General features: G+C 70.6%; 51 protein-coding genes and 1 pseudogene (2 of these 52 cut by a window edge). 24 read left to right on the top strand and 28 right to left on the bottom strand.

Going from position 1 to position 56958, the window contains the following annotated elements; all coding sequences use genetic code 11:
• From tpiA to uvrC, 8 genes are all read right to left on the bottom strand, one after another.
• Window positions 1–580, bottom strand: the 5' portion of a protein-coding gene (tpiA, locus tag OG780_RS31015; protein WP_328453726.1) for a triose-phosphate isomerase. Its footprint begins 197 nt before the window's first position; 580 of the gene's 777 nt are visible here — the first part of the coding sequence; it begins with the start codon at window positions 578–580; its stop codon lies off the left edge, out of view.
• Between the two features lie 5 nt (window positions 581–585).
• The gene (locus tag OG780_RS31010; protein ID WP_328453724.1) at window positions 586–1797 is read right to left on the bottom strand and encodes a phosphoglycerate kinase; all 1212 of its coding nucleotides are present in this window, start codon (window positions 1795–1797) and stop codon (window positions 586–588) included.
• A gap of 142 nt (window positions 1798–1939) precedes the next feature.
• Window positions 1940–2950 (bottom strand): type I glyceraldehyde-3-phosphate dehydrogenase, encoded by a 1011-nt coding sequence (gene gap / locus OG780_RS31005; RefSeq protein ID WP_328453722.1) that lies wholly within the window; start codon window positions 2948–2950, stop codon window positions 1940–1942.
• Between the two features lie 190 nt (window positions 2951–3140).
• The gene (locus OG780_RS31000) at window positions 3141–6098 is read right to left on the bottom strand and encodes a M14 family metallopeptidase (RefSeq protein ID WP_328453720.1); all 2958 of its coding nucleotides are present in this window, start codon (window positions 6096–6098) and stop codon (window positions 3141–3143) included.
• A gap of 336 nt (window positions 6099–6434) precedes the next feature.
• The gene (gene whiA, locus OG780_RS30995; RefSeq protein WP_328453718.1) at window positions 6435–7424 is read right to left on the bottom strand and encodes a DNA-binding protein WhiA; all 990 of its coding nucleotides are present in this window, start codon (window positions 7422–7424) and stop codon (window positions 6435–6437) included.
• Complete coding sequence (locus tag OG780_RS30990) at window positions 7415–8485, bottom strand: gluconeogenesis factor YvcK family protein (protein ID WP_328453716.1); 1071 nt, start codon at window positions 8483–8485, stop codon at window positions 7415–7417. The genes whiA and OG780_RS30990 overlap by 10 nt, the downstream gene beginning before the upstream one ends.
• The gene (rapZ, locus tag OG780_RS30985) at window positions 8482–9501 is read right to left on the bottom strand and encodes an RNase adapter RapZ (RefSeq protein ID WP_328453714.1); all 1020 of its coding nucleotides are present in this window, start codon (window positions 9499–9501) and stop codon (window positions 8482–8484) included. Before rapZ ends, OG780_RS30990 begins: the two co-directional genes overlap by 4 nt.
• Window positions 9498–11597 carry an excinuclease ABC subunit UvrC gene (gene uvrC / locus OG780_RS30980; protein ID WP_328453712.1) on the bottom strand — a complete coding sequence of 700 codons (2100 nt, stop codon included), beginning with the start codon at window positions 11595–11597 and terminating at the stop codon, window positions 9498–9500. The genes rapZ and uvrC overlap by 4 nt, the downstream gene beginning before the upstream one ends.
• Before the next feature lie 439 nt (window positions 11598–12036).
• Between uvrC and OG780_RS30975 the strand changes: the two genes are divergently transcribed.
• Entirely contained in the window at window positions 12037–12984 is a 948-nt protein-coding gene (locus OG780_RS30975) for a hypothetical protein (protein ID WP_328453710.1), read from the top strand.
• Between the two features lie 48 nt (window positions 12985–13032).
• On the opposite strand, the gene OG780_RS30970 is transcribed toward OG780_RS30975, so the two are convergent.
• Complete coding sequence (locus OG780_RS30970) at window positions 13033–13461, bottom strand: Rieske (2Fe-2S) protein (RefSeq protein WP_328453708.1); 429 nt, start codon at window positions 13459–13461, stop codon at window positions 13033–13035.
• A 331-nt stretch (window positions 13462–13792) separates the two neighbouring features.
• Here OG780_RS30970 and OG780_RS30965 point away from each other — a divergent pair, with 331 nt between their 5' ends.
• Both OG780_RS30965 and OG780_RS30960 read left to right on the top strand, forming a co-directional pair.
• Complete coding sequence (locus tag OG780_RS30965; protein WP_328453706.1) at window positions 13793–14866, top strand: LacI family DNA-binding transcriptional regulator; 1074 nt, start codon at window positions 13793–13795, stop codon at window positions 14864–14866.
• Complete coding sequence (locus OG780_RS30960) at window positions 14863–15774, top strand: carbohydrate kinase family protein (RefSeq protein ID WP_328453704.1); 912 nt, start codon at window positions 14863–14865, stop codon at window positions 15772–15774. Before OG780_RS30965 ends, OG780_RS30960 begins: the two co-directional genes overlap by 4 nt.
• A gap of 137 nt (window positions 15775–15911) precedes the next feature.
• Here OG780_RS30960 and uvrA read toward each other — a convergent pair whose 3' ends face one another.
• The gene (gene uvrA, locus OG780_RS30955; RefSeq protein ID WP_328453702.1) at window positions 15912–18962 is read right to left on the bottom strand and encodes an excinuclease ABC subunit UvrA; all 3051 of its coding nucleotides are present in this window, start codon (window positions 18960–18962) and stop codon (window positions 15912–15914) included.
• A gap of 223 nt (window positions 18963–19185) precedes the next feature.
• Between uvrA and OG780_RS30950 the strand changes: the two genes are divergently transcribed.
• The 8 genes and pseudogenes from OG780_RS30950 to OG780_RS30915 all read left to right on the top strand — a co-directional run bounded on the left by OG780_RS30950 (window position 19186) and on the right by OG780_RS30915 (window position 25784).
• Entirely contained in the window at window positions 19186–19875 is a 690-nt protein-coding gene (locus tag OG780_RS30950) for a maleylpyruvate isomerase family mycothiol-dependent enzyme (RefSeq protein WP_328453700.1), read from the top strand.
• Window positions 19876–19884: 9 nt separating this feature from the next.
• Window positions 19885–20535: an MBL fold metallo-hydrolase gene (locus OG780_RS30945; RefSeq protein WP_328453698.1), complete on the top strand. Its 651-nt coding sequence runs from the start codon at window positions 19885–19887 to the stop codon at window positions 20533–20535.
• 627 nt (window positions 20536–21162) lie between these two features.
• Window positions 21163–22461, top strand: a complete 1299-nt coding sequence (locus OG780_RS30940) for a cation:proton antiporter (RefSeq protein ID WP_328453696.1) — start codon at window positions 21163–21165, stop codon at window positions 22459–22461.
• Window positions 22458–22616 (top strand): PAS domain-containing protein, encoded by a 159-nt coding sequence (locus tag OG780_RS30935; protein WP_328453694.1) that lies wholly within the window; start codon window positions 22458–22460, stop codon window positions 22614–22616. Before OG780_RS30940 ends, OG780_RS30935 begins: the two co-directional genes overlap by 4 nt.
• A gap of 144 nt (window positions 22617–22760) precedes the next feature.
• Window positions 22761–22946: pseudogene (locus tag OG780_RS30930) on the top strand (MBL fold metallo-hydrolase); the annotation flags it as partial.
• Window positions 22947–23212: 266 nt separating this feature from the next.
• Window positions 23213–24097 carry an ABC transporter substrate-binding protein gene (locus tag OG780_RS30925; protein ID WP_328453692.1) on the top strand — a complete coding sequence of 295 codons (885 nt, stop codon included), beginning with the start codon at window positions 23213–23215 and terminating at the stop codon, window positions 24095–24097.
• Window positions 24094–25020: an amino acid ABC transporter permease gene (locus OG780_RS30920; protein WP_328453690.1), complete on the top strand. Its 927-nt coding sequence runs from the start codon at window positions 24094–24096 to the stop codon at window positions 25018–25020. Before OG780_RS30925 ends, OG780_RS30920 begins: the two co-directional genes overlap by 4 nt.
• Window positions 25017–25784 carry an amino acid ABC transporter ATP-binding protein gene (locus OG780_RS30915; protein ID WP_328453688.1) on the top strand — a complete coding sequence of 256 codons (768 nt, stop codon included), beginning with the start codon at window positions 25017–25019 and terminating at the stop codon, window positions 25782–25784. Before OG780_RS30920 ends, OG780_RS30915 begins: the two co-directional genes overlap by 4 nt.
• 120 nt (window positions 25785–25904) lie before the next feature.
• Here the strand turns inward: OG780_RS30915 and aroQ are convergent, their stop codons facing one another.
• The gene (aroQ, locus tag OG780_RS30910; protein ID WP_328453686.1) at window positions 25905–26378 is read right to left on the bottom strand and encodes a type II 3-dehydroquinate dehydratase; all 474 of its coding nucleotides are present in this window, start codon (window positions 26376–26378) and stop codon (window positions 25905–25907) included.
• A gap of 101 nt (window positions 26379–26479) precedes the next feature.
• On the opposite strand from aroQ, the gene OG780_RS30905 reads away from it, so the two are divergent.
• Together OG780_RS30905 and OG780_RS30900 are read left to right on the top strand one after the other, a co-directional pair.
• On the top strand, window positions 26480–27526 hold the full coding sequence (locus OG780_RS30905; protein WP_328453684.1) for a S66 family peptidase: 1047 nt from the start codon (window positions 26480–26482) through the stop codon (window positions 27524–27526).
• A 60-nt stretch (window positions 27527–27586) separates the two neighbouring features.
• On the top strand, window positions 27587–28888 hold the full coding sequence (locus tag OG780_RS30900; protein WP_328453682.1) for an MFS transporter: 1302 nt from the start codon (window positions 27587–27589) through the stop codon (window positions 28886–28888).
• Between the two features lie 7 nt (window positions 28889–28895).
• On the opposite strand, the gene OG780_RS30895 is transcribed toward OG780_RS30900, so the two are convergent.
• The 6 genes from OG780_RS30895 to OG780_RS30870 all read right to left on the bottom strand — a co-directional run bounded on the left by OG780_RS30895 (window position 28896) and on the right by OG780_RS30870 (window position 37330).
• The gene (locus tag OG780_RS30895) at window positions 28896–29996 is read right to left on the bottom strand and encodes a calcium:proton antiporter (protein ID WP_328453680.1); all 1101 of its coding nucleotides are present in this window, start codon (window positions 29994–29996) and stop codon (window positions 28896–28898) included.
• Window positions 29997–30153: 157 nt separating this feature from the next.
• Window positions 30154–31143 carry a TerC/Alx family metal homeostasis membrane protein gene (locus tag OG780_RS30890; RefSeq protein ID WP_328453678.1) on the bottom strand — a complete coding sequence of 330 codons (990 nt, stop codon included), beginning with the start codon at window positions 31141–31143 and terminating at the stop codon, window positions 30154–30156.
• A gap of 332 nt (window positions 31144–31475) precedes the next feature.
• Window positions 31476–33503 (bottom strand): TerD family protein, encoded by a 2028-nt coding sequence (locus tag OG780_RS30885; RefSeq protein WP_328453676.1) that lies wholly within the window; start codon window positions 33501–33503, stop codon window positions 31476–31478.
• A 43-nt stretch (window positions 33504–33546) separates the two neighbouring features.
• Window positions 33547–34125, bottom strand: coding sequence for a TerD family protein (locus tag OG780_RS30880; protein ID WP_328453674.1), 579 nt, complete (start codon window positions 34123–34125; stop codon window positions 33547–33549).
• Between the two features lie 160 nt (window positions 34126–34285).
• Window positions 34286–36418 carry an excinuclease ABC subunit UvrB gene (gene uvrB / locus OG780_RS30875; RefSeq protein ID WP_328453672.1) on the bottom strand — a complete coding sequence of 711 codons (2133 nt, stop codon included), beginning with the start codon at window positions 36416–36418 and terminating at the stop codon, window positions 34286–34288.
• A 39-nt stretch (window positions 36419–36457) separates the two neighbouring features.
• Window positions 36458–37330: an MHYT domain-containing protein gene (locus OG780_RS30870; protein ID WP_328453670.1), complete on the bottom strand. Its 873-nt coding sequence runs from the start codon at window positions 37328–37330 to the stop codon at window positions 36458–36460.
• Window positions 37331–37608: 278 nt separating this feature from the next.
• Here OG780_RS30870 and OG780_RS30865 point away from each other — a divergent pair, with 278 nt between their 5' ends.
• On the top strand, window positions 37609–38475 hold the full coding sequence (locus OG780_RS30865; protein ID WP_328453668.1) for a glycerophosphodiester phosphodiesterase: 867 nt from the start codon (window positions 37609–37611) through the stop codon (window positions 38473–38475).
• Window positions 38476–38554: 79 nt separating this feature from the next.
• Window positions 38555–39109, top strand: a complete 555-nt coding sequence (locus OG780_RS30860) for a methylated-DNA--[protein]-cysteine S-methyltransferase (protein ID WP_328453666.1) — start codon at window positions 38555–38557, stop codon at window positions 39107–39109.
• 55 nt (window positions 39110–39164) lie between these two features.
• Here the strand turns inward: OG780_RS30860 and OG780_RS30855 are convergent, their stop codons facing one another.
• Window positions 39165–39527: a cupin domain-containing protein gene (locus OG780_RS30855; protein WP_328453664.1), complete on the bottom strand. Its 363-nt coding sequence runs from the start codon at window positions 39525–39527 to the stop codon at window positions 39165–39167.
• A gap of 332 nt (window positions 39528–39859) precedes the next feature.
• Here OG780_RS30855 and OG780_RS30850 point away from each other — a divergent pair, with 332 nt between their 5' ends.
• Window positions 39860–40765 (top strand): pseudouridine-5'-phosphate glycosidase, encoded by a 906-nt coding sequence (locus tag OG780_RS30850; protein WP_328453662.1) that lies wholly within the window; start codon window positions 39860–39862, stop codon window positions 40763–40765.
• Between the two features lie 71 nt (window positions 40766–40836).
• Complete coding sequence (locus tag OG780_RS30845) at window positions 40837–41763, top strand: carbohydrate kinase family protein (RefSeq protein WP_328458500.1); 927 nt, start codon at window positions 40837–40839, stop codon at window positions 41761–41763.
• A gap of 62 nt (window positions 41764–41825) precedes the next feature.
• On the opposite strand, the gene OG780_RS30840 is transcribed toward OG780_RS30845, so the two are convergent.
• On the bottom strand, window positions 41826–42620 hold the full coding sequence (locus OG780_RS30840; RefSeq protein ID WP_328453660.1) for a methyltransferase domain-containing protein: 795 nt from the start codon (window positions 42618–42620) through the stop codon (window positions 41826–41828).
• A 224-nt stretch (window positions 42621–42844) separates the two neighbouring features.
• Here OG780_RS30840 and OG780_RS30835 point away from each other — a divergent pair, with 224 nt between their 5' ends.
• Window positions 42845–43972: a magnesium and cobalt transport protein CorA gene (locus tag OG780_RS30835; protein WP_328453658.1), complete on the top strand. Its 1128-nt coding sequence runs from the start codon at window positions 42845–42847 to the stop codon at window positions 43970–43972.
• Window positions 43973–44039: 67 nt separating this feature from the next.
• Here OG780_RS30835 and OG780_RS30830 read toward each other — a convergent pair whose 3' ends face one another.
• Window positions 44040–44477 (bottom strand): CBS domain-containing protein, encoded by a 438-nt coding sequence (locus OG780_RS30830; protein WP_326788422.1) that lies wholly within the window; start codon window positions 44475–44477, stop codon window positions 44040–44042.
• Window positions 44478–44599: 122 nt separating this feature from the next.
• Window positions 44600–45241: a uridine kinase gene (locus OG780_RS30825; RefSeq protein ID WP_328453657.1), complete on the bottom strand. Its 642-nt coding sequence runs from the start codon at window positions 45239–45241 to the stop codon at window positions 44600–44602.
• A gap of 141 nt (window positions 45242–45382) precedes the next feature.
• On the opposite strand from OG780_RS30825, the gene OG780_RS30820 reads away from it, so the two are divergent.
• The 3 genes from OG780_RS30820 (at window position 45383) to OG780_RS30810 (ending at window position 48677) form a co-directional block, all read left to right on the top strand.
• Window positions 45383–46078, top strand: a complete 696-nt coding sequence (locus OG780_RS30820) for a DUF2293 domain-containing protein (protein ID WP_328453655.1) — start codon at window positions 45383–45385, stop codon at window positions 46076–46078.
• A 409-nt stretch (window positions 46079–46487) separates the two neighbouring features.
• Window positions 46488–46967, top strand: coding sequence for an anthrone oxygenase family protein (locus tag OG780_RS30815; protein ID WP_326788419.1), 480 nt, complete (start codon window positions 46488–46490; stop codon window positions 46965–46967).
• A gap of 216 nt (window positions 46968–47183) precedes the next feature.
• Window positions 47184–48677 carry a glutamate synthase subunit beta gene (locus OG780_RS30810; RefSeq protein WP_328453653.1) on the top strand — a complete coding sequence of 498 codons (1494 nt, stop codon included), beginning with the start codon at window positions 47184–47186 and terminating at the stop codon, window positions 48675–48677.
• Between the two features lie 61 nt (window positions 48678–48738).
• Here OG780_RS30810 and OG780_RS30805 read toward each other — a convergent pair whose 3' ends face one another.
• The 3 genes from OG780_RS30805 to OG780_RS30795 all read right to left on the bottom strand — a co-directional run bounded on the left by OG780_RS30805 (window position 48739) and on the right by OG780_RS30795 (window position 50767).
• On the bottom strand, window positions 48739–49542 hold the full coding sequence (locus tag OG780_RS30805; RefSeq protein ID WP_328453651.1) for an SAM-dependent methyltransferase: 804 nt from the start codon (window positions 49540–49542) through the stop codon (window positions 48739–48741).
• 85 nt (window positions 49543–49627) lie between these two features.
• Complete coding sequence (locus OG780_RS30800; RefSeq protein WP_326788416.1) at window positions 49628–49906, bottom strand: DUF397 domain-containing protein; 279 nt, start codon at window positions 49904–49906, stop codon at window positions 49628–49630.
• The gene (locus OG780_RS30795; RefSeq protein ID WP_328453649.1) at window positions 49907–50767 is read right to left on the bottom strand and encodes a helix-turn-helix domain-containing protein; all 861 of its coding nucleotides are present in this window, start codon (window positions 50765–50767) and stop codon (window positions 49907–49909) included.
• A 260-nt stretch (window positions 50768–51027) separates the two neighbouring features.
• Here OG780_RS30795 and OG780_RS30790 point away from each other — a divergent pair, with 260 nt between their 5' ends.
• Both OG780_RS30790 and OG780_RS30785 read left to right on the top strand, forming a co-directional pair.
• A complete protein-coding gene (locus OG780_RS30790; RefSeq protein ID WP_328453647.1) occupies window positions 51028–51765 on the top strand; it encodes an ATP-binding protein in 738 nt (245 codons plus the stop codon).
• A complete protein-coding gene (locus OG780_RS30785; protein ID WP_328453646.1) occupies window positions 51762–52208 on the top strand; it encodes a hypothetical protein in 447 nt (148 codons plus the stop codon). Before OG780_RS30790 ends, OG780_RS30785 begins: the two co-directional genes overlap by 4 nt.
• 66 nt (window positions 52209–52274) lie before the next feature.
• Here OG780_RS30785 and OG780_RS30780 read toward each other — a convergent pair whose 3' ends face one another.
• From OG780_RS30780 to OG780_RS30770, 3 genes are all read right to left on the bottom strand, one after another.
• A complete protein-coding gene (locus OG780_RS30780) occupies window positions 52275–52448 on the bottom strand; it encodes a hypothetical protein (protein WP_261703432.1) in 174 nt (57 codons plus the stop codon).
• A 232-nt stretch (window positions 52449–52680) separates the two neighbouring features.
• Window positions 52681–54579, bottom strand: coding sequence for an FUSC family protein (locus OG780_RS30775; protein WP_443062236.1), 1899 nt, complete (start codon window positions 54577–54579; stop codon window positions 52681–52683).
• A gap of 689 nt (window positions 54580–55268) precedes the next feature.
• Window positions 55269–56006, bottom strand: a complete 738-nt coding sequence (locus OG780_RS30770) for a DUF7873 family protein (protein ID WP_261703435.1) — start codon at window positions 56004–56006, stop codon at window positions 55269–55271.
• 240 nt (window positions 56007–56246) lie between these two features.
• On the opposite strand from OG780_RS30770, the gene OG780_RS30765 reads away from it, so the two are divergent.
• Window positions 56247–56684, top strand: a complete 438-nt coding sequence (locus OG780_RS30765; RefSeq protein ID WP_328453642.1) for a RidA family protein — start codon at window positions 56247–56249, stop codon at window positions 56682–56684.
• Between the two features lie 14 nt (window positions 56685–56698).
• Here the strand turns inward: OG780_RS30765 and OG780_RS30760 are convergent, their stop codons facing one another.
• Window positions 56699–56958 carry the 3' portion of a uracil-DNA glycosylase gene (locus OG780_RS30760; protein ID WP_328453640.1) on the bottom strand. 532 nt of this gene lie beyond the right edge of the window, so only the last 260 of its 792 coding nucleotides appear in the window; its start codon lies off the right edge, out of view; its stop codon occupies window positions 56699–56701.

Genomic DNA, 56958 nt, shown 5'->3' with positions numbered 1-56958 from the left:
CGCAGACCTCCTGCGCGTCGTCGGCGCCGCAGACCTTGCCGGTGCCGATGGCCCAGACGGGCTCGTACGCGATCACGACGGACTCGGCCTGCTCGGCCGGGAGGTCCTTCAGACCGCCCTCGACCTGGGCGAGGGTGTGGGAGACGTGGTTGCCCGCCTCGCGGACGTCCAGCTCCTCCCCGACGCACAGGATCGGGGTCAGACCGTGCTTGTAGGCGGCCTTGACCTTGGCGCCCACGATCTCGTCGGTCTCGTTGTGGTACTGGCGGCGCTCGGAGTGGCCGACGGCCACGTACGTGCACTTGAGCTTGGCCAGCATCGAGCCGGAGATCTCGCCGGTGTAGGCGCCGGAGTCCTGCGCGGACAGGTCCTGGGCTCCGTACTTGATCTTGAGCTTGTCTCCGTCGACCAGGGTCTGCACGGAGCGCAGGTCGGTGAAGGGCGGCAGGACGGCGACCTCGCAGGCCTCGTAGTCCTTGTCGGCCAGGGCGAAGGCGAGCTTCTGGACGTGCGCGATGGCCTCGAGGTGGTTGAGGTTCATCTTCCAGTTGCCCGCCATCAGCGGCGTGCGCGTGCTCATCTAGGTCAGTCCTCCAGTGCGGCGAGGCCGGGGAGCGTCTTGCCCTCGAGGTATTCGAGGGAGGCGCCGCCACCGGTCGAGATGTGGCCGAATGCGTTCTCGTCGAAACCGAGGGTGCGCACCGCGGCGGCGGAGTCACCACCACCGACGACGGTGAAGCCCTTGGACTCGACCAGGGCCTGGGCGACCGCCTTGGTGCCCTCGGCGTAGTCGGGGTGCTCGAAGACGCCCATGGGACCGTTCCAGAACACGGTCTCGGCGTCGGTGAGCTTGGCTGCGTAGAGGGCACCGGTCCTCGGGCCGATGTCCAGGCCGAGCTGTCCCTCCGGCATCTTGTCCGCGTCGACGGCGGTGTGCTCGGTGGGCGCCTTGGCCTTCAGGTCCGGGAATCCGGGGGAGACCACGACGTCGACCGGGAGCACCAGCTCGACGCCCAGCTTCTCGGCGCGCTCCATGTACTCGGTGACGGCCGGGATCTGGTCCTCCTGCAGCAGGGAGGTGCCGACCTCGTAGCCCTTGGCCTTGAGGAAGGTGAAGGCCATGCCGCCGCCGATCAGGATGCGGTCGGCCTTGCCGAGCAGCTGGTCGATGACGGCGAGCTTGTCGGAGACCTTGGAGCCGCCGAGCGCGACGACGTAGGGCCGCTTGACCTCCTCGGTGAGCTTCTTCAGGACGCCGACCTCGGTGGCGATGAGGTAGCCGGCGTAGTGCGGCAGACGGGCCGGGAGGTCGTACACCGAGGCGTGCTTGCGGTGCACGGCGCCGAAGCCGTCGCCCACGTAGACGTCGGCCAGGGAGGCCAGCTGGTCGGCGAACTCGCCGCGCTCGGTGTCGTCCTTGGACGTCTCGCCGGCGTTGAAGCGGAGGTTCTCGATGACCGCGACCTGGCCGGGCTGCAGGCCGTTCACCGCGTCGTGGGCCGCGGGGCCGACCGTGTCCTGCGCGAACGCGACCGGCGCGCCCAGCAGTTCACCGAGTCGCTCGGCGGGCTGGAGGAGGGAGAACGCCGGGTCCGGGGCGCCCTTGGGACGGCCCAGGTGCGAGGCGACGATGACCTTGGCGCCCGCGTCGGCCAGGGCCTTGACGGTGGGCAGGACGGCGCGGATGCGGCCGTCGTCGGTGATGAGGCCATTGGCCAGCGGCACGTTGAGGTCGGCGCGGACGAATACCCGCTTGCCGGCCACTCCTTCGGCGAGAAGCTCGTCGATCGTCTTCATAAAGGGACTCCTAGGGAAGGCTCTTCAGATCCGCGAGGACTGATCGATCTGCGCTGATCGATCACTACGTGGCGCAGGGCCCGGACAGCGCGGCGGCGCGCTGCCCGGGCCCTGGCTCACATCGAGGTGCCTGCTCCGGGAGTTAGAGCTGGCCGCCGACGAAGACCGTGAGGTCGACGAGGCGGTTGGAGTAGCCCCACTCGTTGTCGTACCAGCCGAGGATCTTCACCGTGTTGCCCTCCTGGACCATGGTCAGGGAGGAGTCGAAGGTGCAGGAGGCCGGGTCGCCGACGATGTCCGAGGACACGATCTGGTCCTCGGTGTAGGTCAGGAAGCCCTTGAGGTCGCCGTCGTCGGAGGCCTTCTTGAACGCGGCGTTGACCTCGTCCTTGGTGACCTCGCGCTGCAGCGTCACGACCAGGTCGGTGGCCGAACCGGTCGGGACCGGGACGCGCATGGCGATGCCGTCCAGCTTGCCCTTGAGCTGCGGGAGGACCAGAGCGGTGGCCTTGGCGGCACCGGTCGTGGTCGGGATGATGTTCTCGGCGGCGGCGCGGGCGCGGCGCAGGTCCGAGTGCGGGAAGTCCAGGATGCGCTGGTCGTTCGTGTACGCGTGAACCGTCGTCATCAGGCCCTTGACGATGCCGAAGTTCTCGTCGAGAACCTTGGCCATCGGCGCCACACAGTTGGTGGTGCAGGAGGCGTTGGAGATGATGTTGTGGTTCGCCGGGTCGTACTTGTCCTGGTTGACGCCCATCACGATGGTGATGTCCTCGTCCTTGGCCGGAGCCGAGATGAGGACCTTCTTGGCGCCGCCGGCGATGTGCTTCTCGGCGTCGGCCTTCTTCGTGAAGATGCCCGTCGACTCGATGACGATGTCGACGCCCAGCTCGCCCCACGGGATGTCGGAGGGGTTGCGCTCGGACAGGACCTTGATCGTGTGACCGTCGACGGTGATCGTGTCGGCGGTGTGCGACACCTCGGCCTTGAGGCGGCCCAGGATGGTGTCGTACTTGAGCAGGTGGGCGGTGGTCGCGGTGTCACCCAGGTCGTTGACAGCCACGATCTCGATGTCAGCACCCTGCTCCAGCAGCGCGCGGAAGTAGTTACGACCGATGCGGCCAAAGCCGTTGATGCCTACGCGGATCGTCACGAACCGATCTCCTCGTTAGGTACGCCGACTCAAGTGTCGGCGAGTTGTATGGGATGTCCCCGACCGCCTCCGACCCTACCTCTCTGAAGGCCCCGGAGTGACATCGAGTAGGGCCATACACGGCAGGGCGATCCGTACCCGTCAGTAGGGTACGGATCACCCGTGTCGATCATGCGATTGTCACGGACGGTCAGCTCTCCAGTGCCGAGAGCGCCTTGCCGATGAGGGCCGCGCGGTCGGCCGCGGCGGCGACGTGTTCCAGGCCGAAGCCCAGCAGCACCGTGTCGTCCGTGGTGACCGCTCCGTACGTCCTGAAGAGTTCACCGGTACGCGCCCAGTCCCGCAGGACGGCCGGGCTGCCCGCGGGCGGACCCGCGACGCTCCAGGGACCGAGGGACGCCTCGAAGCCCTCCGTGTCCACGGCGTTGCCGCCGACCACGAGGGAGGTGTTGTCGACGAGGACGCCGTGGCCGCCCGTGCTCGGGTCGGTGATGTAGCTGACCGACACCTCGATCGACCTGCCCGCGTACGCGCTCAGGTCGAAGGCGACCGGCTGCCAGCCGCTGGACGCGCCGGTGAGGCTGTTCCACTGTCCGCTGGACCCCGTGGCGGTGCAGCCCGCCGCGCTCACGGTCAGGTAGTGCTTGATCCAGGGGTGTTCGCGGGCGAAGAATCCGGCCTCGCACTCGGTCGGGACAGCGGCCGAGGTGGCACCGCCCGCCTCGGGGAGCGTGGTCCAGTCGTCGGCCCCGGTCGTGTGGACCTCGACGACCGCGTGGTCGTAGCCGGGCTCGGTGTCCCAGAGCATCTGGGAGCGCAGCGTCGGCTTGTCGGCGGCGGCGACCCCGGTGAGGTCGATGGTGCGGGTCAGACGCTTGTAGGCGTCGTCGGTGTGCACCGCGGCGGCCATGTACGAGCCCTCGTACGGCCCGTACGGGTTGACGGTCCCGCTGAACGCGCCCGCTCCCGCGGCGGAGGCGAACTGCGGGTACTGCGCCGCGGAGAGCGAGTCCGAGGTGACGCCGTAGGTGCCCGCCGCGTTCAGCGGGTTGCCGGGCGCGTCGCCGAGCGTTCCGGTGGCGCCGTCGAGCTCGCCGGAGCCGCTGAAGCCCTTGGCGCCGGGCGTGGACGTGCGCGAGTAGGCGCCCAGGTAGTACTGGCTGAAGTCGTTCGAGAGGGTGCCACCGCCGAGGTCGACGCTGCCGCCGGCCAGCTCGCCCGCCTCGACCAGCTTGCCGCCCTCGTTGAGATAGGCCCGCAGCTGGAGCTGGGTGGCGTTGCCGGGCCGCAGGGCGCCGGTGTAGTGGACGACGGTCCCGAAGTGGCCGAGGACGCCGAGCGCGTCCGGGGCGCCCTGGGTGGCGACGTCCCAGACCAGGGCCTTCTTTCCGTCGGCCTTCAGCGCGTCGACGTAGGTCTGCGCCTGCGTGGCGGCCGCGCCCTCCTCGGCGACCACGAGCACGTCGGCCCGCGGCCGCTCGGCCACGGTGTAGGTGAAGCGGGTGCTGGAGGTGGGCTTCCCGCTCCGGGTCTCGCCGGTGAACCAGACCTCCACCTTGTCGCCGGGGGCGCCGTCCTCGATCCTGGCGCGGTACTCGTCGAAGTAGAGGTTGTCCCTGCCGCCGTAGGTCTCGCCGCCCCGCCAGGGCCTGAGCGCCGCATGGTGCGTACGGCCGCCGTCGACGCGGTACTTGAGCTCCTTGCCGCGTACGGACTTGCGGACGACGACGGAGACTTCCTGGTCGGCGCCGCGGGAGTACGACGTCGTGAAGGCGGCCGGGGTGAAGTCGGGCGCGTCGAGGCCCACCGAGGAGGACGGCCGGTCGGGGTGGGCCGCGGTCTCGGCGACGGAGAGCGCGAACGGGACGTTCTTCTCGAACTCCTGCTCGATCAGCTTCTCGTCGTCCGGGAAGGTGAAGACCGAGGCGCAGTCCGCGGCGTTCCAGGCGTCGTCCGGGTCGAGGTCCGAAGCGGTCTGGCAGGTCGACATCTCGGGGGTGAACATCGCCGTGCCGTTGACGTTGCCCGCGTGGCCGTCGGCCTCGCCGTTGGTCGTGTAGAGCTCCGAGGAGACCTGCGGGTGGTAACCCGGGATCGCGGAGTTCTCCGGGGTTCCGGCGAGCGACTTGTAGAGCACGTCGTCCGGCGTCGGCGTCGCCACCTGCCAGCCCACTCCGTAGAGCAGCAGTTCGGCAGCCGAGTGGTAGTTGATCCCGTACGTGAAGCCGACGCGCTTCTCGAAGGTGTCGAGCGCCTTGGTCTCGGGCTCGGACGCGGGACTCGCGCCGCGGTAGGTCTCGCTGGTGGGGTTGGGTGACGAACCCTCGTCGTCGTAGCCCCACTTGTAGGCGAAGTTGCGGTTGAGGTCGACGCCGTCCCCGGTGGCGATGACGCCGTCGCCGTTCACGTCCCGCAGGTTCTTGCGCCACTGGCGGGTGTCGGCGTCCTTGAAGGTGTAGTCGTAGCCGTCGGGGTTGGCCGACAGGACGAACCACAGCTCGGTGGAGTCGACGATCTTCTTGACGCGCTTGTCCGTGGAGTAGTTGTCCAGGTAGTAGTGCATCAGCCGCCGCGTCATCTCGGGCGTGATCCACTCGCGCGCGTGCTGGTTGGACATGTAGAGCACCGACGGCTTGGAGCCGTCCTTGGTCTTCCGCGCGCCCTTGGTCAGTTTGACCGCGAGGATGTCCTGGCCGTTCAGGGTCTTGCCGATGGAGACGACCTTGGTCAGGCCGGGATTGGCCTGGCCCGTCCGGATGATCTCCTCCTGGAGGTTGCCCTTCCCGCTGTACGGGCGGAACACCCCCTGGGCGGCGTCCGCGACCCGGTTCTCCGCCTTGGCGGAGAGCGTGTGCTCGGTGAGGTCGACGCCCTGCTTCTCCAGCTTCCTGGCCTGCTGGTCGGTGACGTAGACCTCGACCGTGCTCCTGCCGTTCTTCCAGGTCGTGTCGCCGAGCTCGTGACTGTCCTGGCCGGCCGCGAGCAGCAGGGGTACCTGCTGCTTCGTGACCTCCGCGCGGAACACCTTCACGGCGTTCGCGTCGGGCTCGGGTGAACTGCCGTCCTGCGCCCGGGCGACCGGCGCCACGGCCGCACCGCCCAGCAGGAGCGCGCCGGTAGCGAGGATCGCGCTCGCTCTTCGTCTCATGAGTCCCCCTTGCACTGGTCCGCCACAGCAGCGAACGGATGCCAGGCTCATGACACTTCATGGTCAAGTCAAGGGCGCCTCGCGGGACGACGAAGCCGGTGCCGATCTCCCAAGTGGGCGTCGGCACCGGCACAGTGAGCTTCTGTCAGACAATCCGGCCGTTCTTTCACACAGCCCCCGCGGGTCCGGGAATCGCAAGCTTCTTTCGCGCCACCCCCGCTGCCCCGAGGGCCCCGCACGTCCGTCACGCCCCCGGACCCGGGAATCGCGCGGTTTCGCGCCACTCGCGCGTGTCGGGACTCGCTCATGTCCTTCACGCCACCCAGCGGATCCCGGTCAGCCCGCGAGGTTGTCCGCCATCTCCTCGGACAGGCTCGACTCCGTCCCGGGGATCCCGAGGTCCTGCGCCCGCTTGTCGGCCATCGCCAGCAGCCGGCGGATACGGCCCGCGACGGCGTCCTTGGTCAGCGGCGGGTCGGCGAGCGCGCCCAGCTCCTCCAGGGAAGCCTGCTTGTGCTCCATGCGCAGCCGCCCGGCGGCGGCGAGATGCTCCGGCACCTCGTCCGCGAGGATCTCCAGGGCGCGCTGGACGCGGGCACCGGCGGCGACGGCGGCACGCGCCGAGCGGCGCAGGTTGGCGTCGTCGAAGTTGGCGAGCCGGTTCGCCGTGGCGCGGACCTCACGGCGCATCCGCCGCTCCTCCCAGGCCAGCACCGACTCGTGCGCGCCGAGGCGGGTCAGCAGTGCGCCGATCGCGTCGCCGTCGCGGACGACCACCCGGTCCACACCGCGCACCTCGCGGGCCTTCGCCGCGATCGACAGCCTGCGGGCGGCACCGACCAGCGCGAGCGCGGCCTCCGGCCCCGGGCAGGTCACCTCGAGGGACGAGGAACGGCCGGGCTCGGTGAGCGAGCCGTGGGCCAGGAAGGCCCCGCGCCAGGCCGCCTCGGCATCGCAGGTGGCCCCCGAGACCACCTGCGGCGGCAGTCCGCGGATCGGGCGTCCACGCCCGTCCACGAGCCCTGTCTGCCGGGCCAGCTGGTCACCGCCCGCGACGACACGCACCACATAGCGCGACCCGCGGCGCAGTCCGCCGGGTGCCATCACGATCAGTTCGGAACTGTGGCCGAAGATCTCCAGAATGTCCCGCTTCAGCCGGCGCGCCGCCATCGCGGTGTCCAGCTCCGCCTCGATCACGATCCGGCCGCTCACCAGGTGAAGGCCGCCGGCGAACCGCAGGACGGCGGAGACCTCCGCCTTCCTGCAGCAGGTCCGGGTGACGGGAAGCCGGGAGATCTCATCCTTCACCGCTGCCGTCATCGCCATGGGCCGATCCTTCCATGCATCCGAAAAATACGGTCGTACGCGGCGGCCAACAGCTCCGGATCGTGCCGCGGAGATCCGTCGGTCCTGGCCACCGGCGCCAGCTCGACCGCGGCACCGAACCGCTGGGCGGCGTCGGCGAGAGATTCGCGGTCGGGCACGGCGGCCTCGTCGGCCAGCACCACGTCCAGGGCGAGTTTAGGGGCGTGTCGCCCCAAAACCTCCAAATGACGCTGCGGGGAGAAGCCTTCGGTTTCTCCGGGCTGCGGTGCGAGGTTCAGGGAGAGTACCCGGCGCGCCCGGGTCTGGCTCAGTGCGTCCAGAAGCTCGGGCACCAGAAGATGCGGAATGACCGACGAGAACCAGGAGCCGGGGCCGAGCACCACCCAGTCCGCGTCGAGGACCGCGGCCACGGCCTCGGGCACGGCCGGCGGATCGTGCGGTACGACGTGCACGGACTGGACCTCGCCGGGGGTGAGCGCCACGTTCGCCTGGCCCCGGATGGTGCCGATCGCGTCGGGCCGGTCGGGGTCGTGTCCCTTGACCAGGGCCTGGAGCTCCAGGGGCACGGCGGACATGGGCAGCACCCGGCCGTGCGCGCCGAGCAGCTTGCCGACCAGGTCGAGTGCCTGGACATGGTCGCCGAGCTGCTCCCACAGCGCGACGATCAGCAGATTGCCGACCGCGTGTTCGTGCAGTTCGCCCTTGGACTGGAAGCGGTGCTGGATGACGCGGGCCCAGGTCTGGCCCCAGTCGTCGTCGCCGCACAGCGCCGCCAGGGCCTTGCGCAGATCACCGGGCGGCAGGACGCCCAGCTCGTCGCGCAGCCGCCCGCTGGAGCCGCCGTCGTCGGCCACGGTGACGACGGCGGTGAGGTCGCCGGTGATCCGGCGCAGCGCGGCGAGCGAGGCGGACAGCCCCATGCCGCCGCCGAGGGCGACGACCTTGGGCTGCGTACCGCGGCGGCGCGGCTTGGCACCGCGCGCCGCGGCCGGCTGGCCGGCTCGGTTCCCGGGAGTCTCCCGGCGCAGCCGGCTCAGCCGCAGGGAAGTACGTCCGGTCACTCGCGCCCCATGTCCCTGTGCACGAGCACGGTCTCCACGCCCTGGGAGGCGAGGCGGGCGGCGAGCTTCTCCGCGGTCGCCACCGAGCGGTGCTTGCCGCCGGTGCAGCCGACCGCGATGGTCACGTAGCGCTTGCCCTCGCGCCGGTAACCGGCGGCGATGAGCTGGAGCAGCTCGGAGTAGCGGTCGAGGAACTCCTTGGCGCCGGGCTGGTTGAAGACGTACGCCGAGACCTCTTCGTTCAGGCCGGTGAAGGGGCGCAGCTCGGGGACCCAGTGCGGGTTGGGCAGGAAGCGCATGTCCACGACCAGGTCGGCGTCGACCGGCAGGCCGTACTTGAAGCCGAAGGACATGACGGTGGCCCGCAGCTCGGGCTCCTCCTCGCCCGCGAACTGGGCGTCCATCTTGGCGCGCAGCTCGTGCACGTTCAGGCTGGAGGTGTCGATGACCAGGTCGGCGTCACCGCGCAGCTCGCGCAGCAGCTCGCGCTCGGCGTCGATCCCGTCCACGATCCGGCCGTCGCCCTGGAGGGGGTGCGGCCGGCGCACCGACTCGAAGCGGCGCACCAAGGCCTCGTCGGAGGACTCCAGGAAGACGATCCGCCGGGTGACGTTGCGGGACTCCAGGTCGGCGAGGGATTCGCGGAGGTTGTCGAAGAACCGCCGGCCGCGCACGTCGACGACGACGGCGATCCGTGCCACGTTGCCCTGGGAACGGGCACCGAGCTCCACCATGGTGGGGATCAGGGCGGGCGGCAGGTTGTCGACGACGAACCAGCCGAGGTCCTCCAGACACTTGGCGGCCGTGGACCGGCCTGCTCCGGACATGCCGGAGATGATCACCAGCTCGGGAATGACGGCGTCCGGGACTCCCGCCCCGGCTGTCTCGATGCCCGTACCCACCTGTGCTCCGTCTTCCTGGGGCGCTTCACGCTCCGCGTGATCCTCGCCTGTCCCGCTGTGTGTGTCCCGGCCCTGCGCCGGACGTTCCTCTTCGCGCGCGTCGTTCTCGGTCATGTCTCCTGCCCCCGTCGCTCGTCCGAGGCGCCCGCGGTCACGGGCTCCTCCGCGGGGCCCGCCGTCGTCCCGGGCGCCGCGTCTTCGTCGTCCTCCATGATCTCTCCGGTGGCCGTGTTCACGGCCGGTACCGCGGGAGCGGCCTGGGCGAGAGCCACGGCGATGGTCTCCGCCGTCTTGCGCCCCACGCCGGGGACCTCGCAGATCTGGTCGATCGTCGCGGACCGGAGCCTCTTCACGGAGCCGAAGTGCTTGATCAGTGCCTGCTTGCGGGACTCGCCCAGGCCCGGCACGTCGTCCAGAGGGCCCGACCTGAAGCGTTTGGCCCGCTTGGCGCGCTGGTAGGTGATCGCGAAGCGGTGGGCCTCGTCCCGCACCCGCTGGAGGAGATACAGGCCCTCACTGCTGCGCGGCAGGACCACGGGGTCGTCCTCGCCGGGCAGCCACACCTCCTCCAGGCGCTTGGCGAGCCCGCAGACGGCGATGTCGTCGATGCCGAGTTCGTCAAGGGCCCGCTGGGCGGCGGCGACCTGCGGCCGGCCACCGTCGACGACGACGAGCTGAGGGGGGTAGGCGAAGCGCTTGGGCCGGCCGTCGTCCTCCGGGAAGGTGCTCCCGGAGAGGGGGTTCGCGTCGGCCGACGGCTCCGAGGCCCCCGACGCGGCGTCCGCGCCGTCCGTCCACTCCCCCGTCTTCTCCTTCTCGACGAGGTAGCGCTTGAAGCGGCGGGTGATCACCTCGTGCATGGAGCGGACGTCGTCCTGGCCGGCGAAGCCCTTGATCTGGAAGCGCCGGTACTCGCTCTTGCGCTGGAGCCCGTCCTCGAAGACGACCATCGAGGCCACCACGTCGTCGCCCTGGAGGTGCGAGATGTCGTAGCACTCGACCCGCAGCGGCGCGCTGTCCAGGCCGAGCGCCTCGGCGATCTCCTCCAGGGCGCGCGAGCGCGTGGTCAGGTCGGAGGCACGCCTGGTCTTGTGCAGGGCGAGCGCCTGGAGCGCGTTGCGCTGCACGGTCTCCATGAGCGCCTTCTTGTCGCCACGCTGCGGTATGCGGAGCGACACGTTCGATCCGCGGCGGGCGGTGAGCCATTCCTGAACGGGTTCCACCGGTTCGGGCAGCGCCGGGACGAGCACTTCCTTGGGAACGGAGTCGCCCTTCTCCTCGCCGTAGAGCTGCTGGAGCGCGTGCTCGACGAGGTCACCCGTGGTGACGGCCTCCACCTTGTCCGTGACCCAGCCGCGCTGTCCGCGCACGCGTCCGCCGCGCACATGGAAGATCTGGACCGCGGCTTCCAGCTCGTCCTCGGCGACGGCCATGAGGTCGGCGTCGGTCGCGTCCGCGAGGACGACCGCGCTCTTCTCCATGGCCTTCTTCAGTGCGTCGATGTCGTCGCGCAGCCGGGCCGCCCGCTCGTACTCCATCTCCTCGGCGGCCTGCATCATCTGCTGTTCCTGCCGACGGATGTACGTCCCCGTACGGCCCGCCATGAAGTCGCAGAACTCCTCGGCCAGCCCGCGGTGCTCCTCGGGCGAGACCCTGCCGACGCAGGGGGCGGAGCACTTGCCGATGTAACCGAGGAGGCAGGGCCGGCCGGTGCGGGAGGCGTTCTTGAAGACACCGGCGGAGCAGGTGCGGACCGGGAAGACGCGCAGCAGCAGGTCGACGGTGTCGCGGATGGCCCACGCGTGCCCGTAGGGACCGAAGTAGCGCACGCCCTTCTTCTTGTGGCCGCGCATCACCTGCACGCGCGGGAACTCCTCGTTCATCGTCACGGCGAGGTAGGGGTAGCTCTTGTCGTCGCGGTACTTGACGTTGAACCGGGGGTCGTACTCCTTGATCCAGGAGTACTCCAGCTGAAGGGCCTCGACCTCCGTGGACACGACCGTCCACTCCACCGACGCGGCCGTGGTGACCATCGTGCGGGTGCGCGGGTGGAGATTCGCCAGGTCCTGGAAGTAGCTCGCCAGGCGCTGACGCAGGCTCTTCGCCTTTCCGACGTAGATCACCCGGCGGTGCTCGTCGCGGAATTTGTACACCCCGGGAGAGTCCGGGATCTGTCCCGGCTTGGGGCGGTAGCTGGAGGGATCGGCCATGTCACACACCCTACTGGCGCGGGCCGACAGCGCGGTCGGCTCCCGGTACGCCTGTGGAAAACCTCGCGGAGCCGGCCGCGGCGTCGGCGCGGGCCCCGCGGGACGCTCAGGACGAGCGCGGTGAGGGCTCCCGCGACGATCGTCCCCGTGCTCTCCGCGCGGCACCCGGGATGCGTCGTTTCCGGCCACCGGGGTCGCGTCGTACCGGGCTCCCCGGTGAGGGTCGGGAAGGGACGGAGCGCGTCCGGGGGGCTGCGGTGAGCCATGTTGAGCATCAGGTGTTGTCGGGACTTGGTCAACACGCTTCAATGCGGGGGAACTCGGGGCGTGAACGGCGAAACCCGCGCGTGTACGGCCCCCGCGCGCCCACCGGGTGGCGCCGATGAACCGCTCCCACGGTCTGACCAGCCGTGGTGAACATCCACAGAAAGGCCCCTGCATGCGCACCCGCACACAGCACGCGGACGTCGCCACGACGGAACTGGAAACGGCCCTGCGGGGCGGCCCCTTCCACGTCGCACTGCGCGCGGCGATCACCGCCCGCGGGCTGCCGCTGCAGCGCGTGCAGCACCATCTGTCGCGATACGGCGTCAGAGTCGGGGTGACGAGCCTGAGCTACTGGCAGCAGGGCGCCCGCCGCCCCCAGCGCCCCGAGTCGCTGCGGGCGGTCCGCGCCCTGGAGGAGATACTCCAGCTTCCCGACGAGTCCCTGATCAGGCTGCTGGCCGAGGCCGAGGAGCGCTCGGATCCGGAACGTCCCACGGGGCGTTCCTACCGTTCCCTCGTGGAGGCCTCCGGTGTCCTGGAACGGCTGCTGGCCGAACTGGAGTCCCCGCTCGACGGCGGTCTGCACACGCTCGGCCATCACGAGCGGGTGCGCATAGGCGCCCGTCGCGAACTGCTGGGCCGTGAGTCGCACCACATAGTGCGCGCACACAAGGACGGCGTGGACCGCTATGTGGCCATCCACCACGGCGACCCCGGATGCGCACCGGAGCGGACGACGGTCCGGGCCCTGGAGAACTGCCGTACGGGCCGGGTGCGCTGGCACCGCGACACCGGCGTACTCGTCGCCGAACTGCTCTTCGACACCCGACTGCGGGCAGGCGAGACGTTCCTCTTCCGCTACGCCTTCGAGGACGGCACGGCCGGGACGTCCAGCGAGTACGTCCGGGGCTTCGGCTTCGCGGGCGGACAGTACGCGCTCCAGGTGCACTTCACCGAGAACGCGCTGCCGGTGCGCTGTCACCGCTTCACCCAGCACTCGGCCGCCGCGCCCCGCAGCGGCCGGCAGGAGCTGCCGCTGAGCGGTCACCACCGCTCGGTGCACCTGGTCGAGCCGCGCGTGCGGTCCGGGATCGTCGGGATCGGCTGGGACTGGGAGTGACCGCCCGCCCGGGTGCGGACCCGGCCGGGCCGGCGACCGCACCCGGGCTCAGGCGCCCGGCCCCGCGACGATGTTCCCGTTCTTCTCCTCGACGGACAGCTCGTGGAGCGGCACGGTGGCCGGCGCCCGCAGCACCTTGCCGGTCCCGGCGTCGAACTCGCTGCCGTGACACGGGCACACGAGGGTCGTGCCCTGCAGCTTGTTGATGGCGCACCCCGCGTGGGTGCAGATCGAGCTGAACGCCTTGAGTGAACCGTCCCCGGCGCGGCTGACCACGACGTTGTGGTCCTCGTAGAGCTGAGCACCCCCCTTGGAGACCTCGCTCCCCGAACCGAGGACGACGGGAGCGGTCGGCGTGGCGGGGGTCCCACCACCACCGCCGCTGCCGGAGCACGCGGCGAGGCCGAGCCCGGCGACCGGGGTGAGCGCCGCTCCCCGCAGGACGGTACGACGGCTCGCGGACGGACGGCCGGACATGGCATCTCCACTGGTCGGGGCGCCGGCGGACACTCGCCCGACGGCGACGGGGCTGAACACGGCAAGGAGACCGCGCACCGACCGTACCGGCACAGATCGTCCCGCTCGTCACGGGTCGGCCCGCGCGACCCCGGACGTAAACGCTTGCGCAAACGCATGCGTAAGCGTTTACGCGAGTGAGCCGGATGAGATACGTTCACCCGCGAGCGACCGCGTCCGTTCGGGGAGCGGCATCAAGGTGTTCGGTTCGCGGACCGGCGTCCCGGTTCCGTCCGCCGGCCGGCACCGGGGCTTCTTCACGGTCGGCGACCGGGACCCGGGAAGGAGCGGCATGGCGACGATGGCCGATGTGGCCCGGCGGGCGGGCGTGTCCATCGCGACCGTCTCGCACGTCCTCAACCGCACCCGCCCGGTGCTGCCCGTGACACGCCAGGCCGTTCTCGACGCGATCGACGAGCTGGGCTACACGCCCAACACACTCGCCCGTTCACTCGTCACCTCCCGTACGCGGTCCATCGGCCTCGCGGTGTCGGCGATCAGCAACCCCTACTTCACGGAGATCCTCCAGGGCGTCGAGGCCGGGGCCCTGGAGCACGGCTACGGCCTGCTGATCGCCGATCCGCACGACGACCCCGGGCACGAGCGCAAAGTCGTCCGGCTGCTGCACGAACGGCGCGTGGACGGAATGATCATCGCGCCGTCGGCGGCTCCCGACGCGCTCCTGCGCTACCTCGAGCAGCACGACGTACCCACCGTCCTCCTGGACCGGCTCGTGGACGCTCCCGCCGGAAGCGGCTTCCACTACGACCAGGTCTGCTCCGAGAACACCGCGCCCATGGCGAGCCTGGTGACCCACCTCGCCGAGCGAGGGCACCGGCGTATCGGGCTGGTCGCGGGCCTGCCCGGACTCAGTACCACCGCGGAACGGATCACCGGCTACCGGCACGGCCTCGCGCGGGCCGGGCTCCCCTACGACGAACGGCTCGTGGCGCACGGCGGCTCCCGGACGGAGGCGGCCGAGGAGGCCACCCACCGGCTGTTGTCGCTCGGGGCGCCGCCGGGCGCGCTCGTCACCGGCGACAACGCCATGACCGTCGGTGCGCTCCGGGCCCTGCGCGACCGGGGTCTGTCCGTGCCCGGGGACCTGGCCCTGTGCTGCTTCGACGACTTCTCCTGGGCGGATCTGTTCACACCACGGCTCACCGTGATCGCCCAGCCGAGCAAGGAGATCGGCGCCACGGCCGTCCGGCTGCTCCTGGAACGGCTGGCGTCCCCGCACCTGGAGTGCCGCACCGTCCGGCTTCCCTCCGCCTTCGTCCACCGCACCTCGTGCGGCTGCCCCGAAGGCGTCGCACACACCGAGAGTCCCGGGACCGGGATACCGAGGAAAGGACCCGAGTCGTGATCGTCGTCGCCGGTGAGGCTTTGATCGATCTGGTGCCGCAGGACTCCGGCGCCCTGGCAGAACTGCTGCCTCGCCTGGGCGGCGGCCCTTACAACACGGCGGTGGCGCTCGGCCGTCTCGGCTCGGCCACCGCCTTCTGCTCCCGCGTCTCCCGCGACGCGTTCGGCGAGGCCCTCCTCGACGGACTCGTGGACGCCGGCGTCGACGTGTCGTCCGTACAGCGCGGGGGTGAACCGACGACGCTGGCCGTCGCCACGGTCGGGGCGGACGGCTCGGCCGCTTACTCCTTCTACGTCGAGGGCACGGCGGACCGTCTCTTCACCGCCCCGGGCCGGCTCCCCGTCGGGGCAAGGGCGGTGTCCTTCGGGACCTGTTCACTCGTCCTGGAACCGGGCGCGAGCGCGTACGAGGAGCTGATGCGGACCGCCTCCGCGCAGGGCGTCTTCACGGCCCTCGACCCGAACATCCGCGCCGGTCTGATCCCCGACCCGGACGCCTACCGGGCCCGGTTCAAGAGCTGGCTGCCGTCGGTGTCGCTGCTCAAGCTGTCCGAGGAGGACGCCCGGTGGCTCGGCGGCACCCCGCTCGAGTGGCTGGCCGCCGGCCCCTCGGCGGTGGTGATCACCCAGGGCGGTGACGGTCTGACCGCGTTCACCCGGGACGGCGCCGTGCATTCCGTGCCCGGCGAACCGGTGGACGTGGTGGACACCATCGGCGCCGGTGACACCGTGAACGCGGCACTGCTGCACGGCCTTTCCGTCCGGGACGCCCTGTCCCCGACCGCGCTGGCGGAGCTGGGCCCCCGGGGCTGGACCGGGCTTCTGCGCTTCGCGGCCCGCGCGGCGGCCGTCACCTGCTCCCGCGCCGGAGCCGAGCCGCCGTACGCCCGCGAACTCGGCGACCTGTAGGGACACCGGACCGCCGTCCCTCGGTCCTCGAACCGCGTGCGGTCGCGTTCTCGACGGACGGCGCCCCGCGGGGAGTTCCCGCGGGGCGCCGTCCGTCGCGACATGGCCGACCGGTCCGGCGGAGCGGACCGGTCGGGTCAGGCCTTTCGGGCCCGCGTGGTCTTCTTCTCGGGGGTCACCTTCTTGACGGCCGCCTTCGTGGCGGTCTTCTTCGCAGTGGCCGCCTTCTTTGTGGCCGTGCTGTTGACGGTCTTGGTGGCCATCTTCCTCGCCGTCGTCCCGGCGGCGACCGTCTTCTTGGCGGCCGTCTTGCGCGGGGCCTTCACGGGAGCGGCGTCGCTGATCCTGTCGGCGCCGAGGATCTCGCGCAGGAACTTGCCCGTGTGGCTGGCCGGAACGCCGGCGACCTCCTCGGGGGTGCCCTCGGCGATCACGAGACCGCCGCCGTTGCCGCCCTCGGGTCCCATGTCGATGACCCAGTCCGCGGTCTTGATGACGTCGAGGTTGTGCTCGATGACGATGACCGTGTTGCCCTTGTCGACCAGACCGGACAGCACCGTGATGAGCTTGCTGATGTCCTCGAAGTGCAGTCCGGTGGTCGGCTCGTCGAGGACGTACACGGTGCGGCCGGTGGAGCGCTTCTGGAGCTCGCTGGCGAGCTTGACGCGCTGCGCCTCACCGCCGGACAGCGTCGGCGCGGACTGGCCGAGCCTGACGTAGCCGAGGCCGACGTCGTTGAGCGTCCTGAGGTGACGGGCGATCGCCGGCACGGCCTCGAAGAAGCCGAGCGCCTCCTCGATCGGCATGTCCAGGACCTCGGAGATGGACTTGCCCTTGTAGTGGACCTCCAGGGTCTCCCGGTTGTAGCGCGCTCCGTGGCAGACCTCGCAGGGGACGTACACGTCCGGCAGGAAGTTCATCTCGATCTTGATGGTGCCGTCGCCGGAGCAGTTCTCGCAGCGGCCGCCCTTGACGTTGAAGGAGAAGCGGCCGGGCAGATAGCCCCGCACCTTCGCCTCGGTGGTCTCGGCGAACAGCTTGCGGACATGATCGAAGACACCGGTGTACGTCGCCGGGTTGGAGCGGGGCGTGCGGCCGATGGGCGACTGGTCCACGTGCACGACCTTGTCGACGAGGTCGTCGCCGTCCACGCGCGTGTGGCGCCCCGGCACGTTCCTCGCGCCGTTCAGCTCACGGGCCAGGTGCGTGTACAGGATGTCGTTGACCAGTGTCGACTTGCCGGAACCCGAAACGCCGGTGACGGCGGTGAGGACGCCCAGCGGGAAGGACACGTCGATGTCCTGGAGGTTGTTCTCGCGGGCGCCGTGCACCGTGAGCCTGCGGCCCGGGTCGGCGGGACGGCGGACGTCCGGGGTCGGGATCTCCTTCTTGCGCGACAGGTACTGGCCGGTCATCGACTCGGGGTTGGCGAGCAGTTCCTTCAAGGGGCCGCTGTGCACGACCTTGCCGCCGTGCTCGCCCGCGCCGGGGCCGATGTCGACGACCCAGTCGGCGACCTTGATGGTGTCCTCGTCGTGCTCGACGACGATGAGCGTGTTGCCCATGTCGCGGAGGCGGACGAGGGTCTCGATCAGCCGGTGGTTGTCACGCTGGTGCAGACCGATGGAGGGCTCGTCGAGGACGTACAGGACGCCGACGAGTCCGGAACCGATCTGGGTGGCCAGACGGATGCGCTGGGCCTCGCCGCCGGAGAGGGTACCGGCCGCGCGGTTCAGCGACAGATAGTCGAGGCCCACGTCGACCAGGAAGCGCAGCCGTTCGTTGACCTCCTTCAGGACGCGCTCGGCGATCTTCTTGTCGCGCGCGTTGAGCTTCAGCTTCCCGAGGAAGTCCGCGCAGTCGCTGATGGACATGGCGGCGACCTCGGCGATGGACTTCTCCATGACCGTGACCGCCAGGACCAGCGGCTTCAGCCGCGTGCCCTGACAGGTGGGACAGGGCACCTCGCGCATGTAGCCCTCGAAGCGCTCGCGGCTGGCGTCGCTCTCGGACTCGCTGTGGCGCCGCTTGACGAAGGGGACGGCCCCTTCGAAAGGCGTGGTGTACACGCGCTCGCGTCCGTACCGGTTGCGGTAGCGGACCTCGATCTGCGTCTTGTGGCCGTAGAGCAGGGCTTTCTTGGCGCGCTGCGGCAGCCCGGCGAAGGGGATGTCGGTCCGGAAGCCCAGCGCGTCCGCGAGGGCGCCGATCAGCCGGCCGAAGTAGTCCTTGGTGTGTCCGTGCGACCAGGCGTGGATGGCGCCCTCGTCGAGGGACTTGTCCTCGTCCGGGACGATCAGCTCGGGGTCGACCTCCATCCGCGTGCCGATGCCCGTGCACTCGGGGCAGGCGCCGAACGGCGAGTTGAAGGAGAAGGAGCGGGGCTCCAGCTCTTCGAAGGACAGATCGTCGTACGGGCAGTACAGGTGCTCCGAGTACATGCGCTCGCGCTCGGGGTCGTCCTCGGGGAGGTCGACGAAGTCGAGCACGACCATGCCGCCGGCCAGGCCGAGGGCGGTCTCCACGGAGTCGGTGAGACGGCGCTTGGCGGAGTCCTTCACCGTGAGACGGTCGATGACCACCTCGATGGTGTGCTTCTCCTGCTTCTTCAGGGTCGGCGGCTCGCTGAGCTGGATCGTCTCGCCGTCGACCCGGGCACGGCTGTACCCCTTGGTCTGGAGGTCGGCGAAGAGGTCGACGAACTCTCCCTTGCGCTCGCGCACCAGCGGCGACAGGACCTGGAAGCGGCTCCCCTCCGGGAGCTCCAGCACCTTGTCGACGATGGCCTGCGGCGACTGGCGCGTGATGGGACGGCGGCACTCGGGGCAGTGCGGCTTGCCGATGCGCGCGAACAGCAGCCTCAGGTAGTCGTAGACCTCGGTGATGGTGCCGACCGTCGAGCGCGGGTTGCGCGAGGTCGACTTCTGGTCGATGGAGACGGCCGGGGAGAGACCCTCGATGAAGTCCACGTCCGGCTTGTCCATCTGGCCGAGGAACTGCCGGGCGTACGAGGACAGGGACTCCACGTAGCGCCGCTGGCCCTCGGCGAAGATCGTGTCGAAGGCGAGGGAGGACTTGCCCGACCCCGACAAGCCCGTGAAGACGATGAGCGAGTCGCGCGGGAGGTCGAGCGAGACATTCTTCAGGTTGTGCTCGCGCGCTCCACGGACGATGAGACGGTCGGCCACGCCGGTCCGTACCTTTCTTCAGAGAAGTGACAGGGGCCGCGGGCCCCCGTCATCTCAGACTAGGGCGAGCCACTGACAGCGCCGGTTGCTTTCGCTGGTTCACAACAATCCCGGGCCATCCAGCATGCCCGACGCCACCGTCGAGCCTATAGCACGCGCATTCGATTTACGGGGGTGGCCGACCAGCTTCACCCGATCGTGTGGCGGGGCTAGGGTCGACCTCATGATGGATCATGTGCGCGACCTGGCGTCTGTACGTGACGCGACGGAACGACTGCTCACCGCGGTCACCAAACTGGACAACGCCGCCGTGGCCGAGCCGTCACGGCTTCCCGGCTGGAACCGCGGGCATGTGCTCGCCCACCTGTCCCGCAACGCCGACGCCCTGGTGAACGTCCTGGAGGGGCGTCCCATGTACGCCTCCGCGAGCACGCGGGACGCCGACATCGAACGGGACGCGCCGCGCCCCCTGGAGACCCAGCTGGCGGACCTGAGGGAGAGCGGGGCCCGCTTCCTTCGGACGGGAGCCGCCCCCGCGGACTGGTCCCGCACGGTGGCGCTGCGCAACGGGGTCACCGACTCCGCGGCCCGGGTGCCGTTCCGGCGCTGGGTCGAGGTCGACCTGCACCACGTGGATCTGGGCATCGGGTACGAGCTGGAGGATCTGCCGGAGGAGTTCGTGACCCGGGAGATCGACTTCCTCGCGGAGCGGTTCGCCGGCCACAAGGACGTGCCCTCCACGGCACTGGACGCCGGAGACGGCCGGGAGTGGACCACGGGCGGCGGCGCCGAGGGCGGACCGGTCGAGGTCCACGGCCCGGCGGCCGATCTGCTCGGCTGGCTCTGCGGCCGCCGCGACGGCTCCGGGCTGACGGTACGCGGCGGCCCGCTTCCGGCGCTGCCTCCGCTATAGGCTGCCGTCATGACGTACAGCGGAGCGGTGACGGTCGGCGGCCCGGCCGACGTGCACGAGCTGCAGGACCTGATGATCTCCAAGGTCGCGGTCGGCCCCATGGACAACAACGCGTATCTGCTGCGCTGCCGGGCCACCGACGAGCAGCTTCTGATCGACGCGGCGAACGACGCCTCGACACTGCTCACCCTGATCGGCGACGACGGCATCGCGTCCGTCGTGACCACCCATCAGCACGGCGACCACTGGCAGGCGCTGACCGAGGTCGTGGCCGCCACGGGCGCGCGCACCTACGCGGGCAGGGACGACGCGGACGGCATCCCGGTACCGACGGACGTCCCCCTCCAGGACGGCGACACGGTCAAGGTCGGCAACGTGGAACTCACCGCACGCCACCTGGTCGGGCACACGCCGGGCTCGATCGCCCTCGTCTACGACGACCCGCACGGTCACCCGCACGTGTTCACGGGCGACTGCCTCTTCCCGGGGGGTCCTGGACGGACAACACGCCCCGAGGACTTCAAGTCGTTGATGTCGGGCCTGGAGGCGAAGGTCTTCGTGCTCCCGGACGAAACCTGGATCTACCCGGGCCACGGCAACGACACCACCCTCGGCACGGAGCGGCCCCACCTCGCGGAGTGGCACGCACGAGGCTGGTAACCGTCCAACGTCGACCGGTTCTGTACGGCCGGGCCGCACCCGTGCGTCAGCGATGACGAAGGCTGGTAGCGCCTCGCGGCGGAAGGGGCGGGGCTTACGGTCCGAAGGCGATCGTGACTGTTCGTGTCGCTGACGTCAGCGTGACGGAGGACGCCCCCAGCGAGACGCGCATGCACATGGCCCGCCGGTAAAAGGGCCCCGCAGGCCGGGCCTGCCGCTGGTCAGCCGACGCCGTCCAGCAGCAGGCCCGGCCGGATGTCGAACCACGCGCGCTCCTGCCGCCAGGCCTGGGCGGCGCCGACCAGCAGCCGGGCTCAGCCCGTCAATGGTGAGCGATCTCCACCGGTGGCCGTTCGGGATGTCCACCAGCGCCTCGACGCACTCCTCCTGCGGCACGTGTCGGCGTCCCTCGTCCGGCCCGGTGCGACCACCGCTCGTTGAGCCGACCGGGCCGAGCTGAACGGGTTCGGAGCGGGGTTCCCCTGGGCCCGCCCGACAGCGCCATAGGGTCAGACTCCGCATCCCTGCGCGAGGCAGGACGGCATCCCTGGGAGACCCGGCATGCTGCCGCCCGCCCCCTGGCGCGGTCGCCCCGGCGACGACAGGTGCCTGGTGTGAGGAGTACGGATGAACGGCTGGGCCGTCATGGTCGCCGGGGCTGTGGTCGTCGGATACGGGGCGCTCTCCCGGCGCTTGTCAACCACGGTGCTCTCGGGACCGCTGGTGTTCATGCTGTGCGGGCTGGCGATCGGCCCGCTGGGCCTGGACCTGCTGGACCGGGCGAAGGATCCCGAGGTCACGCGGACACTGCTCGAAAGCGCACTGGTACTCCTGTTGTTCGCGGACGCGGCGGGGATCAGGTCCCGGGACCTGCGCCGGGAGGAGTTCCTGCCGCTGCGGCTGCTCGCGGTCGGCCTGCCGGCCACGATCGCTCTGGGATGGCTGGCGGCCTGGCCCCTGTTGCCAGGCCTGGGCGTGTGGGAGCTGGCCCTGGCCGCCGTCATCCTCGCGCCGACGGACGCCGCGCTCGGGCAGCAGGCCTTCTCCAACAAGCGGGTGCCCCCGCTGATCCGCGGCGGCCTGACCATCGAATCCGGTCTGAACGACGGCCTGGCCCTGCCGTTCTTCGTCCTGGCACTCGCCGCGGCGGGCGAGGGCCACGGCCATCCGGGCGTCGCCGACACGTTCCTGCGCGCGTTACTGCTGAGCAGCGTGATCGGAGTCGCGGCCGGCTGGGGCGGGGCGAGCCTGTTGCGCTGGTCGCTCATGAGGGGATGGAGCAGCTCCGACTGGCGACAGTTCCTGGTACTCGTCGTCCCGGTCATCGCATACGTCCTGTGCGCCGTGAGCGAGGGCAGTGGCTTCATCGGTGCCTGGGTCGCCGGTCTGGCCTTCGGCATCCACCTGCGCCGCACCCCCGCCGGTCTGGGCGTCCGTCCTGAGGACGCGGATCCCGCGCAGAGCACCAGCTTCACCGAACGCCTCGGCCTCCTGCTCGCCTCGCTCAGTTTCCTCGTCTTCGGCGCGGTCATCCTGGGACCGACACTTGAGCACCTGACGTGGCGCGTGGTCGTCTACGCGCTGCTCAGCCTGACTGTCATCCGGATGCTGCCCGTCGCACTCGCCCTGGCCGGCACCGGCCTGCGCCCCGCCTCCGTCGCGTACATCGGCTGGTTCGGCCCGCGGGGGCTGGCTTCCCTGGTGTTCGGCCTGCTCGCCCTGGAAGAACACCTGCCCGGGGGGACCTTGCTGAGCGAGGTCATCGCCGTGACCGTGGGCCTGAGCATCATGCTCCACGGAGCCTCGGCTCCCTTCCTGGGCGACCGCTACGGCGCATGGTTCACCAGGACCCTCCGCGTCACGCCAAACCTGCGGGAAGACGCACTCGCGGACCACGGGGCCCCACGCCGGGAAGGTGGAGTATGAGCACTTCCGACATCGACTTCGAGTCGGTCTTTCACGCCCTGCCAGGCGCCGTCGCCCTGCTCGGCCCGGACCTGGTGTTCGCCGACGCCGACAAGGCCTACCTGTCGCTGTCCGGCCGCACTCGTGAGGAGGTGATGGGCCGCTACCGGCTCTGACCGGAGTTCCGTGATGGTCGATCTGCAAGGTTGACGCGGCCTTCGACGATGCCTGAGCTCCAGTGGAGGGTGAGGTCTGCGGTGACGGCGTCGAGGCCCTGTCGGAGGAAGCCGGCGAAGCCGCTGATGCTCTGACCGCATAGGTTCCCCGGGGGTGTGGGCAACACGCGCAAGAACCCGGAGGCCTTCGCCCGTCTCATCCACGACGTCGAGACGAGGATCTTCGACGTACTGCCGGACGAGACGTGGGTGTACCCCGGCCACGGCAACGACACGACGCTGGGCGTTGAGCGCCTGCATCTGCCGGAGTGGCACGCGCGAGGTTGGTGAACGTGAGAGCGACCGGCACTCGGGGCGCGGCACCTCGGTCACGCCCCGAGTGAACCGGGCAGCCCACACGCGGGGCACCTCACCCCGCACCGCGTGAACGGAGTGCCGTGCACGCCCGCGCGAAACGGACGACCGCGTCGGGTGCGTCGGGTGCGTCGGAGGGTTGTGACGCAAGTGTTCACGGGACTGCAACACACGTTCCCACCATGCGGACAATTACCGCTGTGACCTGGACAAACGACCTGGTTCGCTGCCACTCTCCCGCCATGCATCGACCCCAACGCGCCCTGCGCCGTGCCGCGTCCGCCGGAACCGTCGCCCTGCTCGCCCTCGCCGTGGGCTGTGCCCCGCAGCCCGAGGACAAGGCATCCGGCAAGGCTTCCGGGAGCACCGCCGAGACCTGCGCCAAGGGCTCGTTGAGCACCCAGGCCGCGGGCAAGCTCACCATCGCGACCGACGAGCCCGCGTACGAGCCGTGGTTCAAGGACGACAAGCCCGCCAACGGCAAGGGCTTCGAGTCGGCGGTGGCGTACGCCGTGGCCAAGCAGCTCGGCTACGCCGACGGCGATGTCGTCTGGCAGAGCGTGCCGTTCAACAAGGCCTTCGCGCCCGGTGCGAAGAGCTTCGACTTCGACATCAACCAGGTTTCGATCAGCGCCGAGCGCAAGAGGGCCGTGGACTTCTCGTCCGGCTACTACGACGTGCGCCAGGCCGTCATCGCGCTGAAGAACTCCAAGGCGGCCAGGGCGACGAGCCTCGCGGACCTCAAGGACCTGAAGCTGGGCGCGCAGGTCGGCACCACCAGCCTGAACTACATCGACGACGTGGTGAAGCCGGACCAGAAGGCGGCCGCCTACGCGAAGAACGACCAGGCCAAGTCCGCGCTGAAGAACGGCCAGGTCGACGCCATCGTCACCGACCTGCCGACCGCCTTCTACATCACGGCCGCCGAGGTGACCGACGCGAGGATCGTCGGACAGTTCGAGAACCAGGGCGGTACGCCCGAGCAGTTCGGACTCGTCCTCGACAAGGGCAGTGCCCTGACCTCCTGCGTGACGAAGGCCGTGGACGCCCTGCGCGCGGACGGCACGCTCGCGAGGATCGAGAAGCAGTGGCTGTCCGAGGCCGTCGACGCCCCGGTGCTCAAGTGACGGCGACGAAGGAGGAGTCGGGAGAGGACGCCGCCGACGGAGAGATGCCCGGCGGCGACACCACCGACGGGCACGAGGCGTACGTCCCCTCGCCGCGCAGGATCGAGCGTGAGCGCCACCACCGCCGCCGGGCCCGCCGGTCGGCGGCGCTGGCCGCGCTCTCCACGCTCGTCACGGCCGTGGTGCTGTACCTCGTCGTCGTCGACGCGCCGGGCTGGCCGCGCACGAAGGAGACGTTCTTCGACGCGTCGTTCGCGCGTGAGGCGTTCCCGAAGGTCCTCGAAGGCCTGTGGCTGAACCTCCGGCTCTTCGTGGTGTGCGGCGTCGTGGTGCTGGTGCTCGGCACGCTGACAGCCGTGGCGCGTACGCTGCGGGGACCGATGTACTGGCCGGTGCGCGCCCTCGCCACCGCGTACACCGACTTCTTCCGCGGTCTGCCGCTGATCATCTGTCTGTCGATCGTCGTGTTCGGGGTACCGGCGCTCCAGTTGCAGGGCGTCACCAACGACCCCGTCCTGCTCGGCGGTGCGGGACTGGTGCTGACGTACTCGGCGTACGTCGCCGAGGTCGTCCGCGCCGGCATCGAGTCCGTGCACCCCTCGCAACGGGCCGCGGCACGTTCACTGGGCCTCACCACGCGGCAGACCCTGCGCCATGTGGTGCTGCCACAGGCCGTCCGCCGCCAGGTCCCGCCGCTCCTCAACGACATGGTGTCCCTGCAGAAGGACACCAGCCTCGTCTCGATCGGCGGCGCGGTGGAGGCGATGCGCTCCGCGGACATCATCGTGGGCCGCAGCCTCAACTACACGGCGTACATCGTCGCGGCGCTGCTCTTCGTGGCCCTGACCATCCCCATGACGCGCTTCACCGACTGGGTCACCGCCCGTATGGACCGGCGCCGCAGCCAGGGAGGCATCGTATGAGCCAGGCCCCCGTCCCCGACGGCCCGATGCTGCGGATGGAGTCCGTCCGCAAGACCTTCGGCGAGTCGGTCGTCCTGCGGAACGTCGACCTGGAGGTCGCCCCGCACACCGTGACCACGCTGATCGGCGCCTCCGGCTCCGGCAAGTCCACGCTGCTGCGCTGCGCCAACCTCCTGGAGGAGATCGACGACGGCGCGATCTGGCTGGACGGCGAGGAGATCACCGACCCGCGGGCCGACCAGGACGCGGTGCGCCGGCGGATCGGCGTCGTCTTCCAGGCGTACAACCTCTTCCCTCACATGACCGTCCTGGAGAACATCACCCTCGCCCCGCGCCGGGTGCACGGCGTGAGCCGCGCGGACGCCGAGGCACACGCACGTGAACTGCTCGAACGGCTCGGACTCGGCGCCAAGGCGGCCGAATATCCGGACAGGCTGAGCGGTGGCCAGCAGCAACGGGCCGCGATCGTCCGCGCCTTGGCGGTGCGCCCCAAACTGCTCCTTCTGGACGAGATCACCGCCGCCCTGGACCCCGAACTGGTGGGCGAGGTGCTGAACGTCGTCCGTGACATGAAGGCGGACGGCATGACCATGGTCCTGGCCACCCACGAGATGGGCTTCGCCCGTGAGGTCTCGGACCAGGTCTGCTTCCTGGAGGGGGGCGTGATCCTGGAGCGCGGCACGCCCGAGCAGGTCTTCGGGGACCCGCGGCAGGAGCGCACCCGGCGCTTCCTCAGGCGGATCGTGGAGGCGGGACGCCTGTGAAGCCCGGGCGCCCGTGACCCTCGGACGCCCGGGGCCGGGCGGACTCGGAGCCGGGGACGGTTTCCGGCGGGCGCGAAGTCGGACGTCCGCGGCCTCGACTGTCCGCCCGGCGAGCCGTGGTCAGGTGTCCGCGCGCCCCGTTCCCGCGAGCGCCGCCACCCGCTCCACCCCGAACGCGTACCCCTGCACGCCGCAGCCCGCGATGACCCCGTCGGCACGCAGCGAGACGTACGAGTGGTGCCGGAACTCCTCACGCTGGTGGATGTTGGAGATGTGGACCTCCACCACCGGAAGTCCGTCACAGGTGTTGAGCGCGTCGAGGATGGCGACGGAGGTGTGCGAGTAGGCGGCCGGGTTGATGACGATCCCCGCGTGATTCCGGCGGGCCTCGTGGATCCAGTCCACCAGCTCGCCCTCGTGGTTGGACTGCCGGAAGTCCACCGTGCCACCGTGTGCGGCCGCCGCCTTGGCGCACAGCGCCTCGACGTCCGCCAGCGTGTCGGAACCGTAGATCTCCGGCTGCCGCTGCCCGAGGAGGTTCAGGTTGGGGCCGTTGAGAATCATGATCGGGGCGTTGGCGAGGGTGCGGGGCACGTTTCCTCCGGTCCTTCGGGTCTGCCGGCCCGTCAAGGACCGCTGCTCGGAACCGGTTTATCACGATGCACCGAAAGGGTGACGGCTCGTACGCTCTCGCCATGACGACGCCCGCGTACCCTCCCAAGCCCGTACCCGGCGACCGGATAGCCGTGATCTCGCCGTCCAGCGGCCTGCCCGGCCTCCTGCCGCTCCCGTACGAACTGGGCCTGGAGCGGCTGCGCAAGGAGTTCGGCCTGGAACCGGTCGAATACCCGTCGACCCGGAGGATGGGGTCGACGCCGCGGGAGCGGGCCGACGACATCCACGCCGCGTTCGCCGATCCGACGGTCAAGGCGGTCATCGCGTCCATCGGCGGCGACGACCAGATCACCGTGCTGCCGCTGCTGGACCGCGTGTTGATCCGGGCGCATCCGAAGCCGTTCTTCGGATACAGCGACAACACGAACCTCCTCGTCCACCTGTGGAACGCCGGGATCGTCGGCTATCACGGCGCGACGGTCATGTGCGAGCTCGGCAGGCCGGGTGCCATGGACCCGCTGACCGCGGAATCGCTGCGGGCCGCCCTGTTCACGTCCGGGCCGTACGAGCTGCGTCCCGCCGGCCGTTTCCGCGAGGTGGACGTGCCGTGGGAGGCGCCGGAGAGCTTCCTCGCCGAGCCGCGGACCGGGCCGGGCACGGGGTGGACCTGGATCCGTCCGGACAGGGTGGTCGAGGGCCGCTCCTGGGGCGGCAACATCGAGATCCTGTCGTGGCTGCTGATGGCCGACCGGGAGATCGCCCGTGATCCTTCCGTGTACGACGGTCACGTGCTCTTCCTGGAGACCTCGGAGGACATGCCCGGGGCCGACGACGTCTTCTGGATCCTGCGCGCGATGGGCGAGCGCGGCCTGCTGCGGCGCTTTCCGGCCCTCCTGATGGGCCGCCCGAAGGCGTGGTCGTTCAAGCGGCCCCTCGAACCGGAGGCCAGGGCCCGTTACGCCCGCGACCAGCGCGAAGCGGTCCTCCGGGCCGTCGGCGTATACGCCCCGGACATGATGGTCGTCCTCGATGTGGATCTCGGTCACACCGATCCGCAGGTCGTCATCCCCTATGGAGGGATCGTCCGGGTCGACGGCCCGGCCCGGCGCATCACCGTCACCTACTGACGCACGCCGCGCTCCCGTACGCCCCCGTAACCACTGGTCACTGTGGGTAGTTGATCCGGCATGCACGACGTACGCACCGTAAGGGCGCCTTCCATGCTGCGGCTCGCCGCCGCGTCACTGACCGGGACGGCCATCGAGTTCTACGACTTCTTCGTCTACGGGACGGCGGCGGCGCTGGTTCTCGGACCGCTGTTCTTCCCGACGTTCTCGCCGCTCGCGGGCACGCTGGCGGCCTTCGGGACGTTCGGCGTCGGGTTCGTCGCCCGTCCGCTGGGCTCGGTGCTGTTCGGGCACATCGGGGACCGGCGCGGGCGGCGGCCCGTGCTGCTGGCCTCCCTGTTGCTGACCGGCGCGGCGACCGTCGCCATCGGCTGTGTTCCGACGTACGACAGCATCGGTGCCGCGGCTCCCGTACTGCTGCTGGTGCTGCGTTTTCTCCAGGGGCTCGGACTCGGCGGCGAGTGGGGCGGGGCGGTGCTGCTGACGGCCGAGCACGCGCCCGCCGGACGGCGCGGTCTGTGGTCGAGTTTCCCGCAGATCGGTCCGTCCCTCGGGTTCGTGCTGGCCAACGGCGTGATGCTGGCGCTGTCGTCGACGCTGTCCGACGGGCAGTTCGCGCAGTGGGGCTGGCGGGTGCCGTTCTGGGCTGCGGGAGTGCTCGCGGCTGCGGGGCTGTGGCTGCGCGGTTCGCTCGAGGAGAGCCCGCGGTTCCTCGAAATGGGCGACCACGCGCGCGTGCCGCTCGCCGAGGTGGCGCGCGACCACTGGCGGCTCGTCCTGCTGACGGCCGGTGGACTCGCGGTCGGATACGCCGTCTTCTACGCGGTGACGACCTGGGCGCTCGCCTACGGCGTCGAACGGCTCGGCGTGAGCCGCACGGTCATGCTGGTCTGCATCATGGCCGCGGTGGTGGTGAAGGGGGCTCTGACGCCCCTGGTGGCCCTGCTGGGAGACCGCTACGGACGGCGGCCGCTGTGCATGGCGGGCTGCGCGGGCGCCGCGCTGTGGATGTTCCCGATGATCGGACTGCTGTCGACCGGCGAACCCCTGCTGATGTTCCTCGGCTTCCTGGTGGCGCTGATCGCCTTCGTCACCATGTTCGCGGTGATCGCCGCCTATCTGCCGGAGTTGTACGAGCCGCGGGTGCGCTGCACGGGCGCGGCTCTCGGGTACAACCTGGGCGGGGTCCTCGGAGGTGCGCTCACCCCGGTCGTGGCGACGGCGGTGGCGAGCGGGGAGCGCGTGCCGTGGGGCGTGGCCGCCTATCTGACGGGGATCGCGCTGCTGAGCCTCGGGTGCTTCGCGCTGCTGCCGGAGACCCGGCCGGTGCCCAGGCTGACGGCCGTACCGGTCGCGGAGTGACTGCCGGTCACGGGTTGACGGCCAGTTCCAGATAGGCGGCGAACACGACCAGATGAACGCCTCCCTGAAGCGGGGTGGCCCGCCCGGGAACGACCGTCAGGGAGCTCACGACCACGGTCAGCGCGAGCAGCACCATCTCCGTGGCGCCGAGACCGAGAACGAGTGGTCCGGAGAGCCAGAGCGAGGCCAGGGCGACGGCGGGGATGGTCAGTCCGATGCTGGCCATCGCCGAGCCGAGGGCGAGGTTCAGGCTGGTCTGCACCCGGTCCCTGCGGGCGGACCGCAGGGCGGCGATGGTCTCGGGGAGCAGCACGAGCAGCGCGATGATCACACCGACCACGGCGGCCGGCATGCCGGCCGCCTCGACCCCGGACTCGATGGTGGGCGACACACCCTTGGCGAGGCCGACCACGCCGACCAAGGCCAGGCCGAGGAGTCCCAGGCTGAACCGCGCCTGGCTGGCCGACGGCGCGTCGGCGTGCTCGTCCACGTCGATGACCTCGCCCTGCCGGGTGACCGGCAGGAAGTAGTCACGGTGCCGGACGGTCTGGGTCGCCACGAACAGGCCGTACAGCACCAGGGAGGCGACCGCGGCGAAGGTGAGTTGCGCGGCGGAGAACTCCGGGCCCGGCTTGCTCGTGGTGAAGGTCGGGAAGACGAGGCTGAGTGTGGCGAGCGTCGCGACGGTCGCCAGGGCGGCTCCGGTTCCTTCGGCGTTGAAGACGGCGAGCCCGTGGCGCAGTGACGCGACGAGCAGACACACGCCGACGATCCCGTTGCAGGTGATCATCACGGCCGCGAACACCGTGTCGCGGGCCAGTGTCGAACTCTTGGCGCCGCCGTCCGCCATCAGGGTGACGATGAGGGCGACTTCGATGATCGTGACCGCGACGGCGAGGACGAGGGATCCGAAGGGTTCCCCCACCCGGTGGGCGACCACCTCGGCGTGGTGCACCGCGGCGAGCACGGAACCCGCGAGGACCAGTGTCACCAGTGCGACGACCGCGCCCGGCAGGTCCCGTCCCCAGGTGAGAGCCAGCAGCACCACCGCGATCACGGGGACCACGGTGGTCCACCGTGTCACGAGTGACCTGAGCCGAACGATCATGCCGCGATCGTCGCAGCCGGTGGCGTGCCCCGCACTCCGGCGGTGCGGGGCACGGTCCGGAATCGCGGCGGTCGAGCCCGGAGGGGCACCGGGAGCGGTGGCGGGCGATGCCCCGCGCGCCGCTCCCGGGGGTGGCCGCCCGCCGCGTTCGACGCGGTCAGGCGTCGATGCTCTCCTTCGGAGCGCTCTTCGACCCCTCGCGTGCCGCCTGCTTCCTGGTGGCGGTCAGGCTGGTGATCGTGGTGACCACGAGGACCGCGCAGATCACGCCGAGCGAGACCGGGATGGATATCTCGGGCACATGGACGCCGGACTCGTGCAGTGCGTGCAGGACGAGCTTGACGCCGATGAATCCGAGGATGACCGACAGGCCGTAGCTGAGGTGGACCAGCTTCTTGAGCAGGCCACCGATGAGGAAGTACAGCTGTCGCAGACCCATCAGCGCGAAGGCGTTGGCCGTGAAGACGATGTACGGGTCCTGGGTCAGGCCGAAGATCGCGGGGATCGAGTCGAGGGCGAAGAGCACGTCGGTGGTGCCGATCGCCAGCATCACGACCAGCATCGGCGTCATGACGCGCTTGCCGTTCCGGCGGATCCACAGCTTGGTGCCGTGATAGCGGTCGGCCACGCCGAACCGCCGCTCGGCGGCCTTGAGCAGCCTGTTCTCCTCGAACTCCTCCTCGTCCTCGTCGGCCCTGGCCTCCTGGATCAGCTTCCAGGCGGTGTAGATGAGGAACGCGCCGAAGATGTAGAAGACCCAGGCGAAGTTCGCGATGATCGCGGCGCCGGCGGCGATGAATATCGTGCGCAGGACGAGGGCGATCAGGACGCCCACGAGGAGTACGCGCTGCTGGTACTTCGAGGGCACCGCGAACTTCGCCATGATCAGGACGAAGACGAAGAGGTTGTCGACGCTCAGCGATTTCTCGGTGATGAAGCCGGCGAAGAACTCCCCGGCCGGCTGTCCGCCGGCGAAGAGGAGCAGTCCGAGTCCGAACAGCCCGGCGAGGGCGATCCAGACGACGGTCCAGATTCCGGCTTCCTTGATCGATACGTCGTGCGGCTTGCGGCCGATCAAGAAGTCGACCGCGATCAGTGCGGCCAGCCCCACGATGGTCAGGACCCACAGGGTCAGGGAAACATCCACTGCGCCTCCGGCAGTTCGTAACGGCAGATTCCAGCGTCGTCGCGCTACCGGAGGTCTCTTCCGCCCGCGGCTGCCGGGGCGCTGGGTGCGCCCGGGAGCCTGCGGGCCGACGCCCCGGGATCTGACTCGATCCGTATTGACGGGTACGTCGCAGCAGGTAGGGAGTACTCCCCTCCGTATGGAAAAAGAGTACCCGAATCACCAAGAGAAGGTAAAGGGATTGGTAAAAGAAAGACCAAGTCCCGTGCTCAGGGCACTTTACGGTTGCTTGGTGAAGCCGCTCGGCCTTGCGGTCCGAAGGTTCACCAGGGTCCGGAGGCGCCCGGATCAGGTCAGCGGTTCCAGGACCGGCGGGCGGCCGCCACCGCCGCCAGGACCCGCTGGAGCACCTGGCTGTTCGCGGGGACGAGCGAGGGCTCGTACGTCCACGCGTGCCCGACCCACGGATCGGCGAGATGGTCGTCGGGCACCGGTGTGACCCGCAGCAGCGACCGCCACAGAGGGTCGAGCAGTGGTCCGTACGCCGCCGCGTCCTCGCGGTCGGCCACCATCATCAGATGGACGCCGACGGCCGGCCCCTCGTCCGCGAGATAGCGGAGCTGGGTGACGGCGCGGTCGTCGAAACCGTGCGGAAAGTCGTTGACGATCAGCAGTTGCTCGGCGGTGTCGAGATCCGGCGGCAGCGAGTCGGCCGCTCCCCCGCGCAACGCCATCTGCACCAGGTCGACGCGCTGGGTGAGACGTCGCAGTACGTCAGCCACGCCCGTGGCACCCGCGGCCGGAGGGCTTCCGAGCACCCCGGACTGCGTCAGGGGCGCGAGGGACGAGGCACCGGTGCCGGCCGGGTCGATGACATGCACGGTGAACTCGCCCGGGGGATACACGGCGAGCAGCCGGGCCGCATGCGCCACCGCGGTGTCCACGGCGAGGCGGCGCACCTGGTCGGAGTCGGCGAGCGTGCCCTCCAGGGAGGTGCGGCCGCTGTCGATCCACAGACCCCTCTCCAGCGGCAGACGCACCAGCATGGGGATGCTCAGGTTCTCGGTCTCGGGCAGGCGGAGATCTCCGAGCCGCAGGGCCATGGGGACTTCCATGGGGGCGCGGTAGGCGTGCCAGACCGGATTGTCCCAGCTCGCGTACGCCGTCGGCAGCGCGGGCTCCACGACCTCGGCCTCGGCGGTGAGCTGGGCGAGGTCCCGGTCGAGGGCGACTCGGGCCTGGTCGACCAGCAGCGCGTGCTTGGCGCGGGCGGCTTCGCGAGCGGCGTCGCCCTGCCCTCCGATCCGGCTGCGCGGGTCGGAGAGGACCTGGTCGAGCTCCTTCTCCATGCGGGAGTCGGCGAAGTCGACGGCGCTGCGGTACGCGGCGACGGTCCGGGCCAGGTCCTCGAACATCCCCCATACCTGGTTGTACAGCCGCTCCTCCATGGACCAGCCGGTCGCGTCTCCCGCGACGGGTTGCGCGGGCTGTCCGGGCTGGGCCGGCGGAGCGGTCGGCGGGGGCGGCGGCGGAGCGGCGGTCTGCCGTCCGGGGTGGCTGTAGTTGACCGGGCCACCGGCGCCGGGCGACGGCGGCTGGGCGACCGAGGAAGGGTCGGGCTGCGCGGGGCTCCCCGGACGGCCGGTCTGCGGAGCCGCGGCTCCCTGCGGACCGGCCGTGTACGGGGTCTGCTGCGGTGGCACGGTTCCTGAGGTGCCCTGGGGTCCGGGTCCGGCGTAGGGCTGGTCCGGTCCCGGGGCCGAGGCGGCGGCCTGCCGCGACCGGTCCGCGTCCGGGGTGCGGGGCGGGGGTGCCGCCACCGACCGCGCCAGGCCCTGGGCCACGGCTTCGTTGATGCCGGCCGCGAGCTGCCGGGCCTCCGGAAGCCCCTGGTCGGCGAGGAGTTCGGCGAGACCGCCCGCGTAGCCCTGGCCGACCGCGCGCACCTTCCAGGCGCCCTGCCGGCGGTAGAGCTCCAGGGCCACGACGGCGGACTCGGCGTCCAGTCCGGTGAGGGTGTAGCTGGCGACCTCGAGACCGTCGAGGCCGGTGACCGCGACGAAGGGGGCGGCGACGGCGCCGAACCGGACAGGTCCGCCGACACCGGTGGGCAGCGCGAGCAGCACGCTGACCCGGTGCACGGCCTGCGGCAGGGCGTCAAGGTCGAAGGCCAGCCGGTGGTCGGCCGCCGCCTGCTTGGAGACCTCGAGCCCGGGAAGCGTGGGCGCGCCCGGATGGGCCACCCACTCGACGCCCCGGACCCTGCCCTGCTCGTCGCTGAGCGTGGCCCCGGCCACGATCGGCTTCCCGGCCGAGATACGGACCTCGAGACGGACCTGGGAGAGCGGGTGGTTCTGCCCCCTGACCAGCTCGGCCGTCATCGTCTTGTCCCCCTATGTCGCTGTGTACGTGTGCGCCGGCCGCTCAGAGGTGCGGCAGGATGGCGGGCATCAGGTCCTGGAACGTGCGGCCGTTGGCCGGCGTGCCGAGGGCCGTCATCTGCCAGCCGGTTCCGGACCGGTGCACCTTCGCCATGATCTGGGCCGTGTACTGGCCGCCGCCGGCCAGCGTGTAGCGGGCGAGTTCCTGGCCGTTGGTCTCGTCGACCAGACGGCAGAACGCGTTCTGCACTTCCTGGAAGGTCTGGCCCGTGAAGGAGTTCACGGTGAAGATGATCTGGTCGATGTGGACCGGAACGCGCTGCAGGTCGACGAGGATGGCCTCGTCGTCGCCGCCCTGGCCCACGCCGCCGACGAGGTTGTCACCGGTGTGCCGCACTGAACCGTCGTCGCTGACGAGGTGGCGGAAGAACACCACGTCGACGGGCTGCTTGTCCGCGAAGAGCACGGCGGACGCGTCGAGGTCGATCTCCCGGGTGCGCGAGCCGAACAGGCCGCGCCGGGGGGCCGCCTGCCAGCCGAGGCCCATACGGACCGCGGTCAGCGTGCCCCCGTCGTTCTTCTGCAGACTGATGGCCTGACCCTTGGTCATGTTGACCGTCACGCGCTGTTCCCCTCTCGAACTGTCCCCTGTTGCCGCGGAGTCCGCGGATGAACAGAACCCTACGCAGCGGCACTGACAGCGCCGAACCCTGGGGCGGACTTTGTGTCGGTCTTGCAACACACCGCGCGTCTTCCGGGGTCCGGCGCAGGCGGCGGGGCCGTCAGGCGATTCCCGCCTCCTTCATCTGCCGCAACTCCTTTTTCATCTCGGACACCTCGTCACGCAGACGGGCCGCGATCTCGAACTGGAGGTCCGCCGCCGCGGCGCGCATCCGTTCCGTCAGGTCCTCGATCTGCTGGGCGAGCTCGGCCGCGGGGCGGTCGGTCGGCACGGCGTCCTTGGCCTTGGCGGACTTGGCGGCGCGGGTCGCTTTGGCGCCCAGTGCGGGCACCGGGGCCTTGGCACCCTTGCCGTCCTTCGTCTTGCGGTAGCCGGAGCCGAGCAGTTGCTCGGTGTCGACGTCCTCGCGGGCGATCTGCGCGACGATGTCGTTGATCTTCTTGCGGAGGGGCTGCGGATCGATGCCCCGCTCCGTGTTGTAGGCGATCTGCTTCTCCCGGCGGCGGTTGGTCTCCTCGATGGCCTTCTCCATGGCCGGGGTGATCCTGTCCGCGTACATGTGGACCTGGCCGGAGACATTGCGCGCCGCGCGGCCGATGGTCTGGATCAGGGAGGTCCCCGATCGCAGGAAGCCCTCCTTGTCGGCGTCGAGGATCGCCACCAGGGAGACCTCGGGAAGGTCGAGGCCCTCGCGCAGCAGGTTGATGCCGACCAGGACGTCGAACTCGCCGGCACGCAGTTCGCGCAGCAGCTCGACGCGGCGCAGGGTGTCGACGTCGCTGTGCAGGTAGCGCACCTGGATGCCCAGTTCCAGGAAGTAGTCCGTGAGGTCCTCGGCCATCTTCTTGGTGAGCGTGGTGACCAGGACGCGCTCGTCCTTCTCGGTGCGCTGCCGGATCTCGTGCACCAGGTCGTCGATCTGGCCCTCGGTGGACTTGACGACCACCTCGGGGTCGATCAGGCCGGTGGGACGGATGATCTGCTCGACGTAGCCGTCCGAGCGGGAGAGCTCGTAGTTGCCCGGGGTCGCCGAGAGGTAGACGGTCTGGCCGGTGCGCTGCTGGAACTCCTCCCATTTCAGGGGGCGGTTGTCCAGGGCGGAGGGCAGCCGGAAGCCGTGGTCGACGAGGGTGCGCTTGCGGGAGGCGTCGCCCTCGTACATCGCGCCGATCTGCGGCACGGTGACGTGCGACTCGTCGATGACGAGCAGGAAGTCGTCCGGGAAGTAGTCGATCAGTGTGTTCGGCGGGGAGCCGGGTTCGCGGCCGTCGAAATGCATCGAGTAGTTCTCGACCCCTGAGCAGGAGCCGATCTGGCGGAGCATCTCGATGTCGTACGTCGTCCGCATGCGCAGGCGCTGGGCCTCCAGGAGCTTGCTCTGCTTCTCCAGTTCGGCGAGGCGCTCCCCCAACTCCTTCTCGATGTCGTTGACGGCGCGTTCCATGCGCTCGGGACCGGCAACGTAGTGGGACGCGGGGAAGACGTAGATCTGGTTGTCGTCGCTGATGACCTCGCCGGTGAGCGGGTGCAGCGTGGACAGGGCCTCGATCTCGTCGCCGAACATCTCGATGCGGACCGCGAGCTCCTCGTAGACCGGGAAGATCTCGATGGTGTCGCCGCGGACCCGGAAGGTGCCTCGGGCGAAGGCGACGTCGTTGCGGGTGTACTGGATGTCGACGAAGCGGCGCAGCAGGGCGTCTCGGTCGATCTCGTCGCCGACCTTGAGGTTGACCATCCGGTCCACGTACTCCTGCGGAGTACCGAGACCGTAGATGCAGGACACCGACGCGACCACGACGACATCGCGGCGGGTCAGCAGCGAGTTGGTCGCGGAGTGGCGCAGGCGCTCCACCTCCTCGTTGATCGAGGAGTCCTTCTCGATGTAGGTGTCCGACTGCGGGACGTAGGCCTCGGGCTGGTAGTAGTCGTAGTACGACACGAAGTATTCGACCGCGTTGTTCGGCAGCAGCTCACGGAACTCGTTGGCCAGCTGGGCGGCCAGCGTCTTGTTCGGTGCCATGACGAGCGTGGGGCGCTGGAGCTTCTCGATCATCCACGCGGTGGTGGCGGACTTGCCGGTGCCGGTCGCGCCCAGCAGGACGACATCCTTCTCACCTGCGCGGATGCGCTTCTCCAGGTCGGCGATGGCCGTGGGCTGGTCACCGCTCGGCTGAAAGTGGCTGATGACCTCGAAGGGCGCCACCGAACGTTCGATCTTGGATACTGGCCGCATGGATCCACCGTACGACCCCGCACTGACAACCGGGCCGGATCACCTGCTCTGCGGGGTCCTCGAGCGGCGGTAGGCGCGTTCCCGCACGGGGCGGACGGCCGGACGGCGGCCGGTGTGCACGGGGCCGGGGTGGGCCGGGACGCCCGGACGCCGGATCTCCGCGGGGCGCCGGTCGGGCTTGCCCACGACCATCTGCGGATCGAACATCACGACGACGCCCGCCAGACAGAGAAGGGCCAGGGGGCCGATCATCATGGGCGCGAGCAGTGAGGCCGCCGAGTCCCCGGCGGGGGTGCCGTCGGCGGGGCCGTGCAGATGCACGCTGAGCGCCGCCATGCCCGTGTAGTGCATGCCGCTGACGGCCAGCCCCATGACGAGGCTCGCACCCACGCTCCAGAGGAATCCACGCACTTGTCCGGCGGCCCAGAGGGCGGCGATGGCGGCCACGACGGCGATGACGACCGAGGCGGAGACGGTGAGCGTGTTGTAGGCGAGCTTCCCGTTGAGCCGCATCCCGGCCATGCCCAGGTAGTGCATCGAGGCGATACCCAGGCCAGTGACGGTCCCTCCGGTGAAGAGCGCGGTCCCGGTGGCGCCCTGGTAGCCGACGATGAAGATCCCGGCGCCGACCATCAGGACCGCGACGCCCAGGCTCGCGAACGTCGTCGGCCGGTCGTAGTGGACGGGGCTCTCCTCGACCGTGAAACCCATCATCGCGATGAAGTGCATCGTCCAGATGCCGGAGGCGATCGCGATCGAGCCGAGCGTGAGCCAGCCGGCCCGCCAGGAGCCGCCGACGAGCATGGATCTGGCGGTGCAGCGCAGACCCAGCGCCCCGCCCAGGCAAGCCATGAAATACGCCACCAGCGGTGTGACGAGTCCGTAGGTGAAGCCGTCGACCGTGCCTTGCATGCGCGGCTGCCTTTCCCGCCCTGTTACTCCTGGAACCGTCCGAAACACCCCCGCGGCCCCGACCGCCGGAGCGGACCGGGTTGAGGCAGAGAGTACGACCCCACCGGAATGGTCGAACGATAATCCTGCAAACAATCACGACCTCTCCCCAGTTGTGCGGTGGCAGCGAGCGGACTTGGACAACTCCATTCAATCCGCGGCCATCTCCCTTCCCTCCTGCGTCGACTCTCTGCTGTCAATCTTGTGCTGTCCGTGATCGCCCGACGCGAGGAGAACGCATGCACGCGCGCGTTGCCGCCGCCACGACCGCCGCGCTTCTTGGGGGAGCCGTTCTGATACTGCCCAGCCCGCACGCCAAGGCCGGCGGCCGGACCACGGCACCGCTGGTCGTCGCCCACCGCGGTGCCTCGGCCTACGCTCCGGAGAACACGCAGGCCGCCGTCGACCGGGCGGCCGAGCTGGGGTTCGAATGGGTCGAGAACGACGTCCAGCGCACCCGCGACGGCCAGTTGATCGTCCTCCACGACGCCTCGCTGGCGCGCACGACCGACGTCGAGACGGTCTATCCCGGCCGGAGCCCCTGGAAGGTCAAGGACTTCACCGCGGCCGAGATCGCCCGTCTGGATGCCGGGAGCTGGTTCGGCCCGCGGTTCGCGGGCGCGAAGGTTCCGACGCTGCGGGAGTACATGGACCGCGTCTCGCGCAACCATCAGAAACTCGTCCTGGAGATCAAGAACCCTGAGCTGTATCCGGGCATCGAGCGGCAGACGCTCAGGCTCCTGAGCAACCAGGGCTGGCTCGATCCCGTGCATCTGCGGGACAGGCTGGTCGTCCAGAGCTTCAGCGCGGACAGTGTCCGGGCCGTGCACCGGCTGCGGCCCGGCATCACGACGGCCTTCCTGGGGACGCCTCCGGTCGCACGGCTGCCCTGGTACGCGCGGTTCGCCGACCAGATCAACTCCGATCACCGCTCGCTCTCCTCCGACTACGTCTCGGCGGTCCACGCGCTCCACGGCCCGCACGGCCCGATGAAGGTCTTCGCCTGGACCGTGGACGACGCGGCCACCGCGCGGAGCCTGGCGGCCTTCGGCACGGACGGCGTCATCACGAACACGCCCGACGTGATCCGCGCGGCCCTGCGCTAGCGCGCCGTCGCCCGGGGCGCGGACGGGATCCGGGTGCGCGCCCCGGGCGTTGTCAGTGGCGGGCCGTACCGTGGACCGCATGAACAGCCACGGGCGGTACGAGCAGCAGATCGTGTGGTCCGTCGTCGGCACGGACATCGGTCCGCTGCTCCTCGCCGCGACGCACCACGGCCTGGTCAACGTCGTCTTTCACGCCTCGGACACGGTGCGCGACAAAGCGCTCGACCGGCTCGCGTCCCGGCTGGGCTCCGAGCCGGTCGAGGCGCCCGGGTCCCCTCTGCTGGCCGAGGCGATACGCCAGGTCGAGGCGTACTTCGCGGGCGAGCGGCACGATTTCGACCTGCCGCTCGACTGGTCGCTGATCTCGGGGTTCAACCGCCAGGTGCTGCGTGAGCTGAACTCGGGCGTTCCGTTCGGTTCCGTCGTGGCCTACGGCGACCTGGCGGGGCGGGTGGGCGCGCCCGGAGCGGCCCAGGCCGTGGGGGTGGCCATGGGCTCGAATCCGCTGCCGGTCGTGGTGCCCTGCCACCGGGTGGTCGAGAGCGACGGCGGCATCGGCGGCTTCGGGGGCGGTCTGGAGACCAAGCGGAAACTACTGGCCCTCGAAGGCGTCCTCCCGGAACCGCTGTTCTGAGGTCGCCGCGGGGCCGCCGGCAAAGGGTGCGGTGGAGTGTCCGGTCCGCCGATCCTCAGAGACTGATGTGGTAGGCCTTGCGCAGCGTCTCGTGGACGGTCCACGTCGTGCGGTCGCCCTCGCGCAGGAACGCCGCGTCGCCGGGACCCACCTCGATGACGTCGCCACCCTCCACCTCGATGGTGGCGCGACCGCTGACAACCACGAAGAGTTCGTTGGCCTCGGTGTCGGTCACCACGCCGGGCGTGATCTGCCAGATGCCGCGCAGTTGCTTGCCGTCGGCGGACTCCCACAGCACCTTGCCCGTCACGGCGGGGTCGCCGGAGACGATCTGGGCCGGGTCCAGCGGCTCGGGTTCGAGTTCGGCGTCGGGAATGTGCACAGCGAACGACGGCGTGGCCTGGGAGTACATGGTCATGAGCGGACACCCTAAGGGCTTGCCCTCCACTCGGTGCGCCGAGGGTCGCCCCGCCCGGCCGTATCGAAGCCGGTTCGAAGGTCCCGCTCCCGCACATATGGAGTGCCCCCCTTTTTCCCGGGACGGAGGAGGCCACCGACGGCCGTTTCATGGAAGTCTGCCGAGGCGGCCGGATCGCCTGTCCGCACGACGACATGGCCGAGTCGTGGCGAGTTGTCCGTCGTACCCCCTGGCGCGAGTGCCGTACGCCGCGGGTCGCAAGGGTTTGGCCGGGCGTGCCGCTCGCCAGAGATCAGGGAGGGGAACGTCGACCGACAACAGGAGGCAGGCGCGTGATCGTGACGTCCGAAGAGGTGCGGGAGGCGCTCGACGCGCGTCGGCCGGTGGTGGCCCTGGAGTCCACGATCATCGCCCACGGGCTGCCGCGCCCGCGCAATCTGCAGGTCGCCCTCGAACTGGAGGAGGTCGTCCGCGAGGAGGGCGCCGTACCCGCGACGATCGCCGTGCTCGACGGCCGGCCTCACGTAGGCCTGGACAAGGGCCAGCTGGAGCGGGTCGCGAACGAGGACGGCATCCGCAAGCTGGGCCACCGTGACCTGCCCCTCGCGGTGGCCGCGGGGGCGAGCGGGGCGACGACCGTGTCCGCGACCGCACTTCTGGCGGCCCGCGCGGGGGTGCGGGTGTTCGCGACGGGAGGGCTCGGCGGTGTGCACCGCGAGTGGACGGTGACCCAGGACGAGTCCGCCGATCTGGGCCTGTTGGCACGTACCCGCATCACGGTGGTGTGCGCCGGGGTCAAGTCGATCCTGGACGTGCCCGCGACACTGCAGCGCCTGGAGACGCTGGGCGTGGCGGTGGCCGGGTACGGCACGGACCGGTTCCCCGGCTTCTATCTGTCCGACTCGGGGCACCCCGTGGACTGGACCCTCGGCTCCCCCGAGCAGGTCGCGGAGGTGATGCGCGCCCAGGACGCACTGCACGCCCCCGACTCGTCGCTCGTCGTCGCGAACCCCGTCCCCGAGGAGGAGCAGCTCGATCCCGTGCTGCACGCGCGCGTGCTCGCCGAGGCGCTGCGCGCGTGCGAGTCGGAGGGTGTGACAGGACAGGCGGTGACTCCGTTCCTGCTCGCCTATCTGGTCCGGCACACGGACGGCGCCTCACTCGCCGCCAATCTGGCGGCGGTTCGCGGCAACGTGCGCCTGGCGGGACGGATCGCGGCGGCCTGGGCGGGGGCGTGAGCGACACGGCCCGGGGCGTCCAGGCCGGCGGTGGCGAGGCTGCTGACCGAGGCGGCCTCGCCGAAGGCGCTCTGCTCGTCGTCGGGGACGTGGTCACGGATGTCGTCGCCCGGCATCGCGGACCGCTGGCGGCCGGCACCGACACGGTCGCCGCCATCCGGACCGTACCGGGCGGCGCGGGCGCCAATGTCGCGTGCTGGGCCGTGCACGAGGGCTGCGCCGACGTACGGCTGCTCGGCCGGGTGGGCATCGACGCCGCCGCGTGGCACGAACGCGAACTCACGGCGAGCGGCGTGCGGCCTCTCCTGGTGACGGATCCGAAGGTGCCGACCGGGACGGTGATCTGCCTGGTGGACGGCGGTGCGTCGGGGGAGCGTACGTTCCTCACGGACAGCGGGGCGTCACTGCGGCTGGCACCGGGCGACTGGTCGCCCTCGCTGCTCGACGGGGTCGCGCGGCTGCACCTGTCGGGCTACCTGTTCTTCTCCGGGCCGAGCCGGGCTCTGGTGTCCGCGGTGCTGGAGTCGACGCGGGCGTGTGGTGTGCCGGTGAGCGTCGACCCGGCGTCGGCGGGATTCCTCACCGAACTGGGCGTGGACCGCTTTCTCGAACTCTGCGCGGGCGTGGACGTCCTGCTGCCCAGCCGTGACGAGGCGTGCCTGCTGACCGGGCTGCCCGATCCGGCCGACGCGGCCGCCAAGCTGAGCCGCCATTTCCCCCTGGTCGTCGCCAAGCTGGGGAGTGACGGCGCCGTGGTCGCCCGTTCCGGATCCGTCCGGGCCCATGTCCCGGCGCTGCGGGCGACGCCGCGGGACACGACGGGCGCCGGTGACGCGTTCACCGGCGCGTTCCTCGCGGCACTGCTCATGGGCGCCGGCCCCGAAGAGGCGGCGGGGGCAGGGTGCGCGGCTGGCGCGAAGGCAGTGGAACGGGTCGGCGGACGACCGCCCACGGGAAGTGCCGGGCGAGGCCAAGGGGAGGAGACACGCGGCCGCTGAACGCCTCGGCCACGCGACGACGTACACGTGCGACCGACCTGGCTCGCCGTCCTCGCCCTCGCTCAGTTCTTGCGCCCCCAGGCCGAGATCATCGGCGCGGTCGCCAGGTCCATGGACCCGGTGGCGACGTTCGCGAGGTGCTGGTCGATCTCCTCCTGGGTTGCCAGGCCTGCGGTGACGAGCTGGTCGCGGATCTGACGGACCGTGGCGGACTCCAGGGCCTCGCAGGCGGCTGAGGTGACGGGGAAGTACGCGTCGGCCTCCACACCCCGCAGCCCGGCGTCCCGGAGCAGCCTCGGGAGCTTGCGGCCGTAGGCGAGGTCGGCACCTCGATCGGCGAGCAGCGAGCGAAAGCCCTGGCGCAGCCGGTTCGCGAGCTGCTGCTCGGGGCCGTACTCCTCGGGGCAGAGCAGCGGCTGCAGGGACGGATCCGCGTCCTCGACGAGGAGCCTGCCGCCGGGCCGCAGGGCTTTGATCATCGACTGCAACGCGCGCTCCCGGTCAGGCACGTGGACCAGTACGAGCCGGGCGTGCACGAGGTCGAAACCCTCCCCCGGCGGTTCCTCGGCGCCCACGTCGTGGACGCGGACCTCGACGGGCGAGCGTGCCACGGAGGCCGCCCACGAGGTGTCGATGTCGGTGGCGACGACCTTCCCCGTCGGCCCCACCTTCTTTGCCAGCCAGGACACGACGGACGTGCCCCCTGCCCCGACCTCCCAGCAGCGCCAGCCGGACCCGACGCCGAAGCGCTCCAAGTGCCGGAACGTCGTGGGGTCGAAGAGAGTGGCGAGGGCCTCGAAACGCCGGCCCGCCTCCGTCTGCTGGTTGTCGAGGAGATACCCGTCGGCTCGCGTCATGAGGAGATCATCCCAGTCGACCTGCTCATCGTGGATCGTCGACGCTCCCGTAGTCAGCATGGACGTTGCGCGAGGGGTCCGTCCCGCCGCGTCTGTCCGAGCCGTCCGCACACCGGAACGGAATGCTCCGTTCCCACAGGTTTTTCCGGTGTCCGACCAGGCCTGGCACACTGGCGTGCCAGGCGCAAAGTGCGGCCCGGGGAGATCCACGCGAGGAGATCCAGATGTCCATGGCAGGGAATTTGCGGAGGGTGACGGCTCTCGGCGCGGTCGACGGCCTCCGCAGAGTGGCACGGCTGACACGGCGGAACCGCCGTGTCGACCTGAGTCACCCCGCCCGGTCTCCGCTGGGCTCCTCGGTGGTGAACTGTGTGGCGTACCGGGACGGCGTGCGCATCCCCGAGGGCCGCGATCTGGTGGACACCGTGCAGCGGATCCGCAAACGCGACCAGGGATTCGTCTGGCTCGGACTGCACGAACCGACCGACGTCGAGTTCGCGGACATCGCGGAGCTCTTCGACCTGCATCCCCTGGCCGTCGAGGACGCGGTGGAGGCTCATCAGCGTCCGAAGCTGGAGTGGTACGGCGACACGCTGTTCGCGGTGTTCAAAACGGTCTGCTACGTGGAGCACAAGGAGTTGACGGCGACCAGTGAGGTGGTGAACACCGGCGAGATCATGGTGTTCGTCGGTCCGGACTTCGTCATCACCGTGCGGCACGGACGCCACGGATCCCTGGGCCCGCTGCGCGAGGAACTGGAGTCCGACGCACAGCAGTTGTCCAAGGGGCCGGCCGCGGTCCTGCACGCGGTCGCGGACCATGTGGTCGACGAGTTCGTGAGCGTCGCGGACTCCGTCCAGGCGGACATCGACCAGGTCGAGGCCGACGTGTTCGCTCCGAACGGCGCACGCGCCGACGCGGGCCGCATCTACCAGCTCAAGCGTGAACTCCTCGAACTGAAGCGGTCCGTGGTCCCGCTCGCCCGGCCCGTCCAGGAGCTGGCGACCCGGCCGACCCGCGTGGTCGACCCGGAGATACAGGCGTACTTCCGTGACGTCTCCGACCATCTGCTGCGGGTCACCGAGCAGATAGCCGCCTTCGACGAACTGCTCAACTCGATCCTGCAGGCGCATCTCGCGCAGGTGACGGTGGCGCAGAACGAGGACATGCGGAAGATCACGGCATGGGCGGCGGTCATCGCCGTCCCCACCATGGTCTGCGGCGTCTACGGCATGAACTTCGACAACATGCCCGAACTGCACTGGAGGTTCGGTTACCCCATCGTCATCGGCGTCATATCCGTCGGCTGCCTCATCCTCTACCGAGGGTTCCGGCGCAACGGCTGGCTCTGACATCTGCCTCGCCGGCACGTCCGGCCGGTCGGTCGGTCGGGGTGGTGCGGGCCGGAGGACCGTCCGGTCATCCCGTCGCGCTGCCCGCGCCCCTCGCGTAGACACTCTCGACCCACGCGGCGAGTTGTTCGTCGCTGAGGTGCTGGGCGAGGTCGGCCTCGCTGATCATGCCGACCAGTCGTTTGTCCTCGATCACCGGAAGCCGGCGGATCTGGTGCCCCTTCATCTCCTGGAGCACTTCGCCGACATCGGCGCCCGCGTCGATCCAACGCGGTGTGCCCTTGGCCATCTCACCCGCGGTGACCTGCGCGGGGTCATGGCCCATGGCCACACAGCCGACGACGATGTCGCGGTCCGTGAGAATGCCGCAGAGGCGTTCGTCCTGGTCGCTGATGGGCAGCGCGCCCACGTTGAGCTCGCGCATCAGCTGGGCGGCGCGGTCCAGGGTCTCGTGGGCGGGGATCCACTGGGCACCACGGTGCATGATGTCTCCGGCGGTGGTCATGGAGTACCTCCCGGTGCCGGACGGCCGGCGCGGCGCGGAACACACCGCTAGTCCCGGCGCCCTTTATTCTCGCCGCGTCCCAGGGGCCACGCACCTGGAGATCCGTGGATCCGGGTCCCCGGTCAGCCGTTCCAGGCCGGGTGACGGGGGTCGTCCGCCCGTACGAGGACGTCGGCGGCGGCGTCCGGACCCACCTCCCTCTCGTAGAGGGCGAACGCGGGCAGTGTCCAGTGCTCCGCCTCGGGGGTACGGCGCCTGAGGGCACCCGGAGAAAGGAGTGTGTGGACGCTGAGGTCGAACGGGAACCAGTGACGCAGCAGGAGGGGGCCGTGAAGCAACAGAATTCCACCGGGCGGGAGTTGGACGTACGGACTGCGGGTGGCCCGGTCGGTGACGGGGTCCCGGAGGTCGGGCAGGACCCTGCCGTCGCCGCCGGGTTCGAGGGGGCCGAAGACCTCGCGCCACAGGGCGCCGGTGTCGAACCAGCCGTCGTAGTAGGCCTCGACGTCCTGGTGACCGTGTTCGAGCCGGACCGACGCGGGACGCAGGAAGTCCTGCACGCCGACGACCAGCGAGGGACGGCCGCGTACCCGCAGCGCCTCGAAGACGCGCTGGGCGAGCTCGCCGGTGCCGGCGGCCGGCGCTCCGTCGAAGGCGACGCGTGGCCAGGGGCTGCCGTCCTGCGGTTTCAGGTCGAGCAGACGATCGGCGAGGTGGTCGCCGAGCCGTTCCCAGGTGATCGCTTCGAGTCGCACAGGCCCCATGATGCCGCGCGCGTGAGGGAACCCGACCGGTGCGTCGGGCCGCGAGCGGACGTGGAGGGCAGCGGGCCACCGGGGCGTGCGTCGTACACGGGTATCGCCCGACGGCGTAGATGTGGCATCCGTCCGGGGAAGGAACCGCGTATGGCACCGATCGCTGAGCCCCCGCGCCGGAACGGACTCCTCGTCGTCCAGCCGCTCAGGAAGCGGCACTGTGTCGAGTGCCGGAGCGGGCCGCTCCCGCTGCTGGTGCTGGAGGAGGGGGCGCCTCGATGTCTGGACTGTGCGGATCTCGGACACCTGGTGTTCCTGCCGCGCGGCGACACGGCGCTGACGCGCAGATCGCGGGAGGGCAGCACGCTGTCGGCGGTGGTCGTGCGGTTCAACCGGCGACGGGGGCGCTACGAGCGGCAGGGCGTCATGGTCGAGGAGGCGGCGCTCGCCCTGGCAGAGGAGCGGTGTCTGGCGGACGCGGAGGCACGGCGGCGACGCCGGGCACGGGACGCGCGGCGCCGGGAGGCGGAGGACGTCCGCTTCACGGAGGCGTTCGCGCGGGAGATATCCCGGCTGTTCCCGGCCTGTCCGGCCGACCGGGCACGAGCGATCGCCGCACACGCCTCGGTGCGCGGCAGCGGGCGGGTCGGGCGCAGCTCGGCGGGCCGCGCGCTGTCCGAGGCGGCGGTGACCGCGGCGGTCCGCGCGTCGGTACGGCACACGGAGACCCCGTACGACCATCTGCTGATGAGCGGTGTCTCGCGTCACGAGGCACGCCGCCGGATCGCGGCGACGGTGGACACGAGGCTCTGGGAATGGCGTGACGACGTCACCGCACAGGCGTGAGCGAAGGGGCACCCGGTGCGGGCGCGGGTGACGAGCGAGGGCTCGCGCGGGCGTGTGGGAGCAGGAAGGCTCGAGGGCTCGCACGGGGTAAGAGCCAGGTACGAGCGAAGGGTTCACGCGGGTGCGGTCGGACGGCCGGCAACCGTCGCGGGGTGTCGGCTGCCGTGCGATCGGACGGTCGGCGGGCGTCGCGGGGCGGGGCGGTCGGCGGCGATGTGAGGAGACGGCCGGCGGGCGTCGCGGGCGGTCGGCCGGAGCGTGAGGGGACGGAGGGCGGGCCGGCGGAGACGGTCGCGCATGGGTGTGCGGCGCTCGGCCATGGCCGTTGTCGGCGTGGGGGATTTCGCTTGAGATGACGGCCGGCGCTGTGCAGGATCCTGGCTCCGGCCGGTTCGACACGGGAGTGGACATGATCGATGGACCGTATTTCGTGCTGACCCTGCTGGGGGTGCTCGGCTGTGGGCTGATGGCCGGGGTGTTCTGCGGCTTCTCGACCTTCGTGATGAGAGCCCTCGCCCAGCTGCCGCCGTCGCAGGGAGTCGCCGCGATGAACGCGATCAACGTCGCCGCGGTCCGTCCCCCGTTCATGGTGGTGTTCATCGGGTCGGCGGTACTGAGCTCGGTGCTGGCGGTGGTGACGTTCGTGCTGCTGCCGGACGACGGGACGGTGGAGTTGCTGCTCGGCAGCGCGCTGTACCTGTTCGGGGCGTTCGGGGTGACGATCGCGGCGAACGTCCCGCGTAACGACGCGCTGCTGAAGCTGGACCCCGAAACCCCGGAGGCCGCCGCCTACTGGCCCGTATTCGTGCGCCAGTGGACGATGTGGAACCACGTCCGCACCGCCGCCTCGGCCGCGGCTGCGGTGTCCTACGCGCTCGCCCTCGCCTGAGCCCTGCGTCCCTCCCCTGCCCCGGTGCGTCGCGCCGCCCCGCCCCGCCCGCGACCGCCCGGGTCCGAATCCTCGGCCCGTTGTCGTCCGGGGCGGCGGCGGGTGCGCGGGCGACGTATCGTGGCTGGAAAGGGGTGCTGCCCGGATTCCGTGGCCGAGGACGGCCGATGTCCGTGCAGCTGTACCCCCTCGTACGCGTCCATGAGGGAGACGGCCATGGCCGATCCCAAGGGTTTCTTGACCACACCACGCCAGGAGTATCCGCGCCGGCCGATCCCGGAGCGGGTACGGGACTGGAACGAGGTGTACGTTCCCGGAAGCCTGCTGCCGATCATCGAGAAACAGGCCGACCGCTGCATGGACTGCGGCATCCCCTTCTGTCACGACGCGTGTCCCCTGGGCAATCTGATCCCCGAGTGGAACGACCTCGTCTCGCGCGACGACTGGCGGGCGGCTAGCGACCGGCTGCACGCCACGAACAACTTCCCCGAGTTCACCGGGCGGTTGTGCCCCGCTCCGTGCGAGGCGGGCTGTGTGCTGGCGATCAACCAGCCGGCGGTCACCATCAAGAACGTCGAGGTGGCTATCGCCGACCGCGCCTGGGAGGACGGGTTCACACCACCGAGTCCGCCGGACCGCCTCTCGGGGCGGACGGTCGCGGTCGTCGGGTCGGGGCCCACCGGGCTCGCCGCGGCACAGCAGTTGACCCGGGCCGGTCATACGGTGGCCGTGTACGAACGAGCGGACCGGATCGGCGGTCTGCTGCGGTACGGAATCCCCGCGTTCAAGATGGAGAAGCGGCATCTGGACCGTCGGCTGGCCCAGATGCGAGCGGAGGGAACCAAGTTCCGCACATCGACGGCGATCGGAACCGACATCGGGGCGGCCGAGCTCAAGGCCCGCTACGACGCCGTGATTCTGGCGCTCGGCGCCACCGCCTGGCGCGAACTGGACGTACCCGGCAGACAGTTGTCCGGCATCCATCAGGCGATGGAGTACCTTCCGCTGGCCGACCGGGTGTGCGAGGGGGATCTGGAGGTCTCCCCGTTGTCCGCGGCGGGCAGGCATGTGGTGATCGTCGGCGGCGGTGACACCGGCGCCGACTGTCTGGGGACGGCGGTGCGAGAGGGCGCCGCTTCCGTGACCCAGCTCGACATCTATCCGCAGCCGGAGGCCGAGCGCGACGAGGACGCCGAGCCGTGGCCGACGTATCCGAAGATCTACCGGCTCTCCGCCGCGCACGAGGAAGCCGGCGCGCTGGGCACGGCCCCCGCCGCCGACGCGGACGCCCGGCTCTTCGCCGCGTCCACGCTCCGGTTCGAGGGGGACGCGGACGGCCGGGTGCGCTCGCTGCGTCTCGTCGAGGTCGACGAGGTGCGCCGCCCGATCCCCGACTCCGCGCGGACCCTGCCCGCCGACCTCGTCCTGCTCGCACTCGGCTTCTCCGGCCCGGACCCGCACGACGGTGTGATCGACCAGCTGAGGCTGGAACTCGAACCGCGCGGCACGATCGCCCGCGGCGCCGACTTCGGCACGAACGTTCCCGGGGTGTACGCGGCGGGGGACGCGGCGCGCGGGCAGTCGCTGGTGGTGTGGGCCATCGCCGAGGGCCGGGCGGTCGCCGCGGCGGTGGACCGGGCACTCAGCGGGGCGGCCCGCTCGCGTCTGCCGGCACCGATCGGACCGTACGACCGCCCCATGACCGCGTAGCACGGACCGCGCGCGGACGGTCGCGCCCGTCGCACCTTCGGACCGTCGCGCCTTGAGCGGCCTACGGTTTGCGTGCCACCGCTCCGTATCCGGGGATGACCCCGTCCTCCTGACCCGGGACCGGTTCACCCAGTTCCGGGTGCCACTCGTGGACCACCGCGACGCCCGGCTCGACCAGGTCGAGGCCGTCGAAGAAGCGGGTGAACTCCGCGCGGGAGCGCAGCGCCAGGGTGACGCCCGCCGCCTTGAGCTTCTCGATCGCCGCGACCGACTCCTCGGGAGTGAAGTCGGCGGTGGCGTGGGTGACCATCAGATAGCTGCCGGACGGCAGTTCGGACAGCAGACGGCCGACCAGGGCGTGTGCGCCGTCCGCGTCGGAGACGAAGTGGAGCAGCGCCACGAGGGAGAGCGCCACGGGCCGGCCGAAGTCCAGGACCTTCCGCGCCCCGTCGAGGATGGCCTCCGGATCCCGCGCGTCGGCTTGGAGGTACTCGGTCGCTCCCGCGTCCGAGCTGCGCAGCAGGGCTGCCGCGTGGGCCAGCACGATCGGGTCGTTGTCGCAGTACACGACCCGCGCGTCGGGCGCGACGGCCTGGGCGATCTGGTGCAGGTTCGGCTCGGTCGGGATGCCGGTGCCGATGTCGAGGAACTGCCGCACTCCGTTCTGGGCCAGCCAGCGTGTGGCACGGTGCATGAAGGCGCGGTTGACCCGGGCCATCACCGGCACCCTCGGGTCGAGGGCGAGCATCTGGCGGCCCATCTCCTCGTCGACGGGGTAGTTGTCCTTGCCGCCGAGATACCAGTCGTACATCCGCGCCGGATGCGGTTTACCGGTGTCCATTCCGGTCGGGGGCTGCCCGGTCATGACGGTCTCCGTAAGTCCGCGCCGTGGTAAGTGATCAACTCGGAACCAAATTCAGGGAAGTCGTGGAAAAGAGAAAGCAAGTCGTTCAGGAGAGAAGGAAGTCCGCCTCTCCCGCTTTCGCACCCTCGATGAAAGCGGTCATCTCGCCGGGCGTGTAGATGAGGGCGGGACCGTCCGGGTCCGCCGACTGGCGTACGGCGATACGACCGTCGGCGAGTTTCATCGCCTCCAGGCAGTTGCCGCCGTTGCCTCCGCTCCACGGTTTGTGCCAGCCCTCGCTGCCCAGTTCACGGGCGGGCATTCCGTTGTAGATGCGCACGTTGCCTATTCGCGGGTTGATGCGTTCCGGCGTGACGCGTTCCATTCACAGCTCCTTGCGGAGATCCCGGAGGATCTCCTTCGTGCGATGTGCCGTAGCGGCTTGGGCCGCCATGCGGTCCATGACCTCCAGGTGGGTCGCCACCTCGGAACGCGCGTCCAGGTAGACAGCGCCGGTCAGGTACTCGCTGTAGACCATGTCCGGGAGTTCCGGCATGGCAAATCGGAACAGCACGAAGGGCCCGTACGTGCCGGGATGCGGACCCGAGGAGAACGGGATCACCTGCAACGTCACATGGGGCAGCTTCGTGGCCTGAAGCAACTTGTCGATCTGGGCGCGCATCACCTCGGGGCCGCCGATGGTGCGGCGCAGCACCGTCTCGTCCATCACCACCCAGATCCGGGGCGCGTCCTCGCGCGTGAGCAGATTCTGGCGCTGCATGCGCAGCGCGACATGGCGCTCGATGTCCTCGGGCCTGGTCTGCCCGATGGCTCCCGCCTTCAGGACGCCGCGCGCGTAGTCCTCGGTCTGCAACAGGCCCGGAACGAAGTGCGGTTCGTAGGAGCGCAGCAGGGAGGCGGCGCCTTCCAGGCTGACGTGCATGGAGAACCAGTCGGGCAGGATGTCGTGGAACCGCTGCCACCAGCCGGGCTTGTTGGCGTCCTCCGCGAGCCGGACGAAGGCTTCGGCCTCCTGGTCTCCGACGCCGTACGACTTCAACAGGAGCTGGAGGTACGGGATTTTGAGGGAGACCTCGGCCATCTCCATCCGGCGGACCGTCGCGGGGGCGACACGCAGGATCCGCGCGGCCTCCTCGCGCTTGAGACCCGCGCGTTCCCGCAGGTCCAGCAGCCGCCGTCCGAGAACGACCTGGCCGACCGTCGGCGCGGACCGCGGTTCGCTCACGTCCCACCTCCACTGAGTCCGGGCAGCCCGTTCGGCGCCGTCCGGGTTCTTCCTCGTCCGCCTCGACGATCCCAACTGGCGCCGCTTCGCTAGCTGTTGCCAGCAGTGTGCCACGCGCCCCCACAGCGTCACACGGCACTCTGCATTTTTCAGAGTGAGTCTTGCCAAGTGTTCGCGGCGACGCGATAGTGGCAAGCGTGATTCCGTCCGCGCCGTTAGGAACAGACGCCGCCGAAGACCGGTCCGGTCTCCGTGCCGCCATGGGGCAGCGCCCCCACGCGGCCGCCGAGCGGCGGTTCCGCTTCGAGTTGGCCGCACACCCGGGCTCCGTGGCACAGGCGAGACGCCTGGCCCGGTCCCGCCTGGCCGGCTGGGCGGTGTGCGAGGACACCTGTGACACGGCGACCCTCGTGGTTTCGGAACTGGTCACCAACGCGATCGTCCATGCCGCCGGACAACGTGTGATCTGCGAACTGCAGGACGCCGACGACGTGGTGCGCATAGCCGTGTGTGACGAGGGGTGCGCTCCTGGCGAGCCGCACCCCTCCCCGCAGCGGCCCGACGAGGAGCACGGGAGGGGATTGCTTCTCGTCGCGGCAGTGTCCAGGGCCTGGGGGGCCCAGGACACCGGGCCCGGTCTGCTGGTGTGGGCGGAGATCCCGCGCTCGGCAGACCGGGCCGAAAACACCAGGCGCGAACCGGGCTCGCCCGAAGCGGGCACCGGCCCGCGGGCGGACCTCGGCTGGAGCGCGAAGAAGCCCCCGAACGACGGTCGGGGCACCGGGGCGGAGGGATCCTGGGGGGCGGGAATCGTGGGGAACCCCCAGCTTCCCTCCGTCCGGAACGGGAACGGCGACGGGGATCGGCGGCGGGACGTGGATCCCTGTGGGGACGGGGATCCACGTCGGAACGGCGATCCCCGTCAGGCTGGGGACCCGGGTCGGGCGCACAACCGGGAACAGGATCAGGAACAAGAACGGGATCGGGAGAGCCTGTGAGCCGTACGTCTGCGGCGGGGCCTGCGGCGCAGGTCCTGAGCCTGGACACGCTGGTCCGCGTGAGCCGCGGACGGCGACAACCCGGGCCGCCGAGGCGTCTCCCCGTTCCCGAGGACATGAACGTGCCGCTGGGCTGCGACGCGGTGTCGGTGCCCGCCCGCCTCGGCCCGTTGCTGCTGTCGCGGCTGCCTCGCGTGGGCTGCGTCTACGCCGACGGGGCTCACTGGTGGTGGATCGTTCCCTCCGACTCCGATGTCGCCCTGGAGTGGCCGACGCCCGCCCACTACGTCACGGGGGCGGTCGTGCCGGACGCACCTCGGATTCCCGGGCTCATCCACAAACCGGATGGCACGCTTCCATATACCCCGCCGATCCCCTTGTATCTGGCGGTGTGCCAGGTCACGGGCACGACACCCGCCTGGTCACGCCCGATCAGCGCGTGAGGCTTCGGTGCCGGCGGTCGCGGAGGCAAGTGGTCCCGTCTCCGGGGGCGACTGGTCCCGGCCCCCTCACTCGACGCCGTCGGCACCGCCCACGACGACCAGGAACGCGTCGGAGGCGAGATCCATGACGACCTCCGCCGCCTGGCCCTCCTGGCGGCGCGCCTGCGCGAACTCCTCCGCGGGCCACGACCCGCGTGGTCCTCCTGCGGGAAAGCGCTCCAGCACCATTCGCCCGTTCACCGTCTACCTCCATGTCACGCCGCTGTGGAGAGTTAAACGCCTGCCATGGGGTGAACGGCTCTGGCAGTGACGGTACTGAGACGAAGTCCACACCAGGCAGCAGCACAGCCGCGACGGACCCCGCGGGTCCTCTTGCTCGTCACGTGAGCCGGCCACTCCGCCGGCCGACTCCTCGGTCGGTCGCCCTCGGGTGTCCCGTCCCCGAGGCCGTACGGCACCCGTGCCCCGAGCGTCACACCGCGACGGGCCGCGTGGGCGCGGTCCGCAGTCCCGCGCGCTCGCGCCGCTCGGCCAGTTCGCCGAGGAGTTCGGCGATCCGCTCGGTGTGCCGGGGCGTGAGCCGGCCGGTGTCGTCGAGCTGCACGGCGCACGCCGTGGCCGTGTCGACGAGCCGTTCCAGGGTGGCCGCGACCGCGTCGGTGCCCTCGGAGTGCCGTGCCAGGGCGGGGAGTTCGGCCGCGGCGAGATCGATCGCGGCACGGGCCTCGGCGAGCGCGCGATAGGCCTCACGGCGCAGGACCCAGCGGCCTGTACGGTCGCGGGCCGTACCGTCGCTCAGCACATGGGCGAGATAGACGTCCGCCGCCTCGCCGGCCCGGGTGAGCCTCGCCCGCACGGTCCCGCCACGCTGGCCGAGCGTCGGCAGATGTCCGACGAGCAGCACGATCGCGCAGGCCAGCAGGGTCTCCGCGATCCGGTTCCAGGAAGCCTGCGGCTCACCGCCGACCATCACCAGGGCGAGGACGAGGACCGTGACGACGGCGGTCTGCGCGGCGAAGTGCCGGGTGGCGACGGGGATGAGGGCGCCGCTGACCGCGACCAGCGCGACGAACCCCTCCGGCCGCGGCAGCAGAAGAGCGAGCCCCGCGAAGACGACCGCGCCGAGGACGGTGCCGGCCGCACGGCACAGCACGCGGGAGGCGAGCGGTCCCAGATCGGGCTTGACCAGGAAGACGGCGGTCGCGGGGAGCCAGTACCAGTGCGGGTGGTTGCCGTACCAGCGCGCGTGGTGCAGGGCCTGTGCCACGGCGACGCTCGCGCCGAAGCAGAGGGCGACCCGGAGGCCGTACTCGCGCCCCGCGGCACCGATCGCGGTGCGGACGAGGGAGGCAGCGGTACGCCGCCTGTTGTGCAGGGCGTTCCCGAAGCCCCGGTCGAAGGTCTCGGCGGCATGCAGCAGGGCGTCGTGGAGGGCCCTCAGCGCGGGCACGACGGGTGTGCCGCCGGGCGGGCCGGACCCGGCGCCGGGGACGGCGGGCGCCGGCAGGGGCCCGGTGGGGGCGCCGGTGCGGACCGCGACGGCGAGCCGCCGTGGGCCCTCCGCGGCCCGTGCGGGTACGACCTCGCCCGCCCAGGCGAGCGCGGTCGCGGCCTCGGCGAGCGGCAGGGCGGCGGCGTACTGCGCGTGCAGTCGCCGCTCGGCAGCGGAACTGGCGTACCGCCGCAGCCGGGGCCCGTCGAGCGCGTCCTGCGCGTGGTCGAGGGCCGCGGTCAGCGCGACGCGCCGCCGGGTCGCGTCGGGCCCGCCCACGGCGAGCAGCAGCCGGGCGATGGCGTCGTACACACCGCCGACCGCGTCCCGCTCCCCGTCGAAGCGGTAGTCGCCGGTGTTCACCGCGGTCGTCGGCAGCGCCAGCCGCAGCGCGAGGAGCCAGCCGGCCCCGCCGAGGAAGAGCAGCGCACGTACCCAGCCCGGTTCGGGCAACGGCATCCCGGCCCCGATCGCCGAGCCCACGAGCAACTGGGTCGCCGCCCCGGAGGCGACGGGGCCGACCGCGCTGACGGCTCCGGCCAGCAGTCCGAGCCCGGTGAGAACGAGGGTGAGCGCCACGGCGCCGGTGTGCTGTCCGGCGTACGAACCGATGAGCAGACCGGTGGCCCCGGCGAGGGCCGGTACCCCGAGCCGTTCGACGGCGACCCGTCGGCTGCCCGGCCGGTCGTTGATCCCCGTCAGCATGGCGCCGAGGGCGGCGATCACTCCGAGTGAGGTACGCCCGCTCAGGACGGCCGCGAGCAGCAACGGCCCGGAGGCCAGCGCACCCCGCACGACCGCGTTCCAGGGGACCGGTCCGCGCTGGGCGCGCAGGGCATGGGCGAGCCAGGGCGGTACGGCGAGGGGGGTGATGCGCACGGGGCTCCTGTCGGGCGAGGGCGGGTGCCTTCGGGCGACGTCGGCCGGGCTCGTGTCGTTACCAGGGTAGTGCGCGTCGTCCCCGGACAGCGAACGCGCGGATTTCCGCGACGTGACATTTCACGGGGGACGGACGTGGCGGGCTGCGGAAGCAATTCACGGTGGCCGGACGCGGCGAGCTGCGGGAGCAACTCACGGGGCGACTGGCGTGGACAGCTTCGGGAGCATCCACGGGAGACGGACGTGGAGAGTTTCGGGAGGGAGGAGGAGCGGGTCCGAGGGCGTAGCCGGCCCCCGGACCCTGAGATGCCGCCATGTCGCACGCCGGCACGCTTGAGAACCCAGGTCAGTCGTTATGTCGCCGCGTCCTGCCTTTGGACCACCACGCATCGAGCTGCGCGGACTGGACTTGAACCAGCATCTCGGCGTACTGGGGCCTGGGCCCGGTCGATCCGGCGATCGGCGGCGAATGCTGAGTCTGGAGCAATAGTCTGAGATTGATCACGGTCTGCCTCTGCCGAGTTGGGCTACCGCGGCTCGTGGACACTCCGTGGATCCGGAGTGCCGCTTGGTGCCGCGGGGAGGACTCGAACCTCCACTGGAACCGTGCATTCACGACAAGCCTCAGGTTCAGCTTGCGCTCCTCGCGCACCCCGGCCGCGGTGCGTTGTGGCCGGGGAGTTCAAAGGCTACCCCTGGGCGAACAGGTAGCCGAAGACAGCGTCGCCGACGCGCTGGTCGACGACATCCGCGCCGTTGGCCTCCTCGCGGGCGAACTTGACCGCCTGCTGCAACTTCTCGACACGGTCGAGGAGTTCGTTCACGCGCCGCGCGGGCAGGGCTCCGGAGAACTTGACGGTCGTCCAGTACCCGACGGGAATGTCCTCGTAGTACACCTCGACCTGGGCCGGGTGCTTCTCGGTGGCCTCGGCCTTGACGTGGTTCCGCGGGACCTTCTTCGTGCGAAGGGTCCGCACCGGCTCGGTCTTCCAGGCGTCCGTGGAGGGATCCCGCACCCAGGACTCGGAGGCGTCGAGGACGGGCAACTTCCTTACGAAGGTGTTGAGATCGGTGAGCTGCTTCTCGAGGAAGAGCAGATAGGACACCGGTACCTCGGCGACGAGTACGCGCCCGTCCACCACCACATCGGCCCTCGCCGCGCAGTTGGCCCAGTCCTTGGTGGCGGTCACGTCGAACAGCCGCGTCAGGGTCGCCGCGGTGGCCCGCAGCACGTCCTCGGCCTGCACCTGGACCCGGGTCGACTCGGGCGGCAGCTGCTCGCCCTCCTCGTCCTTCGGCTGGTACGTCCGCGAGATGCCCGCGAGCAACGCGGGCTTCTGCAGGCCATGATGAGCAGCCGTCAGGTCCTGATGGGACTTGGACTTGATGCCCTTCTCCACTGCGATGATCTGATTGAGTTTCGCCACGTCGGTGACCGTAGCAGTGTCGACGGGGATCACTCGAAGGATTATTCGCCCGGGACGGGCCCAGTGCCTCCGCCCCCGTGTCGGTTCGCCCCATGCCCGGCACCCGCGCGTCGGTCGGCCGCGCGTCCGCCGCGCCCGGCGCGCCGTCGACGGTAATGGAGGTGCGCGGGCCCGTGCCGGACCCGCATCATCGGCAGGTTGTCCGCCACCCGTCGGCGGACCCCACCCACAGGAGCCCCCATGGTCCAGCGCGTCACCGTTCCCAGCCTCTTCGCGCCGCCCGTCTACGCGCACGCGTCCGTCGTCGAGGCGGGGACGAAGCTCGCCTTCCTCGCCGGGTCCGTGCCGCTCGACGCCGACGGGAAGCTGGTCGGCGCGGGCGATCCCGTACGCCAGGCCGAGCAGGTACTGGCCAACCTCGACGAACAGCTGCGCGCGGTGGGGAGCGACATGGCCCATGTCGTGTCGACCGACGTGTACGTCGTCAGCGGTGAGCCCGCGGTGCTGTCCGCGGTCTGGAATGTCGTCGAGGCCTCGGGGCTGAGCATCGGCCCGCACTCCTCGACCCTGCTCGGCGTGGCCTGTCTCGGGTACACCGGGCAGCTCGTGGAGATCACGGCGACCGCCGTCGTCCCCGAGACCGAACCGGCGGCCGGCGGTGGGCCCGACCGCGCCTGACACCCGCGGAACGCTCACGGGGAGGACGTCGTCAGCCCCGCGGACTCCGCCGCCGTGGTCAGGACCTGCCTCAGCATCGTCGGCGTGAGACGCCCGGTGAAGGTGTTCCGCTGGCTGACGTGGAAGCACCCGAACAGCTCGACGGAAGCGGGGGCGGTATCGATGCCGGTGCCGATACCCGTGTCGTCCGGTTCCGGCCGCCGTACGAGCGTCACCCGCGCCCCGTGCGCGAACGCCGGACGCGGCCGGGGCACCGTCCAGCCCGCCTCCGCGA

Source organism: Streptomyces sp. NBC_00386 (assembly GCF_036063235.1).
Taxonomy (GTDB): domain Bacteria; phylum Actinomycetota; class Actinomycetes; order Streptomycetales; family Streptomycetaceae; genus Streptomyces.
The sequence above is the reverse complement of the archived record's forward strand: the minus strand, read 5'-3'. Positions and strand labels throughout refer to the sequence as shown.

Excerpts from the sequence above, each read along its gene's own strand:
- OG780_RS30965 (WP_328453706.1), top strand. The coding sequence starts at position 13,793 with ATGGCGACGATGGCCGATGTGGCCCGGCGGGCGGGCGTGTCCATCGCG.
- OG780_RS30975 (WP_328453710.1), top strand. The coding sequence starts at position 12,037 with ATGCGCACCCGCACACAGCACGCGGACGTCGCCACGACGGAACTGGAA.
- OG780_RS30950 (WP_328453700.1), top strand. The coding sequence starts at position 19,186 with ATGATGGATCATGTGCGCGACCTGGCGTCTGTACGTGACGCGACGGAA.
- uvrC (WP_328453712.1), bottom strand. The coding sequence starts at position 11,597 with ATGGCCGATCCCTCCAGCTACCGCCCCAAGCCGGGACAGATCCCGGAC.
- whiA (WP_328453718.1), bottom strand. The coding sequence starts at position 7,424 with ATGGCGATGACGGCAGCGGTGAAGGATGAGATCTCCCGGCTTCCCGTC.
- OG780_RS30835 (WP_328453658.1), top strand. The coding sequence starts at position 42,845 with ATGTCCATGGCAGGGAATTTGCGGAGGGTGACGGCTCTCGGCGCGGTC.
- OG780_RS30830 (WP_326788422.1), bottom strand. The coding sequence starts at position 44,477 with ATGACCACCGCCGGAGACATCATGCACCGTGGTGCCCAGTGGATCCCC.
- OG780_RS30815 (WP_326788419.1), top strand. The coding sequence starts at position 46,488 with ATGATCGATGGACCGTATTTCGTGCTGACCCTGCTGGGGGTGCTCGGC.
- OG780_RS30870 (WP_328453670.1), bottom strand. The coding sequence starts at position 37,330 with ATGCAAGGCACGGTCGACGGCTTCACCTACGGACTCGTCACACCGCTG.
- uvrB (WP_328453672.1), bottom strand. The coding sequence starts at position 36,418 with ATGCGGCCAGTATCCAAGATCGAACGTTCGGTGGCGCCCTTCGAGGTC.
- OG780_RS31010 (WP_328453724.1), bottom strand. The coding sequence starts at position 1,797 with ATGAAGACGATCGACGAGCTTCTCGCCGAAGGAGTGGCCGGCAAGCGG.
- OG780_RS30925 (WP_328453692.1), top strand. The coding sequence starts at position 23,213 with ATGCATCGACCCCAACGCGCCCTGCGCCGTGCCGCGTCCGCCGGAACC.
- OG780_RS30800 (WP_326788416.1), bottom strand. The coding sequence starts at position 49,906 with ATGGAACGCGTCACGCCGGAACGCATCAACCCGCGAATAGGCAACGTG.
- OG780_RS30860 (WP_328453666.1), top strand. The coding sequence starts at position 38,555 with ATGAACAGCCACGGGCGGTACGAGCAGCAGATCGTGTGGTCCGTCGTC.
- OG780_RS30855 (WP_328453664.1), bottom strand. The coding sequence starts at position 39,527 with ATGACCATGTACTCCCAGGCCACGCCGTCGTTCGCTGTGCACATTCCC.
- OG780_RS30825 (WP_328453657.1), bottom strand. The coding sequence starts at position 45,241 with ATGGGGCCTGTGCGACTCGAAGCGATCACCTGGGAACGGCTCGGCGAC.
- OG780_RS30905 (WP_328453684.1), top strand. The coding sequence starts at position 26,480 with ATGACGACGCCCGCGTACCCTCCCAAGCCCGTACCCGGCGACCGGATA.
- OG780_RS30840 (WP_328453660.1), bottom strand. The coding sequence starts at position 42,620 with ATGACGCGAGCCGACGGGTATCTCCTCGACAACCAGCAGACGGAGGCG.
- OG780_RS30885 (WP_328453676.1), bottom strand. The coding sequence starts at position 33,503 with ATGACGGCCGAGCTGGTCAGGGGGCAGAACCACCCGCTCTCCCAGGTC.
- OG780_RS30895 (WP_328453680.1), bottom strand. The coding sequence starts at position 29,996 with ATGATCGTTCGGCTCAGGTCACTCGTGACACGGTGGACCACCGTGGTC.
- OG780_RS31000 (WP_328453720.1), bottom strand. The coding sequence starts at position 6,098 with ATGAGACGAAGAGCGAGCGCGATCCTCGCTACCGGCGCGCTCCTGCTG.
- OG780_RS30790 (WP_328453647.1), top strand. The coding sequence starts at position 51,028 with ATGGGGCAGCGCCCCCACGCGGCCGCCGAGCGGCGGTTCCGCTTCGAG.
- OG780_RS30945 (WP_328453698.1), top strand. The coding sequence starts at position 19,885 with ATGACGTACAGCGGAGCGGTGACGGTCGGCGGCCCGGCCGACGTGCAC.
- OG780_RS30805 (WP_328453651.1), bottom strand. The coding sequence starts at position 49,542 with ATGACCGGGCAGCCCCCGACCGGAATGGACACCGGTAAACCGCATCCG.
- OG780_RS30970 (WP_328453708.1), bottom strand. The coding sequence starts at position 13,461 with ATGTCCGGCCGTCCGTCCGCGAGCCGTCGTACCGTCCTGCGGGGAGCG.
- OG780_RS30935 (WP_328453694.1), top strand. The coding sequence starts at position 22,458 with ATGAGCACTTCCGACATCGACTTCGAGTCGGTCTTTCACGCCCTGCCA.
- OG780_RS30940 (WP_328453696.1), top strand. The coding sequence starts at position 21,163 with ATGAACGGCTGGGCCGTCATGGTCGCCGGGGCTGTGGTCGTCGGATAC.
- OG780_RS30810 (WP_328453653.1), top strand. The coding sequence starts at position 47,184 with ATGGCCGATCCCAAGGGTTTCTTGACCACACCACGCCAGGAGTATCCG.
- OG780_RS30765 (WP_328453642.1), top strand. The coding sequence starts at position 56,247 with ATGGTCCAGCGCGTCACCGTTCCCAGCCTCTTCGCGCCGCCCGTCTAC.
- OG780_RS30915 (WP_328453688.1), top strand. The coding sequence starts at position 25,017 with ATGAGCCAGGCCCCCGTCCCCGACGGCCCGATGCTGCGGATGGAGTCC.
- OG780_RS30865 (WP_328453668.1), top strand. The coding sequence starts at position 37,609 with ATGCACGCGCGCGTTGCCGCCGCCACGACCGCCGCGCTTCTTGGGGGA.
- rapZ (WP_328453714.1), bottom strand. The coding sequence starts at position 9,501 with ATGACCGAGAACGACGCGCGCGAAGAGGAACGTCCGGCGCAGGGCCGG.
- OG780_RS30900 (WP_328453682.1), top strand. The coding sequence starts at position 27,587 with ATGCACGACGTACGCACCGTAAGGGCGCCTTCCATGCTGCGGCTCGCC.
- OG780_RS30820 (WP_328453655.1), top strand. The coding sequence starts at position 45,383 with ATGGCACCGATCGCTGAGCCCCCGCGCCGGAACGGACTCCTCGTCGTC.